A 57,671-nucleotide genomic window follows, 5' to 3' on the forward strand; every position below is an offset into this window, starting at 1 on the left:
GACAGTCTGGTGCCGGTGATCACAGGTCGGGCGCTGCAGGGCCTGGCCACCGGCGTCATACCGGTCGGGCTCAGCTTCCTGCGCGACGTGCTGCCCGCCGAACGTGTCGGCGGAGCCATCGCCCTGGTCAGTGCCGCCCTCGGTGTCGGCGGCGCCGTCGGGCTGCCGGTGTCGGCTGCCCTCGTCCAGTACGCCGACTGGCACGTGCTGTTCTGGTTCGCCGCAGCGCTGGGGGCGCTCTGTCTCGCGCTGGTGACGGTCCTGCTGTGTGAGTCCCCGAACCAGTCCCCGGGGCGCTTCGACGCCCTCGGCGCCGTCGGTCTGTCCGCCGGCCTGGTGTGCCTGCTCCTGCCCGCCACCAAGGGCGGCAGCTGGGGCTGGACCAGCGGCTCCACTCTCGGTCTGTTCGCCGGTGGCGTGGTGATACTGCTGGCGTGGAGCTGGTACGAGCTGCGCGTCGCGCAGCCACTCGTGGACCTCCGCGTCACCGCACGCCGCCCCGTCCTGTTCACCAACCTGGCCTCTCTCCTGGTCGGCTTCGCCATGTACGCGACGTCGCTGGTGCTGCCGCAGCTGCTCCAGTCGCCCTCCGCCACGGGGTACGGCCTGGGCCAGTCCACGCTGGCGGCAGGCCTGGCACTGGCGCCGAGCGGACTGATCATGATGGCCTTCGCGCCTCTCTCCGCGCGCATCACCGCCAGGTACGGCGCACGTGTGACCCTGCTGACCGGTCTGTGCGTGATCGGGTTCGGATACGGCGTGGGGCTGCTGCTCATGGCCGAGGTCTGGCAGATCGTCGTCATGTCGCTGATCGTCAGCGCCGGTGTGGGCATCGCCTACGCGGCGAGCCCTGCCCTGATCATGGGGGCGGTCCCCGGCAACGAGACAGCGTCAGCCAACGGCATCAACTCGCTGATGCGCTCCGTCGGCACGTCCTCCTCCAGCGCGGTGATGGCCGCGATTCTCGCCGGTATGAGCACGCAGCTCGGCTCGGTCTCCGTGCCGACCGAGCAGGGCTTCCGCACGACCTACGTCGTCGCGATGGCCGCCGCGCTCCTCGGCATCGCCGTCACCGTCCTCATCCCCCGGCCCCACCGTCCCGCTGCGGGGCGGCAGACCGCGGCGACTCCCGCCGTCGGCGTCGCCCGCTGACCCCGCGGACCAACCAACTGCTGATGCCACAGGCCAACCGGCGAAGCGAAGGAAGCACAGTCATGGAACGTCTCAAGGACAAGGTCGCGGTCGTCACCGGCGCGGGCAGCGGCATCGGCCGTGCCGCCGCCCAGCTGATGAGCCGCGAGGGCGCCCGGGTGGTGGTGGCCGACTACGACACCGCGGCGGCCGAGGAATCCGCCGCGCTCATCGCGCAGGACGGCGGAGACGCCCTGGCCGTGACGGTGGACGTCACGGACGAGGACTCGGTCGCGCGCATGACCGCCTCAGCCGTCAGCGAGTTCGGTGGCCTGCACGTGCTCTGCAACCACGTGGGCGGCACGAATCCGAGCGTCGACCTGGACGTCCTGCGCATGGACATGGACGAGTTCGACCGTGCCGTCGCCCGCAATCTGCGCAGCACGCTCCTGGGGACCCGGCACGCGCTTCCGCACATGATCCGGGCGGGAGGCGGATCGATCATCAACACCGCGTCCGTCGCCGCACTGGTCGGCGACGTCCTGCAGACGTCCTACGGTGCGGTCAAGGCCGCCGTGGTCAACCTCACCAAGTCCACCGCCGTCCAGTACGGGCCCCACAACGTGCGCTGCAACGCCGTCGCTCCCGGAGCGGTCGTGACCCCCGCGCTGGAGAACAACCTGCCCGAAGGCGTCGTGGAGAGCCTCAAGAAGGGCAACGCTCTGCCCCGTCTCGGCTCGCCCGAGGACATCGGCCACACCATGGTCTTCCTCGCCTCGGACGAGTCCCGCTACCTCACCGGCCAGCTCCTGGTCGTCGACGGGGGGGTGACCATGCAGTCGTCCGCCGCTCCCGGCCGCCGCGCCCAGCTCCCCGTCTGAGCCGCGGCGTCGGACCACCTCCGCCGTGCTTCGCCCCCCCGGGGTGTGCGGACGGGCCCGGCCCCGCAAGGGACGCCTCACGCATCCACGCACACCCACTGACGCAGGCTCACCCACCCAGCCACACACGTGGAAACGCACGCACACAGGAAAGGAAGTGCACCATGGATCCCCAGACCCTCCAGGGCAAATCCGTCATCGTCACGGGAGGCGCTTCGGGAATCGGCGGCGCCATCACCAGGCTCTTCGTCGCCCGAGGGGCCCGCGTCGTGGTCGTCGACCTGCAACAGGAGGCCGGGCACGCACTCGCCGCCGAACTGGGCGACGCCGTCGTCTTCCTGCAGGGCGACGTCTCGGACCGGGCCGTCGCGGACACGGCTGTGACGACCGCGGTGGAGCGTTTCGGCTCCCTCGACGTGCTGGTCAACAACGCGAGCGTGTCCCGCCAGAAGCCGTTCGAGGAGCAGACAGACGACGACTGGAACCTCGCGATGGACACCGGCTTGTACGCCACCCGCAACTTCATGCTCGCCGCTCTGCCCGAGCTGACGAAGTCCGGCAACGCTTCCGTCATCAACTTCGGTTCCGGAGCCGGACTCAACGGCCAGCCCAACCAGGCCTCCTACGCGGCGGCGAAGGAGGCCATCCGCGGCCTGAGCCGTGTGGCCGCGAACGAGTGGGCGCCGCTCAACATCCGCGTCAACGTGGTCTGCCCGATGGCCATGACAGCCGGTGTGGCCACGTGGGCCGAAGCGCGTCCCGAGCAGTACGCGCAGTCCGCCGCCGCCGTTCCCCTGGGGCGCTTCGGGGACCCCGACCGTGACGTCGCCCCCATCGTTGCCTTCCTCGCGAGCGACGACGCCCAGTACATGACCGGGCAGACCGTCATGGCCGACGGGGGCTCCGTCAAGCTGCGGTGACCGTGGTGTCCGCTCAGGTGGTGTCCGCTCTGGTGCTGTCCGCTCGGATGTCGCCCGCCGCCTGCGGGTCATGGCGGGTTCGGGAGCGGAAAGTGCGGCGGTAGGTGTCGGGAGGAACGCCGACCGTGCGGTGGAAGTGGCGGCGCAGCGTCGTGGCGGTGCCCATGCCGGTGGCAGCCGCGATGCTCTCCACGCTCTCGCCGGTGGTCTCCAGCAGTTCCTGGGCGCGCCGGATCCGCTGGGTCAGCACCCATCGCAGCGGACTGGTTCCGGTCACCGAGGTGAAGTGCCGGCCCAGGTTGCGCGAGCTCATCCGCGCCTGCCGGGCCAGGTCCTGCACGGTCAGGGGCTGGTCAAGCCGTGCGAGCACCCAGGGGAACAGGTCGTCGAGCGGGTGGTGGTGCGGGGCGGGCGCCGGGGTGGTGACGAACTGGGCCTGCCCGCCCTCCCGGTGCGGGGGCACGACCAGGCGGCGGGCGACCGTGTTGGTGATCGACGAGCCGTGGTCGCGGCGGACCATGTGCAGGCACAGGTCCATGGCGGCGGCTTTGCCGGCGGAGGTGAGCACGCTGCCGTTGTCCACGTAGAGGACATGCGGATCGACCTGCACCCGGGGGAAGCGGGCGGCCAGAGCCCGGGTGTGTGCCCAGTGCGTGGTCGCGCGCCGCCCGTCCAGCAGACCGGCGGCGGCCAGCACGAAGGCGCCGGTGCAGAGGGAGGCCACGCGTGCGCCCGCCTCGTGGGCCGCACACACCGCGTCGACCAGGGCGGCGGGCGGCTCCGCGTCGACGTCGGCCCAGCCGGGGACGATCACGGTGTCGGCGAGCGGGAGTTGGCTCAGGCCGTGATCGGGCTCCAGCAGGAAGCGGCCCGCGCGTACCGTGCCGGGCCCGCAGAGCACGACGTCGTACCAGGGCTCGGGCACGCCGGCCGGTGCCGCCCCGAAAACCTCGTGGGCCATGGACAGTTCGAGGTGCAACATGCCGTCGGTGACGGCCAACGCGACAGTCCTCACGTCCGGAAGTGTACGGGTCATGGCGTTCCGGACACTCGTACGGCATGCCCGCCCTCGGCAGGATGTCCGCGACAGCAGATCGCCACAGCAGGGGAGGAAGCATGGGGACGGGGAGCAGGGTCACGGTGTTCGGCGCGTACGGGCATACGGGACGGTTCGTGGTGGCACACCTTCGCGACCGCGGATTCGTCCCGGTCCTCTCCGGCCGCGACGCGGGCAAGCTGGCGACGATGGCGGCGTCCACTGACGGGCTGGAGGCGCGTCGGGCGTCGGTGGACGAGGCGGCCTCGCTCGACCGTGCGGTGGCCGGCGCGGCGGCTGTCGTCAACTGCGCCGGGCCCTTCGCCACGACGGCGGCACCCGTGATGGAAGCGGCGCTGCGCGCCGGGATCCCGTACCTGGACGTCGCCGCCGAGATCGAGGCGAACCTCGACGCGTTCACGCACTTCGCAGACCGCGCCCGCGCCGCGCGAGCGGTGATCGTCCCTGCGATGGCCTTCTACGGAGGCCTCGGTGACCTGCTGGTCACCGCCGCGATGGGCGACTGGGCCAGGGCCGACGAGGCCCACGTCGCCTACGGGCTGAGCAGTTGGCATCCGACAGCGGGCACACGGGCCGCGGGAGCCGTCTCGCGGCAGCGTCGCGGCGGACGAGGCCTCCGCTACACGAACGGGCGGCTGGAGTACCACCACGACGAACCGCGTACCCTTCCGTGGCCCTTTCCCGACCCGATGGGCCCCCGTACCGTCGTGGCCGGCTTCACGATGGCCGATGTCGTCACCGTCCCGAGCCATCTGCCCATACCCGCGGTGCACACCTACATGACGGCCGAGGCGGCCCGGGACGTGTCGGCACCGGACACACCGGCGCCGGCGGCGGCCGACGAGGGCGGCCGGTCCGCTCAGACCTTCCTCGTCGACGTGGTCGTACGCTTCGGCGGCGTCGAGCGGCGCGCCGTGGCCCGGGGACAGGACATTTACGCGGTCACCGCCCCGCTCGTCGTGGAAGCGCTCGACCGCGTCCTCACGGGCCGGACCACAACGGCCGGTGTGGCCTGCGCGGGGGAGATCTTCGACGCCCCCGACTTCCTCCGCGCCCTGTCCCCGCACCTTTCCTGGGAGATGCTCCCCGGGCGGGCGGCCTCCGCTGCGCGTGTCGGGGCGCCGTGACCCACCGGGGGGCGTCGCCGTGGAGATCCGGGCCAGGTGTCGCCGCGGCCGCGCCCGGCGGGTTCTTCATCGCCGAGGCCCCGGCGCGGCGGACCTGGCCCTCGGCGAGCGGTTCTTGCGGCCTCACCTCCGGCGCTGTCCGGAGATGACGACCCCCGCGTGCACCGCAGTCACCAGTGCCATGCCGAAGATCGCCCACACCACCCACCAGAACTGGTCGTCGAGGTCCAAGGAAGGCAGCCGGCCGTTCGGGTCGTAGGCCACCAACAGCCGGGTGTGGTCGTGCTTGTCGGTGGTGTCCTTTCCCTGCCGAGCCGTCAGTTCGCTCCCCAGGGAGTCGGTGCGCCCGTCAGCGCACGCCAGCCGACGGTGGGTGTAGGTCGTGTAGCCGCCGGGGCTGTACCGCTTCCAGGTGCGCTCCTCGGTCACGGTGCACGTGTGCTGTGGAGCGACCGAGTTGAACGCCACCACATAGCCGGCGAGAACGGTGGCGACCAGGACGAGGCCCATGACGAACGCGAGGGGAGCAGACCCCTGGTCCGCGAAATGACTGTGGATCCGGCAGCCGAGTGCCAGCGCGAGCCCGGCACAGACCAAGCCGAGCAGCAGGTACGACGGGTGGACGCGCAGGGCCAGCCAGGCGACGCCGACGAAGGCGGCCACGAGCAACGGTGCGGCGCACAACGCGAACAGCAACCGCAACGGAAACATCGTTCTCCTTCGACCGCGCGTCGGGCCGGGGGTCTCCCGCCGGGGTTGGACTCTTCCCCGGAATGGACGCTTCGTCCCCGTCGTTCGCTTCCGATCACAGCACCCGTCGAGTTGTTCAGCACTGCCTCTTCCCCACAGAACAACCCCTTCCAAGCGCCTCGCTCCTCCACCGCGTCCCAGTTCGGGCCGGTGGTGGCGCGGCAGCGACCCACGCGTCAAAGCAGCTGGCGACTCCGTCCGGTGCAGTCGTCGGGTGCCGCACCGGACGGACGGGGCCTCAAGTGGCTGAACGGCGAAGTCCCGCTCAGCCTTCAGGGGCGCTTCACGGCTCGAGAGCCGTCTCCACCTCGTGACTCTTGGGCGTTCCGGCGGACCGCGCACCGTTGTGTGCGGTGCGCACCGCCGTGAGCATCCCCACAGCGGACAGGAGAGCGAAGCCCAGGAGAAGCCACCGTGCGGAGGAGACCAGCGAGGGTCCGCCCACGTTGACCAGGAGACCGGCGAGCGCCGCACCGAACGCGGTGGACATCGTCAGCACGGTCGCGATCGCCGCGGCGGCCTTCTCTCCTTCCTGCCTGTCCGTCGTGCTGGTCATCGCGGCGACCGACAGGTGGGGCATGGCGAGGCCGATGCCGGCCCCGGCGATGAGGAGCACGGGCAGCCAGACGAGGACCACCAGCATCGACGCGTCGCGCTGCTGCAGCATGGCGAGGACGGCGAGCCCGGCTGCGAGCAGCCCGGGGCCGGCCACCCGCAGCAGGCGTACGGTCCGTGGCCGGTGTGCCGAGGAGCTCACGACCTGAGTGAGGGACCAGCCCAGTGACAAGGCGGCGCCGAAGAACCCGGCTGCCAGCGGGGGAAGACCGCCGAGCCGCTGTCCGAACAGCGGAAGGAAGGTCTCCACGGCGACTCCCGAGGCGAGTAGCGCGATGGTCAGGTAGACCCAGCGCAGAGTCGAGCCGGCCTGGTAGGCCGGGCGGGGCAGCACGCGCACACTGGTGCGCTTCTCGGTCCGCACGAAGGCCCAGACCAGTGCGAGGGCCAGGGCCAGCAGAGCCACCCTCACCAGCGCGTCCGAGATGACCCCGGCAACGCTCACCGCGCCCGCGGTCCCGACGACCAGCAGCAGCGAACGGAGCGCCACCGGCACCGGTGCGTCCCCGGCGCCGCCGTTGCGCGGAAGCCCCTTCGGTACCAACGAGGCCAGCACCACCGAGCCGAGAGCCAACACGACGAAGGCCGACCGCCAGGATCCGAACTGTGCGAAGAGCCCGCCCAGCGCCGGGCCGACGAAGTTGCCCAGGCCGAACATGGCGGAGATCAACGCGGTGCCGCGTACCCACAGGCGTTGTGGGAGCGCCGAGTGGATCAGAGCGAACCCCAGCCCGGTCAGCAAGCCTGCCCCCAGCCCCTGGACGCCGCGGCCGACCAGCAGTACCGGCATCACCGGACTCGCCGCGCACAGCGCCGAGCCCGCGGCGAAGACTCCGAAGCCCAGCAGGTACGCACCGATGTTGCCGCTCTTGGCCAGCGTCCAGCTCACGAGCATGGTCGCGACCACCTGGCCGATCAGGAACACGGTCATGTTCCACGCGTAGAGGCGTTCGCCGCCGATGTCCGCGACTGCTGTCGGCAGCAGGCTCGCGGCCAGATAGATGTTGATGGCGCCCACGAGAACGCCACCGGCCAGCACCACAACGGTGCCCAGGTGGCTGCCGAGTTCCCGCCACGATCCGACGCTCCGACTGCTGCTCACTCGCGTTCCTTACTCCCGGTGTTGTCTTTCCGGCGGGAATCATGGCGGCGCGCGGGACCCCGGTAATCCGGCAAATCGGACGTGACGTGCATCACAGTTTTCTTTGCCGGTCCGTTCGGGACTGTGGCCGGTCAGCACCAGGAGAGCGGGGGCAGCGGACGCGGGTTTTTCCGCGACGCACACCGCACGAACGCACGTAGAGTGCACGTGTGATCGCCGCGCCGAGCCTCTGATCTGGAGGGTTCATGACCATCAACCGGGCCTTCGCCAACATCCTCTCCGACGATCTGGCCGGGACACGGGACTTCTTCGTCGATCTCCTCGGATTCACCGTGGCGTTCGACAGTGACTGGTTCGTCAACCTGCAAGCGCCGGACAACCCGCTGAACGAACTGGGTGTCTGGCGCCGTGAGCACGAACTGGTCCCGGAGGCGTACCGGGGCAGGGCCCAGGGCACCGTGCTGACCTTCGTGGTGGACGACGTGGAGGCGGTGTACGCAAGGGCGGTGGCGGCCGGTACGAGAATCGTCGAACCACCGCGCGACACCTTCTACGGGCAGCGCAGCATGTTGGTCGAAGACCCCAACGGGCAGGTGATCGACGTGTCGACACCCGGAACGCCGTCACCCGAGTTCCTGGCGGAGATGCGCGAGAAGTACGGAAGCTGAGCCTGCGCCCCGGGGAAACGGGCCGCGCGCAGTGCACACTTCGCGTGCACCGGACGTGCCGCGTGCACCGGACACACCGCGCGCACCGAGCACGGGGTGGCCCGTCACCCGGCCCCAGCGCACGTCACCCGCGCGTCGCCGGCGCGTTCTTCGTGTCCCACAGCTGGGAGCGGTTGAGTGACTGCGGGCAGTGCAGGTAGATCTCGTCGATCTCGACCAGCAGCGCGAGCCGGGGGCGCCGGCCCTTGACGGCCATCGCGTCGAAGAACGGCGCGTCCCTCACAACGCGGGCGCGGCCGTTGACCCGCAGGACCTCGGAGGAGCCGGGGATGAGGAAGACCAGGCCGACGTGCGGGTTCTCAAGAATGTTGTGGAAGCTGTCACCCCGGCGGTTGCCGGGAAGGTCGGGCAGCGCCAGCGTGCCGCGGTCCACAGCCCGGGCGAACCCGGCTCGACCGCCTCGGGGTGAGGCGTCGCAGTTGCCGGCCGCGTCGGAGGTGGCGAGGATGCCGAACGGCGCACGCGCCAGCATGTCCAGATCGGCGTCGGTCAGCCGCTGATGCACCTTGTCCACCACCACCGCGTGGGGCTGACCGAGGATTTCGCGCAGCTCCGCGGCGGAGCCGACCGGCACGAGGCCGGTGCGGTCCGCGCTCTCCGGCGGCCGCTCGCCGTCGACCGCGCTACCGGCGCCGTCCGCGTCGGCGTTGTGCGCGTCAGCGTTGTGCGTGTCGGTTCGGTTCGCATCGGTGGCGTCGCTGGTGTCGGTGGCACCGGTGTCGTCGGTGGCCGGTATGGGGGTGGGCACGTACGGACTCCAGACGTGGTCCTGCGCGAGGCGGCGCTGCGCCGCCCGGACAGGTAGTGGACGCAAGGGAGGGGTTCGACTGCCTTCGGCAGCCGGCCGCTCCGCACTCCGGGCCGGGGCGCGAAGTGCGGAGCGCGGCAGTTCTCTGCCACTTCCTGAGGCTCCTGTCGCCGCCTACCGCCGACTGCGGACGAGGAGATGGAGGAAGTAGGGCGTCCCGACGACGGCCGTCATGAGGCCGGCGCCGAGCTGCGCCGGGGCGATGACCGTACGGCCCAGCAGGTCCGCCACGGCGACGAGAACGGCGCCCAGGAGCATGGCCACCGGCACACTCCGCACGTGCCGGCGCCCCACCAGGGCGCGGGCCGCGTGCGGTGCCACGAGCCCCACGAAGCCGATGGTGCCGGCCGCCGCGACGGCGGTGGCGCTCAGCAACACGGCGACCGCGAGGAAGCCGAACCTGCCTCGCGCGAGAGAGAGGCCCAGGAGCCTGGGGGTGTCCTCGTCGAGCGAGACCAGGTCGAGCTCCTTGCGTCGCGCGACCGCCACGGCCGCGCCGGCGGCCAGGACGACCGCGAGGGGCAGCACGTCGGTCGCGGTGCGCCCGTAGGTCGAGCCCGACAGCCAGGTCAGCGCCTTCGTCGCGTTGAAGGGATCGGTCAGGACGATGAACAGGCTGGTGAGCGCGGTCGTTCCGGACGCCACCCCGATGCCCACCAGGACGAGACGGTTTTGCTGGAACCCGCCGCGGGCGGCGAGGCCGAAGACGAGCACCGCGGTGGCCGAAGCGCCGGCGAACGCGGCGCCTGCGATGCCCCACGAGCCGGCGCCGTGCACCGTCGTGACGACGAGGACGGCGCCGAGCGCCGCCCCGCCGGAGACACCGAGGACGCCGGGTTCGGCGAGGGGGTTGCGGGTCACGGCCTGCACGAGGGTGCCGGCCAGGGCGAGCGCGGCCCCCGCGAGGAGCGCGGCGAGCACCCGCGGCACCCGGGTGTCGAGGACGAATCCGGTGGCCCGGCCCGCCTGCCCCTGCACCCAGTTCGCGACGTCTCCGAGCAGCAGCTTGGCGTCGCCGAGCAGCACGGCGGCGATCGTCACGCCGACGAGCACGGCCACGAGGACGACCACGGTCACCACGAACGCGGCCCGGCTCGGTGTGCGCAGTCTGTCGGCCTCGGACGCGCCGCCCGCCTCCCGCATGCGCAGGGCCATCGCGACGAGGAAGACGGCACCGACCACGCTGGTGACCGCCCCCGTGGGTACCGCGACCGCGGACGCGGAGCCGGCCACCGCCCGCAACAGCACGTCGGAGCCGAGCACGAGTGCGGCGCCGGTCAGACCCGCCACGGGGATGGTCAGGCGCGCCCGGGTGAAGGGCCGGTGCAGGCGCCCGAGCGGACGCACGAGCGCCGGGGCGCACAGCCCGACGAACCCGATCGGCCCGGCGAGTGTCACGGCCGCCGCGGACAGCAGCGCGGCGAGTGCGACCACCGTGAGGCGGGTGGTCCGCACCCGGACGCCGAGGCCGCGAGCGGCGTCGTCCCCCAGGGCGAGCACATCGACGCGGCGGGCGACGAGCAGCAGCCCGACGAGTCCGAGCAGGGCGACGGGTGCCATCTGTGCCACACCGTCCGCCCCGTTCTGCGCGAGGGAGCCGTGGCTCCACTGGTAGAGGCCGTCCGTCCGCTCGGGGAAGAGGAGCAGCAGGCCTTCGGTCACGGAGCTGACGCCGAGCGCGAGGGCGCTGCCGGCCAGCACGAGCCGGACGGTTCCCGTGCCGGGGCCTGACAGGCCCAGCACGACGGCTGCCGCCACGAGACCGCCGGCGAAGGCCACCGTGGAGGAGGCCAGGAACGGTAGCGAGACCCCGGTGGCGGCGAGCAGCCCGAGGGCCAGATACGAGCCGGCGTTCACAGCGAGGGTGTCGGGGGAGGCGAGCACGTTGCGGCTCACGGCCTGCAACGCGGCGCCCGCGGCGCCGAGACCGACGCCGACCAGGAGCCCCGCGGCCATCCGCGGCAGGCGCGAGGCGATGACGACGGCGGCGTCCGACTGCCCGGCGTGACCGGTGAGTGCCTTGGCCACCTCGCCGGGACCGACGGCGGCCGTGCCCTGGGTGAGGTCGGTGACGGCGAGGACGGCGACCAGGAGCACGAGCGCGGCCGTCACCGCGGCCGCGCCGGTCGTGGCCGCCTTGGACCCGGCCGTGGTGGGGCTGGAGGCTGTTGCGGTGACGGCCACGGCGCTACTTCTTCAGCGCGTCGACGAGGGCGTCGGCATAGGCCCCCATCGACGCGTGGCCGCCGAACATCCAGATGCCGGTCGGCAGCCGGTGCACGTCGCCGGCCTTCACGAAGGGCAGTGACTTCCAGGTCCTGTTGCCTGCCAGGTCCTTGGCGAACGGGTCGCGGCTGTCCTGCTCGTCGGCGATGTAGGCGAACTGGACGTCCCCGAGGTCCGTGAGCCCTTCCACGTCCGTGCTGGCGAGCCCGTAGCTCTTGTCGCCCTTGGCCTTCCAGGCGTTCTCCAGGCCCAGTTCCTCGTTGACGGCTCCGATGAGGGAGCGCCGGGTGTAGGGACGGATCGTGACCTGGTTGGAGGCGACATAGCCGTCGGCGAAGGCGACCTTCGTCCCGTCGAGCCCGGCCTTCTCGACGGCCTTGCGGCTCGAAGCGAGCTTCGCCGTGAACCGCTTCTTGACGGTGTCGGCCCGCTTTTCCTTACCGGTGGCCTTGGCGATGAGGTCGAGGTTCTCGTTCATCTGCCCGAGCTGGTCGGACGCGTCGGCGGAGCGCACCTCCACAACCGGGGCGATCTTCCGCAGTTGCTTGACGGCGGAGGACGGCAGGTCGGTGGTGGCGACGACGAGGTCGGGGGTGAGGGAGGCGATCGTGTCCATGCTCGGCTCGCCGCGCGTGCCGATGTCCTTGGGGCTGTTGGTCAGCTTCGCCGCGGAGTTCCACGTCTTGTAGCCCTTGACGTCGGCGACGCCGACGGGCTCGACTCCGAGCGAGACGAGGTTCTCGACGACGTTCCACTCGGTGCCGACGACCTTCTTGGCGGGACCGTCGAGAGTCACCTTCGCGCCGGTCGCGTCGGTGAGGGTGATGCGGCCGGATTTCGCGTCCGCGCCGGTGGAGGCCGACTCGGTCGTCCCGCAGCCGGCCAGGATGACGGCCGCGGCGGTGGCGGCGAGCGCGGTGATCACAGGGCGTCTCATGGGATGGTGCTGAGCCTTTCGCTTCGCATGTGATGCCGGCCGACCGCGCGGGTCCGCAGCCGGCCGGTCAGGGGGTCGGTGTCGACGTCGATCCGGATGCCGTAGGCCTCGGTCAGGCGCTGCGGCGTCAGGACGTCACAGGGGGCACCTTCGGCGGTGATCCGTCCCGCGTGGAGCAGGGCGATCCTGTCGGCGACGGCCGCCGCCTGGTCGAGGTCGTGCAGGACGACACCCACCGAGATCGCGTGGTCGTCGGCCAGGTCGCGGATCAGGTCGAGGAGTTCGACCTGGTATCTCAGGTCGAGATAGGTCGTCGGCTCGTCCAGGAGGAGCACACCCGTCTGCTGGGCGAGGCAGCTCGCGAGCCATACGCGCTGCAACTGGCCGCCCGACAGGTGCTCGGCTCCGCGCCGGGCCAGGTCCTCGACGCCCGTCATGCGCAGCGCGCGCTCCACAGCGGCGCTCCCGTCGGGGTCCTGTCCGCCCCAGCGGCCCCGGTAGGGGTAGCGGCCGAACTCGACGAGGTCGCGGACGGTGAGGCCACTGGGCGTGGGGCGGCCCTGCGTGAGCAGGGCGACGCGGCGCGCGAACTCGCGCGAGGTGAGGGCCAGGCCGTCGGTTTCCCCGTCGAGGGTGAGTGTGCCGCTGCGTGCGCGTTGCAGGCGTGCGAGGGTGCGCAGCAGCGTCGACTTCCCGCTCCCGTTCGGGCCGACGAGCGCGGTGATGCGGCCGGGGTGGAGTGTGAGGGCGGCCCCGTGCACGACATCGACATCGTCGTAGGCCACGGTCACACCTTCGGCTGCCAGGCCGTGCCCGCGCGGACGCGAGGCAGCGGCGGCGTGTTCACCAACGCTCATGCACGTAGGTTAGCCTAACCTAAGTGACTCGCCGAGAGGCGGGCTGCCGCACGCGTCCGAAGACCGGAGGGCCGAGGGCCCGGGGGCTGGGTGCCCGGGGCCGGGTGCTCGGGTGCTCGGGGGAGAAGCCGGGTCAGATCACGCGGAAGAGGTCGGCGGCGGCGTGGACGTCCGTGAGGTCCTCGACGGAACGCAGGTTGTCGCACAGGGCGTCGAGGACCGAGCCGGCTCCGGCGGCGTCCGGCGCGCCGATCGCCACGCCGAAGGCGCGGAAACCCAGCAGCCGCATGGCGTCTCTCCAGCCGCGCATCCACTCCTCGGTGACCTCGCACTCGTCGTCCGTGAGCATGACGATGTCGCCGCGCTTGCGGGCGGAGTCGTTGTACTCCTCCTCCAGCAGCTCACTGGCCGCGCTCAGCGGCCTTTCATAGCTGGTGCCGCCGCCGAGGAAGGCCTCCGCGAAGTCGAGCACCTGCGCGATACCGGCGGGCCGGCCGGCCGGGAAGCGGTGGATGCGGAGCTTGTCGGCGGCGGAGAACAGGATGCCGACGAAGTCGCGCCCGGCCTGGCGGGCCTGGTCCAGCAGCGCCAGCGCGCAGGCCTTGGCCCACGCCTCCCGGGTGACTCCGCCGGGCCCCGCCTCGTACATCGAGTGCGAGGTGTCCACACACGCGATGATGGCGCCCCGGCCCGTGGTCTCCTCATCCTGGCTGTCGTAGAGCATCAGTTCCCCGGCGGCGTAGCGTGCGGCGAACACCGCGCGCAGTTCGGGCACGCCCAGGTTGGCCAACTCGGAGGGGATGACCCGGGAGAGGTCGTCCCCGAGCGTGACGCCGACCAGCTGACCGGTGGCGGTCTCCACCTTGCGGGCGCGTTCACCGCCGGCCATCTGCCGGAAACGGCCGATCAGCTCGGCCCACCGCGCGAGACGGCTGGTGCGCAGCCGGTCGGCGAGGCGGGCTCGCTCGTCGAAGGGCATCCGCTCCAGCTCGCCGGCACCGACGCCCCACGCCCGCATCAGCGCGGCTTCCTCCCGCACGGTCGCGGCCGCCTCCGCCACCGCGCCCGGCGCCGCGGAACGGACACCGGGGGCCGCCGCCGTGAGGCTCAGGGCGGCCTGCTGGGCGGCCCGCTGCGCGGCGGCCTCCGCGTCCTCCGCGGTCTCGATCGCCTCGTGCACGGTGTCGGCTGCCGGGCGGTGCACCGTGCCGCCCTCGTCCGCCCCCTCGGCGGCCCGGCGGAGCGCCTCGGCCACGGCCCTCGCCGCGTCGGCGGCCTCCCGCTGAGCCCTCCTCGCATGCTCCGACCGTGCCCGCGCCTCCCCGGACCGCTCCAGCATCCGGCGCAGGGCCGGGGCGTGGGCGAGTACGGCCATGGCGGCGACGTACGGATCGCCGCACGTCTCCCGCCGCAGCTCGGCCCACTCCGGCGACTCCGCCAGCGCGCCCACGATCTGGTGGTTGACCAGGTGGGAAGGGTGCATCGCGGCGCGCTCGCGCAACCGCGGACCGAGCTGGTAGGCGGCCAGGAACACGTCGGCCAGCAGATCCTCGGCGGCGTCGTGGCGGCCGGCCAGCTCCTCGGCCAGTTCGCGCAGTGCGGCCGCCTGAGCGAAGGTGTCGCGCCAGGCGATCAGGTCGAACCGGTCCGCGAACAGGGCCGAGGTGTGCCGCTCGGGAGCGGCGGCAGCGGACAGACCCAGCCACTTCGCGGACCTGCCGGTCAGCTCGCCGAGTCCGTGCGGTGTCGCGTCCATCGCCGCTGTCTCCTCGGTGTTCACAGCTGGGACTGCACCATGCTCGCGTCCATACCGAGGGCCTCGGTCAGGACCCGGACGCGGACCGCGCGCTGGCGTCCGGAGGCCCGGTCGATGGCAGCGGTCGAGCGCCCGGCACCCGCCGCCTCCTCGCGGAGCTTCTCCAGCCTCGTCCCGGCCGTGGCGAGCTTGTTGTGGGCCTTCTTGATGACCCACTCGCTCAGCGCCTCGCGAGACTGTCCGGCCATGGCGTCGAGCTGGGCCTCCAGCTCGTCCATGGTGTCGGCCAGGTCCAGCGCCTCCTTGGCATCCGGATTGACCAGCTGGAGCACCTCGCGCTCGACCGTCGGGCGTTGGGCGGGGGAGTCCCACAGCACATGGGTGAGCACCGACAGGTCGGTCTCGGCGACCGCCGGGCGTCCTTCGAGATACGCGGACGCCTGGAGCAGGCCGACCGACTGGCGCCAGCGGCGGTCGGAGGCGACCAGCTCCTTGCGGCGCAGCGCGGCCCGCAGCGTACACACCGCGTCCACGATCACGTCGGGTACCTCGACCGCCGGCACGCCTTCCGCCACGGCCTGTCGCAGCGCGGCCAACTCGACCGTCGTACGCTTCGGTGCCGCAGGGCGGCTGACGGCGGAGCGGACCAGCGCGGCGAAGTTCGAGGGGTCGGACAGGTACCCGACCTCGATCCGCACCAGCAGCCGGTCGTAGATCGCGGCCAGGTCCTCCCCGCTGGGCAGCTCGTTGCTTGCCGTGATCGCCCCGATCAAGGGACACCGGATCGGCGCGCCGCCGTTCTCGGGATGGTAGATCCGCTCGTTCAGATAGCCCAACGTCTCGTTCAGCGCCGCCGCTGAGCACTTGAATATCTCGTCGATGAACGCGACATGCGCGGTCGTGGCCCGGCCGTCGTACACCTGGCGGTACTCGCCGCGGGTCAGCGCGGCGACGTCGACGGGCCCGAACATCCGCGTCGGAGCGGTGAACTTGGACAGCAGGATCTCCCAGTACGACGCTCCCTCGATCCTGCGTGTGAGCTCCCGGGCCATCTCGGACTTCGCCGTTCCCGGCGGACCGAGCACCAACGAGTGCTGCCCGGCCAGCAGTGTCACCACCAGCGTCCGCACCACGTCGTCCCGCTCGTAGAAACGGTCCGACAACTCGTCGCTGATCGCCCGCAGCGTGCCGGCTGTGTCGTGCGGGTCCCGCGGGGTCTGCGGGTCCTGTGGTTTGTGCGGGTCCCGCGCGTCCGGCGCGCCCATGTGCAGCTCCTTGCCTGTGACGCCGCCCTGCCGGACGGGCCGACGAGATGGCCCGGCCCCCACAGCCACGACGAAGCGACGCGTTGCTGCGGGCGACAGCGGTGACGCCGGGCTGGTCATCAAAAACGATTCTTCGCCCGAGTAACATAACGCGGACACCGGGAGAGCCGCCTGGCACCGGCCAGCACGACTCGGCGCCACACAGCTCGGCCGGGTCCGCTGCCGGTGTGGTGCCGGCCGCACCCGATTGCCGCATGCGAGGGCGGCATGCGCAGTACACCCACCGCGACGAGAGCCCTCGCGGGGTATGCGGTCTGTATGAGTTCCGAACCTCCGCCCCTGCTCGCCCTGGATCTGACCGGCACGTTCGCTTTCGGGCTCAACGGAGCGCTGACAGCGGTGCGCGCGGCACGCCTGGACATGGTCGGAGTGATCGTTCTCGGCATGATGACGGCGCTGGGTGGCGGCGTCCTCCGCGATGTCCTTCTCGACTCACTGCCGCCCGCGACCCTCCGCGACTGGCGCTACTACACGCTCGCCGCCGCCGGCGGCCTGATCGCCTTCGCCCTCAGCAAGCACCTGCACCGGCTGGAGACACCGATCACGATTCTCGACGCGGTCGGACTGAGCGCGTTCGCCGTCATCGGCGCCGGCAAAGCCCTCGATGCCGGGCTGGCCCCCGCACCGGCGATCCTGCTGGGCGTGCTCACCGCGGTAGGCGGCGGCACCCTCCGTGACACGCTCGTCCGCCGGATCCCCTCGGTGCTCAGCAGCGGCCTGTACGCCGTCCCCGCCCTCGTCGGCGCCGCGCTGACCGTCCTCGCCGTCCGCGCGGGCGTCTACGGTCTGCCCGCCGCACTGGGTGCCGCCGTGACCTGTTTCCTCATCCGCATGCTCGGCCTCCGCTTCCGCCTCAACGCCCCCGCACCACCCGAGACATCCGGCCGCCGGGAACCGCCCCACGAGGGTACGTAGACCGGCCGGCACGTCCTGAGCCTGCTCCTGTGACTGTGCCTGTGCCTCCTCCTCGTCCTTGGCCGGAGCCGGGCCGGGCGTGTCAGCTCAGCTCGGAGGCCGGACGGCCTGGGTCTGGGTGGTCTGGGCGACCAGGCGGTGCTCGTCGTCGTGCAGACCGGTCTGCACGACGACGAGCGTGCGGCCCACGTGCAGTGGGCGGGAGGTGGCGTGGACGGTGCCGCCCCGTACCGCGCGGAAGAAGTTCGTCTTCGACTCGATCGTCGACGTGCTCCCACCCGGCGGCAGGTTGAGGTAGGCGCAGGCGGCGCCCGCCGCGTCGGCCAGGGACATCAGCGCGCCGCCGTGCAGCGCCCCGCCGACCGTGCACAGGTCCGCCTCCCAGGCGAGGCTCCCGGTGACGCGCTGCGGGGAAACCTCGTCGAGGGTGAGGCCGAGCCGGGAGGCGTAGGGCATGGCGGCGGTGAGCTCGGCAGCTCGAGGCCGCGTCATGTTCCCACCCGCACGTCGAAGGCGTCGAGGACCGCCAGGCTGTCCTCGTAGACGTGGTGACGGGTGATCAGGCCATGCGCCGCGGTCAGGTGCAGGGCGAACCGGGCGCGGTAGGAGCGGCCGGTGCCGCGGGCGGTCTGGCGGATCTCGCCCAGCACGACAGCGTCGTCTCCGTCGACCAGGATGCGTTCGATCCGGGTGTCGGCCTGCTCGGGTATGTGCTCCTCGGCCAGGGAGCGGAAGTGGTCGGCGACATCGGCCCGGGTGGCGCGTGGACGGATCCACGGGAGGATCTCCCTGCCGTGCTGGGGCTCCGGCCAGCTGAGCTTCCAGTCGACGTGCTCGGCGTACAGCGCGGCGATGGGCTCGGGGTCGCCCTCGCCGATGCGTCGCAAAAGCTCGTGCACGAGGGTGCGGGTGTCTTCGGTCATGGGATTCCGTTCACTGAGGAGGGGCCGGGTCACGGAGCGCCGTTGCCGTCGCGGCGTCCGCCGGGAAGAACGATTCGATGGCCAGCTCGGCAGTCGTCACCTCCAGCGGGGTGCCGAACGTGGCGACGGTGCTGAAGAAGGCCAGTTCGCCACTGCCGTGGCGGAGCCGCAGCGGCACGAAGATATCCGCGGGGCCGGGGAACTCCACGTCGGGCTCCGGCTCGGAGCAGGGGTAGGCCACCAGCTCGTCGTGCAACGCACGCAGGGCCCCGTCGAGGCCGGCGGCGATCTGGCGGCGCAGCCGGCCCAGCAGGTGGGCCCGCCACTGACCGAGGTTGGCGATGTGCGGAGCCAACCCTTCGGGGTGCAGCGAGACGCGGAGCGCGTTGGCCGGTTGCTCCAGCAGCGCGGGTGCCACCTTGTCGGTGAACAGGGCGAGGCTCGCGTTGCTGTCCACGATGTTCCAGGCCCGGTCGACGACGGTCGCCGGGTACGGCTCGTGGCCTTCCAGCACCTGCCGCACGGCCCTGCGTACGGCTGTCATACGTGGCGCGTCGAGCGGGCTCTCCGTGTACGCCGGTGCGTAACCGGCGGCCATCAGGAGTTGGTTGCGCATGCGCAGCGGCACATCCAGCTCCTCGGCCAGACGCAGCACCATGGCGCTGCTGGGCCGGGAGCGACCGGTCTCGACGAAGCTGAGGTGCCGTGCCGAGGTCTGTGCGCGCAGGGACAGCTCGAGCTGACTCAGTCGCCGTCGCCGACGCCACTCACGTAGCAGTGGGCCGACCTGTGGGGGTGCTGCGGTTGCCATGGGGGAGACGTTAAGCGGGTCCCCGAGCCCACGCCATTACCTCTGACGTAAGAGGCGCGACGACTGACGGAGCAGATACGGCGACTTACGGAAGGGGCGCGGCGACGAGAGGGACACATCACCGCAGCGATGCCGCCTGCGGGCAGGAAGCCTCGCGGACGCGGCAGCGAGGCGGCTCGCCTCAGCGGCGCGGCGGCAGCTGGTGCAACTCCACGGCGGCCAGGTGCCCGTCCTTCACCTCGGCGGTCATGTACGTGCAGTACGGCTGGCGCCGCCGGTCCGTCGGCGACCCAGGGTTGAGCAGACGCAGCCGTCCGTCCTCCGTCGTGGTGTCCCACGGGATGTGGCTGTGTCCGAACACCAGGACGTCCAGGTCGGGGAAGCGGTCGGCGCAGCGGCGCTCCCGCCCCCGCGCCCCACCGGTCTCGTGGACGACGCCGAAGCGCAGGCCCTCCAGACGCGTGTACGCCACCTCCGGCAGCCGGGCCCGCAGGCCGGGGCCGTCGTTGTTGCCGTACACACCGACCAGCTGCCGCGCTCGCGACTCCAGCAGGTCGAGGGTGGCCGTGTCCACCCAGTCGCCCGCGTGCAGGACGACGTCGGCGCGCGGGATCTCGGCCAGCAGCTGCTCGGGCAGCCGCTTGGCCCGTTTGGGCAGGTGGGTGTCGGACATGAGCAGGAGTCGCACCCTGCGACCGTAACGGACGTCGGGGCTGCTGGTCGCGCCCGCGACACGGCCCTGGCGTGAGGCGGTGGCCGCTCGCCCCGGAGCGGATCACTGTCCTGGTCGATATCCGGCGCGGCGAACGGAACGACGGCTACTCGCCCGCCGCATCACCTGGGCCGTCACCACCCCCTCACGACCCGCCGCATTACCGCCGGCCGGAGACCTTCACACCCGGGAGACCCGCCCGGGCTGAGCCCGATGCGGCGCCCGGCGCCGCACGGACACGATGCTGACAAGCACCGCACACAGGGCCAACACATAGACCGCGAACGCCCAGGCTTCCGGCTGCCACGAAGTGATGGTCAGGAGCGTCACCGCAGCGCCGGTCCCGACCAGGACATAGAACAGCAGGTTCTCCGAATACGGATCGCGCCAGGCTTTCAAGGCTGTCGGCAACGCCGCCGCCGCGTCAGCAGCCACCGCGCACACCACGGCCAGCGGCGCCTGCCCCAGCCCCAGCCACACACCCAGGGCGACAACCGCGATGACCGCGCACACCACGTCGAACGTCCCGAGCCGGGCGAGATTATGCCTGGTCAGCACAGCGCACACCACCACCGCGAGAGGCCCAACGCCCGCCGCCAGCGTCTGCACGGCCGGCATGCCGACACCGGCATCGAGCTGTGCGAAGAACCCGATCAGTGGCGCAGCAGCCCACAACGACCACGTCACCAGGTTCGGACGCGCCGTCCCCCTCATTGTCGAGAAGGCATACCGGACGCTCCCCGCCAGGCCGAGCACCGCGCTGACGAACACCCAGTGCGGATCGAGCATATGCACCTTCCTCGTCGTCGCTCCCGTCAGCCTGCCTCACACAGCCGCCTGACACCGCCTGGCGCCTGATGAGGCCGGGCAAAGGGGCAGGTTCTAGCCGGGAGGTACCGCGCTCTCGAGGTGGGCGGCGAGGATCTCTTCGAACGCGGCGCGGCGGTCGGCTCCGAGGGGGCGGATGTCGCGGGCGAAGTGTGCCAGGGTCGGGAAGCGTGCGGGGTCGGCGCCCAGTACCGCGACGCGGAAGTGCTCCATACCCTGTTCGTGTTCCCCGGGGGTGAGGGCGCCGGCCTCGGCCTCGGAGGCGATCAATGCGGCGATCAGGACCGCGATCCGGTGGTAGCGCGAAGGGATCTCCTCGTCCGGCAGCCCTGACGCCCGCAGGGCCCCCAGTACCTCTTCCATGACGAGCCGCGAGCCGATGCCGCCCGACGCGTAGCGCCCCCAGACCGCGGCGAGTCGCGGCTGGCGGCCGAAGGCCTCTCTCACGCGGAGGGCCAGCGCCGTGATGCGCTGCTTCCAGTCGCCCTCGGGGCGGTAGCCGTCCATGGCGGTCGCGAGGATGCGGTCGGCGACCGCTCGCAGCAGTTCGGTCTTGCTGCGGAAGTGCCGGTAGAGGCTTGAGGAGTCGGTCCCGAGCGTCGCGGCGAGCTTGCGCACGCTGAACGACTCGGCGTCGCTCGTGCGCAGCAACTCCGTGGCCGCGTCCAGAATCTCCTCGGTCGACCAGCGCCTTCTGCCTGCCATCCCGCTCCCTTCGCAGAGTCTCATCGCCGCGTCTTGCCCGCCGCGTCTCGTCGACGGGTTCAGCCTAACCTGTGCACTTGGTGTTGCACGCACCGCGTGCATAATGAGGACATGAGTGGGCCCGGGGGGTCGGCAACAGGCGGCCCCGCGTGCCGTGCGCGCCCTGTGACCCGGAGCCGCGCCCCGTGCCCCGGGCCCAGGTGACCCGCGAAGCCCACCTCGGGGACGACGAAAGGACGCACACTGTGAGGAACGCACCGGATCCCGCCGAGCCCGACAAGACCCTCCGCGCCACTGCCGACGAAGCCGTCGATGCCGCCCTCCACGGAGCCCTCGACAAAGCCCTCGACGAACCCCTCGGCACCGCCCTCGGCACCGCCCTCGACAAAGCTCTCCACAACGTCCACCGCGCCGGTATGCCGGGCCTGTTCGCCGAGGTGCGCGACGGTGACCGGGTGTGGCGCGGCGCCGCCGGGGTGGCCGATGTCGCCACAGGCCGCCCTGTCACCGCCGGCATGCGGCACCGCGTCGGCAGCATCACCAAGACCTTCACAGCCGCCGCGGTCCTCCAGCAGGTCGAGAGCGGTCGGATCGGTCTCGACACGCCGATCGGCCGGTACCTTCCGCGGTTGGTCCCCGGAGAGCGGGGTGAGGCGATCACCGTCCGGATGGTGCTCAACCACACCAGCGGCCTCGCCGAGTACCTTCCCCACGCGTACCCTTCCCTCAAGGCGTTCCCCGCTCTCGCACACACTGGCCCCCGCAGTCTGGACGACCACCGGTTCACGCGTTTCCGCGCCACCGACCTGATCGAGAGGGGCGTCACCGCGCCTGCCGTCGGCGCCCCCGGCAGCACGCCGGGCGTGTATTCCAACACCAACTACCTGCTTCTCGGCGCGCTCCTGGAGCAGGCGACCGGCACCACCGCGGAGCGGTGCATCACGCGGAACGTGATCGAGCGCGCTGGGCTCCGGGATACCGGATTCCCCGCCGATCCTCACGTGCGAGGACCGCACTCGCGGCTCTACGAGGCGTGGTTCGGCATGATCGACCCGCCGCGTGACTACAGCGTCTTCGACATGTCGTGGGTGGGGCCGGCCGCTTCGCTGATATCGACCGTCACGGACCTCAACCGCTTCTTCGGCCTGCTGATGTCCGGCGAGATCGTCACCCCGTCGTCGCTGAAGGAGATGTGCCGCACGGTCCCGGTCGTCTCCCAGGAGGGGAAGACGATCGACTACGGCCTCGGCCTGCATCCGGCTGAGACATCGGGGAAGGGCGCCTTCTGGGGGCACGGCGGCACCGTCTGGGGTGGTGGGGCGCTGGCCATGACCCGTGCCGACGGCAAGCGGCAGCTGGCCCTCGCGGTGAACTCGCAGAGGTGGAACAGGCTCGACTCCTCAGGCAGGCCGCGGCCCCACCCCCTCGACGACGCGCTCGCCGCTCTCCACCATGTGGCGATGCACGGCTGACATGGCTGACACGGCTGTCCGGGGGAGTCGCCCCTCCGGTTGCCGGAACCGGGCTCGGCGGCTGGTCATGCCCGTGGTGCGACCAGAGCACGTTCGAGGTGGTCGGTGAGCCGCGGCAACCAGTCGGACCGCGCGTTGCCGAGCAGGTGATCGCCGTGTGGGACGGTCACACAGGTGCCGTGCGGCGCGAGTTGGGCCAGCGGTTCGCCGTTCGTCACGCCGGGGATGACGTCCTGGCCTCCGTCCACCACCAGCAGCGGGCTCGTGATGCGCGGGGCCAGGGTGGTGAGGTCCACCTGGCGGGCGAACTCGCGGGCCGCGCCGAACCCGCCGGCGCGCCGGGACATGAGGTCTCTGACCGGCGGGGGCAGATCCTCCCAGTCGAGGCGGAAGGGGCCGCTGACGGTGGCGACCGCCGCCACGCGCGGCTCCAGCGCGGCCGCCCGCGCTGCGAAGTAGCCGCCCAGGCTGAGACCGACGAGCCCGACGCGTGCGCTGCCGAGTGCGTCGACGACTCGGCCCACGATCCGCTCGTAGTCCGCCCGCAGCACTGTCCCGGCGGCGAGGGCGCCCTGCCCGGGGCCGTCCATCGCGAACACCGCCAGCCCTCTCGCCAGCAGCGCGGACGCCAGGCCGAGGAACTCCTCCTTGGCCGAGTCGAGACCGGGAACGACGACCACGGTGCCGGGCGCGTCGGAGGGGCCGCGCAGCCAGCCGGTGAACCCCTCGCCGGTCACGCGCCGTGCTTCGGGTTCGAGAACGGTGAGTGCCCGGCTCAGGGCCAGGTCGGCCTCGGCGGCCGCACGGTCGGCTTCCGCGTACGGCGCGAGCGTGGCGAGGTGGAACCATCTGGCCGCCATCAGCAGATGCGTGCCCGCGGAGAGAGACGAGCCCGCCTCCTGCGCGCGCCGGAGGTGGGCGTGCCCGGTGCGCAGGAACGTCGGCCCCCAGTCGGTGACGGAGGTGAGGCCTTCGGTGACGCGACGGTATTCGTGGGGGTCGACGCCCGCGCCGGTGGCGCGCGTCCACTGGGCGGCGGCGAACTCGGAGGCCTGCACGGCGTTCATCGTTCTTCTCCTGTCAGCAGCACGGCCTTTCCGCGTATCCGGCGCTCGCGCAGGTCGACCAGGGTGTCGGCCGTCTGCGCCCAGTCGGCTGTCCGGCCGATCTCCGGGTGCAGCCGGTCTTTTTCCACCAGGTGTACGAGTGTCGCGAGGTCGGGAGCGTAGGGGCCGCCCGCGTAGTGGAAGTGCTGGATCGTGACGCGCTCGGGGCCGCTGAGGAGCGCGAAGAAGTCGAGGGTGACGGGGGCGCGGCCGGCCTGTCCGAACCAGACGAGCAGGCCGCCCGGCCGTACCTTGGCCAGGGCGGTCGGCAGGTGCGGGCCGCCTGTCGACTCCAGTACGACGTCGAAGGGCCCCTGGGCCGCGGCGACGTCGTGCACGAGGTGCGCGCCCAGTTCCGCGAGCCGTTCGCCGCGCTCCGGTGTGGCCGTCACCGCGGTCAGCCGGGCTCCGGCCCCCACGGCCAACTCCGTGACGTAGTGGCCGACGCCGCCCGAGGCGCCGGTCAGCAGCACCCGCGCACCGGCCAGGGAACCGGCCGCGCGCAGCAGCCGAAGCGCGGTGATCCCGGCCAGCGGCAGCGCTGCCGCCCGTGCGCTGTCGATGCCGTGGGGGAGTACCGCGAGCGAGTGCGTGGGCACGGTGGCGTACGCGGCCCACCCGCCCTGGGCCGGATGTCCGACCACGCGGGTGCCGGCTGCGGGCCCCGAGCCGTCGGCTGCGGCCCGCACGACGAGCCCCGCCACGTCCTTGCCTGGCAGCAGCCCGGGACGCGGGTGTTCGAGGAGGAAGGTCTCGCCTCTGTTCGGGGCGAACGCCTCGACCTTGATCATGGCTTCGCCGGGCTCCGGCACGGGCGGGGGAACCTCGGTGAACGCGACCGGGCGCGCGGGGTCTCCGGTGGGAATCAGTCTTCGCATGACGCCCATGCAACTGCCGCATCCGCTCCGCGATCCAACAGCGGACAAGCGCACCTGACAACCTTTGGTTGTCACCTATGGTGTCAGCCGTGGATCTCGACATGGCGCAGCTGCGTGCCTTCGTGTACGCCGCCGAGGAACTGCACTTCGGGCGGGCGGCCCGGACGCTCTCCCTCTCCCAGCAGGCGCTGTCCAAGAGGATCGCGCGGCTGGAGTCCCTGCTCGGCACCGAGCTGTTCCAGCGTGCCGGCAACGGCGTACGCCTCACCGGGACCGGACAGCGCTTTCTCCCACCGGCCCGGCAGGCACTGGCCGCGGCCGACGCCGCCGTCGAAGCGGCACTCGGCAAGGCCCGCCCGCTGCGCGTGGACGTATGGGGCCACCTCTACGCGCCGATGCGGACGCTGGCCCGGGTCGCGGGGCGGGCCGGAGAGCTGGTGCTGGGGCACGGGCGCGACCTGCCGTCGGTGACGGCGGCGCTGCTGCACGGTGACATCGACGCGGCCCTCGGCCGGGTCCACCCACCGCTGCGTGCCGGGCTGTCGCACCGCCTGGTCCGACTCGAACCGGTGGACGCGGTGGTGAGCACGGCTCACCCCCACGCGGGGGCACCGGAGCTGCGGCCCGAGCAGTTGCGCGGCAGCGTGCTGTGGGCGCCCGGCGCTCTGGACCGGCTCGACTTCCTCCGTCAGTTCGCCGACCGGTTCGACATCGCGGACAGGGCCGCCGGCGTCAACCTGGGCCTCACCCACTTCCTCGCCGAGGTGGCCGGCGACCCGCGGCGCTTCTCGCTGCTGCCCGCCGACGTGCCCCTCCCCGAGGTCCCCGGGCTGCGCTCCGTCCCGCTGGTCGACCCCACGCCGCTGTACGCCTGGTCGCTGCTGTGGCGCACCGGCAACCCGCATCCGGGCCTGCACGGCCTCACCACCGTCTGCGCCGCGGAAGCGCGACGCAGCCGATGGCTGGAGTACGACCCGGCTCGTGACTGGCTCCCCGAGCCGCCCCCGGCGCCGGAGTGAGAGCGTTCCGGCTCCGGGCTCCCCTCAAGCCCTTGACAGCTGCGGCCCCGCGGCGGTCGCCTGTGCCTCTGCGGCGCCCAGGCTCGGGCACGGCGCCGCAGGACGGACACGGGGAGAAGGTGGGCCATGCTGCGGGTGTACTTCACGTCCGAGGATCTGGCGCGGGTGCGGGTCGCCTCGGGGCCCGACTATCTGTGGGAGATCAGCAACAGCGTGCAGACGCTCCAACGTGCGGACGGCAGGCGGGAGTTCGGCGAATGGCGCCGCTGGGCGCGGCCCCGGCTGCCGGACAGCTGCCGCCTGCTGACGCCGCTCCTGCCGCCACAGGGCTGCTCTCCGGACTTCCTCACCCCCACCTACGGCGACCGAGAGTCACTCCAGGCGGCCGTGGACACCCTCGTCCGCACACCACGTCCGCGCCTGCGCGCCGACCTGACGAGAGTGGCGGCCACCCGGCGGCTCCCCGGGTGGACGGCCGCGCTGGCCGACGGCGACGGCGTCGCCCTCAAGCGGTTGGGGCAGGTGCTGGGTGCGTACCACCGGCAGGTGATGGCCCCCTTCTGGCAGCGCGTGCGCGCGCACATCGACGCCGACCGCGTCCTGCGGGTGCACGGTCTCCTCGACGGCGCCGTCGACGGGCTGCTGACAGGGCTCGGGCCCCGGTTCCGCTGGCGCCCGCCGGTCCTGGAGGCCGACTATCCCGTCGAGCACGACCTGTGGCTGAACGGCCGGGGTCTCCTCCTCCAGCCCTCCTTCTTCTGCTGGCCCACCCCCGTCACGCTCACGGACGGCGCGCTGCCGCCGGTCCTGGTGTACCCGATCGACCACGAGCGGGACTGGTCGCGTGCGCAGCCGGCCGGTCGCCCGGACACGGGCGCGGCCCTCGGCCAGCTCATCGGGCACACCCGAGCCGCCGTTCTGAGCGCGGCTCGCACCGGCGCTTCCACGGTGGAGTTGGCCCGACTGCTGGGGGTCACGCATCCGGCCGTGAGCCAGCACGTGAAGGTGTTGCGTGCGGCGGGCCTGGTCACGACGGCCCGCAGGGCGGGGCGGTCCCTCCACGTTGCGACCGCGGAAGGCCGCGCCCTGCTGCGCAGCGGTGAGTGCGGCGGGGGAGCGGCGTAAGCCTGGGCTTTCAGCCGTTGCGGCCGTCATATCCTCGCCACGACTCTGTTCGGGCTGCCGCACACCGAACCCCCCACCACGTCGTGTCCCGGCAGCACGCCCCGTACCCGGTTGTCCGCACACGAGACCTGTGCCGAGAACCGGGGAAGGGGCGGGGACGCGACGACCACCTCTCAAGGAGCTGGCGTTGAGCACCCATCTCACCCGCCCCGCCGTCCTGGCCGCCTCTCTCGTCGCCGCGGGCGCGCTGCTCGCCGTGCCGGGTACGGCCCAGGCGTCGTCCGCCCCCCACACCTCGACCCCGGGATCCGCCACGCAGACGTCCGCCCAAGGAAGCGGCGTGGGCCTGAAGAAGTTCCAGGAGCGGCACGGGCTGACCCCTACCGGCTCGGTTGACAGAGCCACCGCCAAGGCGCTCGGTCAGGCCTCCGACGCCGAGCTGCACCAGACCTTCGAAACCGCCGCCGACCTCGGCCCCGAGGAGCTGGCCAACGCGCGTACCGTCATCGGCGTCGGCAAGGGAGCGGGTATCCCGGAGCAGGGCCAGGTCATCGCCTTGATGACGGCCATGCAGGAGTCGAAGTTCGTCAACTACCTCACGCCCGTCGACCACGACTCCCTCGGCATCTTCCAGCAGCGCCCCAGCACCGGCTGGGGCACCCCGGAGCAGATCACCGACGTACCCACCTCGTCGAAGTCGTTCTACGGAGTGGCCGACTTCGGCACCAACCCCGGGCTGATCCAGATCGAGGGCTGGGAGACCATGCCGCCCGGCGACGTCTGCCAGGCGGTCCAGGTCTCGGCGTACCCCGACCGCTACGCGCAGTGGGAGCAGTTCGCGCGTGACCTGCTCGCGCAGGAGGGCCCCACGGTGCCGCCGATCCCCTGACGCGGACGTTCCCGAGCCCCCTGCGCCCACTCCCTCCTCCCGCGGGGAGTGGGCGCAGGGGGCTGCCGCGGCGGCTGAGCGGACCGGCCTCGTGCCCGCGCCGGGGAGTCGGCGCGCGGTCAGCCCGGAGGAGGGGACCAGCGCCCCCCAGACGACGGTCGGTCCGAAGGCCCGGCGGGCAAGAGCATGGGCGCCGTCCGGCCGTGGTGGTCCTCGGCCGGCTCCGTGGACGGGCGGCCGGTTCGGCGTCACCCCGCGCAGAGCCGGTCCAGCGCGGCCTGGGTCTCCTCGTCCGCGGCACGGCAGAGCATGAGCCGCTGGTCGCGGTCCTCGAGCGGTGTGAGCACTTCGAAGTGCACCGCGAGCGGACCGACGTCAGGGTGGAGCATCGCCTTGCTCCCGCGGCCGTTGACCTTCACATCCCGTTCGGCCCACAGCCGTGCGAACTCCTCGTCGTGGGCCAGGAACTCGGCGATGAGGTCGGTCAGCACCGTGTCGTCCGCGTGCGCGGCCCACGCGGCACGCAGATGGGCGACCCCCTCGCGCAGGACGCGTTCCCGGTCGAGATAGAACTCGCGTACCTGCGGATGCAGCAGACACAGCCACATCGCGTTGCGCCGCGGCGGCTCCAGACGGGAGAAATCGATCAGCAGCTTCGCCATCGCGCCGTTCCAGGCCAGGATGTCGAAGCGGTGGTTCGTCAGCATGGCAGGCAGCGGCGACAGGTCGTCGACCAGCCGTGCCAGCTGCGGTGCCGCCGTGGTGGCGGGCACACCGTCCTCGCGAGGCCGGTGCCGGGCGAGGTCGAAGAGGTAGGCGCGTTCGTCGGGGGCCAGGCGCAGCGCCCGGGCCAGCGCCTCCACCACGTCCGCCGAGGGCCGCAGCCCGCGGGCCTGTTCCAGCCGCACGACGTAGTCGATGCTGACCCCGGCCAGTTCGGCGACCTCTTCGCGGCGCAGCCCCGGGGTCCGCCGGGACTGCCGACGCGACGGGAGTCCGAAGTCGCGCGGGTCCGCACGTTCGCGTCGGGTACGCAGGAACGCGGCCAGCTCCCGCGTCGCCTCCTGGGTCAGGGTCGTCGTCATGCACGTACCAACAGTCAGGGTAGGAGCGGTGTTCCCAGGAACTTCCCTCCCTTACCCCCTGCTCTCCCCGGTCACAGGCTCGTGTGCGACACGGATCACGAGCACAGGAGGAGACGATGTCTCACACCCTCGACACCTACCGGCTGCTGGGCCGCTCGGGCCTGCGGGTCTCACCGCTCGCGCTGGGCGCGGCGACCTTCGGCACCGAGTGGGGGTGGGGCGCCGAGCAGGACGAGGCCCGCAAGCTGTTCGACCTCTACGTCGAGCGCGGCGGCAACTTCATCGACACCGCAGGCACCTACACCAACGGCACCTCCGAGCGCCTGCTGGGCCGATTCGCCCGCGACAGGCGAGAGAGCCTGGTGCTGGCGACGAAGTACACGACGCTGCGTCGCCCCGGCGACCCGAACTCCGGGGGGCCTCACCGCAAGAGCCTGTTCGCTTCGGTGGAAGCCAGCCTGCGACAGCTGAACACCGATTACCTCGATCTGCTCTACCTGCACGTGTGGGACTTCACGACACCGGTCGAGGAGATTCTGCGCGGCATGGACGATCTGGTGCGGCAGGGCAAGGTCCTGTACGTGGCGATCTCGAACGCCCCCGCCTGGCAGGTGTCGCGCATGCAGGCGATCGCCGATCTGCGCGGCTGGTCCCCGCTGGTCGCACTGGAGATCGAGTACAACCTGGTCGAACGTGCCGGGGAACGCGACCTGATCCCCATGGCGCGCGAGATGGGCCTGGGAGTGGTCCCGTATTCGCCCCTGGCAGGCGGGGTGCTCACCGGCAAGTACAGCCGTGCCGACCTGACCGCGACGCCCGCCGGCACCGGCGACGGCACCCGCAAGAGGTTCAACCTCGGCGTGGGCGCGGTCACCGCACGCACCCTCGAGATCGCCGAGGTGGTGAAGGAGGTCGCCACGGAGCTGGGCCGCACACCCGCCCAGGTCGGGCTGGCCTGGACCCTGCACAACCCGGGTGTGACGGCACCGGTCATCGGCGCCCGCACCCCCGCGCAGCTGGAGGACAACCTGGGCGCCCTTGAGGTCGACTTCACCGCCCGCCAACTCGCCCGCCTCGACGAGGCCGGCGCGATCCGGCTCGGCTACCCGCACGACCTGCTCGCCAGTGACAGGATGCGCGCGGAGACCCGGGGTGACCTGACGATCGAAGCCCGCCACTGACACCCGGCCGAACCCGGGGCGCACCGGGCCACACCCGAGGGCGCGCCCGGCCGCGATCGAGCGTGCACCCGGCCGGACCCGAGGGCGGCACCGCCGCCGCCCTCGGGGCAGCCCTCGACTTCCCTGTCGCGCTCACCGCGCCGAGAGCACCCCGTTGGCTGCCGACCGCCTCGCTGCCCGGGCCGTACCAGGTACGACAGCCGGTCACCGTACGGCGCCGCCCTTCCGAGACGTGCGCCCCGCGCGCCCCGAGCGGTCCTTCCCCCGGGCCACGGCCACCAGCTCGGCCGCAGGCCCCACCAGCCGCCGTCCCATCGGCCAGACCGCACGCAGCGCACGCGTGAGGTCCACCCCCGCCACGTCTATGCCGACCAGGCGCCCCTCGGCGACGTCTCCCCGCACGGCGAGCTCGCTCAGCACCGCGGGCCCCGTGCCGGCGATCACCGCGCCCCGGACGGCGGCCGTGGAGCCCAGCTCCAGCAGCGCGCGGGCGCGGCCGCACCCGGCCAGGTGCAGCGCGCGATCCAGCGTCTGGCGGGTACCTGACCCGCGTTCACGCAGCACCAGCGGCGTGGTGGACAGCTCCTGCGCGTCCGGCGGCTGCCGGCGGCGGGACCACGGATGGCCGGGGTCGACCACGACGACCAGCCGGTCCTCGGCGACCTGCCGCGTCGACATCACCTGCGACAGGTGCGGGCCCTCGACGAAGCCGACATCGGCCTCGCCCGACTCGACCAGACCGGGGACGTGCTCGCTGTTGGTGACCTGGAGCCCTATGTACAGCTCGGGTCTGCGGCTCCGCAGCTCGCTGATCCAGGCGGGCAGCAGGTACTCGGCGATCGTCAGGCTCGCCGCCACCCGCAGCTCGGCCTCCCGCCGGTTGCGCAGCGCGTCGGAACCGGTGAGCAGAGCCTCCACTTCGTCCAGGACGCGCCGGGCGTGACCCGCGACGATCTGGCCCGAGGCCGTGAGCCGCGAGCCCCGGCGGGTGCGGTCGACCAGCACCAGGCCGAGCGCCCGTTCCAGGGTGGACAGGCGGCGGCTGGCCGACGGCTGCGCGATCCGGAGCCGCTCGGCGGCCCGACCGAGACTGCCCAGGTCGGCGACGAGGACGAGCAGCCGCAGCGACTCCAGATCGGGGGTGCGGGAGGGCACCGGCGCGGTACCGGGCGTCGGGGCGGCGGGGGGCTCCGCCGGGTCGGCTGTCACAGCACCAGCGTATGACCGACTCATAGCGTTGCGCTATGAGCTGCTGTGCGATTGGGGGCTACAGCCGGTCCCTACCGGCCCGGAGAGTGTGGATCATGACTGACGACAGCGACGTCTCACCTCCCGCCCACGGCTCCCCGAGGCCGACCCCGTCCGGCTCGGCGACCGCTGCCGAGGACGCGGGCGCGCCCGCCCAGGCACAGGAGACGGCACCCACCTCCGCCAGGGGCATGGGCGCCGGGCTTCTCTCCCGCCTCCCAGGCCTCGCCCTCGCCGTCGCCATCGCGGCCGTGGCCACCGTGCTGGGCAGGCTGATGCCGGTGGTCGGCGGCCCGGTGAGCGGGATCGTGCTGGGGGTGCTGGTGGCGGTCGCGGTCCGGCCGAAGGCCGTGCTGCGACCGGGCATCGCGTTCGCCGGACGCGGCGTGCTGCAGACCGCGGTCGTGGTGCTGGGCGCACAGCTGTCGCTGGGCCAGATCCTGAAGGTGGGGCTGGGGTCACTTCCGGTGATGCTGGTGACCCTCGCGGCCTGCCTGGCAGCGGCGTACTGGCTCGGGCGGCGCCTGGGCATCGTCCGTGACCTGCGCACCCTGATCGGGGTCGGCACCGGGATCTGCGGCGCCTCGGCCATCGCGGCGGTGACCCCTGTCATCGGCGCGTTGGAGGCGGAGGTGGCCTACGCGGTCTCCACCATCTTCGTCTTCAACGTCGCCGCGGTCCTGACCTTCCCGTTCCTCGGTCACCTGCTGGACATGAGCCAGCACGCCTTCGGGCTCTTCGCCGGTACCGCGGTCAACGACATGTCCTCCGTGGTCGCCGCCGCCACCACTTACGGCGGTCCCGCCGCCGACTACGCCGTCGTCGTGAAGCTGGCCCGCACCCTGCTCATCATCCCCATCTGCCTGGGACTGGCCGCACTGGTGCGCCGCCGCGCGGCTGCCACAGCGAACTCCGCCGACGCGGACGGGACCGGGTCCCGGCGGATCCGCGTCGGCCGTCTCATCCCCTGGTTCCTGGTCGGCTTCATCGCCCTCGCCGCTGTCAACACGGCAGGGCTCGTGCCCCAGGCGGCGCACGAGCCGCTCAGCACACTCGCCGTCTTCCTGATCACCGTCGCGCTCTCCGCCATCGGGCTGTCCACCGAACCGGCCAAACTGCGGCGCGCCGGCCCCGCCCCGCTGCTGCTGGGCGGATTGTTGTGGCTGGTGGTGTCCGCGACCAGCCTGCTCCTGCAGTACCTGCTCGGTCACTTCTGAACGGCGGTCGGTCCGAGGCGGTGCACCGTGGTCGAACGGCACGCGGCAGGTGCACCTACCAGCCGGTCATGCTGGTGCGCTCCGCAACGGGAGCCACGCGTCTCCTCTTCGGAAGCTCCGCGGGCGCGCGCGTACCCGAGCGCCCGCGGAGGAAGGCTGTCGTCATGACAGAAGACAGTCGGAAAAGACGGTCAGGGTCGGGCGATGACGGAGGCTCCTCCGGAGGAGACGACTCCGACGGTGGCGGAGGAGAGTAGCTGAGAGGTGTCGCCGTCCCCGCGCGCCGTCGGTGCGCGGGAACGACGACGCGAGACCACGCGGTGACAGCGTCCGCCATCGACAGGGCCGCGGGGCGGCTTGGCGGACCACCGTGCACCGCCTCATCGCTCCGCCGCGGGCTGGAGCAGCTCGCCTCGTCCGAGGCCGCGGCCGAGGGGTGTGAGGGTGTGGATGACGCGGTTGTCGTGGCGCACGCTGACCACGAGCCCCGCCGCGCGGAGCACGGAGACGTGCTCACTCACCGATGACGGGGCGATACCGAGGCGGCGGGAGAGGTCGCTGCACGTCGAGGCCGTCTCGACGGCGGCCAGGACCCGGGCCCGCGTACGGCCTACCAGTGCCCCGAGAGCGCGGGGGTCCTCCGTGGCGAACAGGGGGGAGTGGTCCACGGGGTAGACCACGACCTGCGGCAGTGACGGATTTTCCAGCGCGACGGGCTTGCCCCAGCAGAACCGGGAGGGGATCAGGCACAGTCCTCGACCGTTCAGATGGACATCGCGGGACTCCGGATAGTCCATCTCCAGTACCGGTGGCTGCCAGCGCAGGTGCGGCCGCAGTGAAGACAGCAGCCCGTGGACGCCGCCGTCCCGAAGAGCCCGCGAGCGCACCGCGCGGTCGGCCTCCACCAGTTTGTCGGTACCTGCCCAGTCGGGGGCGACAAGTGTGCGGTGCACCGTGTGCACCGCCTGTGCCACCTGCCGGATACGGCCGCTGCGGCCTTCGGCGAGTTCCCGCACCCACATCGGTGCCCTGCGCCCGTCGAAGGCCTTGACCAGCTCTCGCCGCAGCCGCGCCCGCGGCGTGGCGCACAGCGCCTCGAGCCCGGCCTCCAGGCCGCGTTGCCCCTCTTGTGGTGTCAGGAAGTCGGGGAAGTAGCCCGTCCGGGGCGGTGCGAGCGCGTGCAGCAGCTGTACGGCGGAGGACAGGGCGTCCGCACGGCTCGCCAGCCGGCCCGCACGCTGCCGCCAGGCGGTGAACGTCATCGGGCCGCGAGCTGTCAGTTGGTGCCCGGCCAAGACGGTCTCCCACAGGGGATCGGACCCCACGGTCACTCGGGTCAGGGTTGTCTCGTCCACGTGTATGCGCAGCACATCTCCCCCTCGTATCCGCCACAGCCCCCCGGCTTGTGACGCGTGTGTCCGCCGGCGTGCGGCGGATCCCGGCGCTCCGCGTGCGCCGTAGCAGGCAACGCGCGACACCGGCCTCGCACGAGGGCCCAGGCCGGGTCGGAGCGGCCCCCGGGTGCGGTGCGGCGGTGAGCAACCCGGTGCTTCAGTGCGGAAGTTGCCACGAGGCGCCTCGTGGAGTGGTCGGCGCGGCCAGGTGATTCCCCCCTGCGAGAATCGCGATTCTCACCTAGGTTAGAGGGGACCGACCTTCTTCCGGGAGGAGAAAACAAGCCATGCGAGAAGACGGCTTCTCACACGTGGTCGACGTTGCCGATGAGTTGTTCTTCGAACATGGAGTCCGTGCGGTGACGATGGAGCGTGTCCGGGAAGTCTCCGGCGTGCCACTGCGGCAGCTCTACCGCATGTTCCGCTCCAAGGACGAGCTGTTGACGGCCTGCCTGAGGCAGCGGGACCGGACCGCCCGTGAGGCTCTCCACGCCTACGCGAGCCGGTACGCCGATCCGGGCGACAACGTACTCGCGGTCTTCGACTTCCTCGACGACTGGTTCCGTCTGCCGGGCTTCCACGGGTGCGTCTTCGCGGGCGCCTTCGGCGAGGTGGGGGGCGCGGCGCCCGAGGTGGTGGAGGTCGTCCAGCATCACAAGCGCAAGCTGCTGGAGCTGTTCACCGACCTGGCGAAACAGACGGACGTCGTCGACGCCGACGAGGTCGGGAAGCAACTGGCTGTGCTCTTCGACGGGGCCATGGCCATCGCGACCTTCACAGGGAACACGGAGGCCGCACGGCACGCCCGTCGGGCAGCGCAAGCCGTGCTCGAAGCAGCGCGCTGACAGCCCCCCGGGTTTCCACGGGCGGGGCGCAGCGGTGAGCCGGAGCGCAGCGGACAGACGCGGCCGCGCACTCCGTGTCCCCTTACGTCGAGCTACGTTGATTCACATCGATTTATATCGATGTCCGTGCGATGCCCCGGGAGTAGTGCTCCTTGAACACCTCCAGGTGCGCCCACGTGGTCAGGCCGCGGACCTCGTCGAGCGCCTTGATCCGCTCCGTGACGTGGTGCAGGCGCGTGGTCGAGTCGGAGCCGAGGGTGAGCACCAGGTCGTAGCGGCCGACGGTGCGGGCGACGAACTCCACGCCGGGCAGCGCTGCGAGGAACGCGGTGACGCGCTCGTCGTCCCCGCCGAGGTTCAGCCCCGCGCCCAGAGCCGGCCTGCCGCTGCCCGTGCCGCGCCGCACCACGGCGGCGACGTGCAGGGCTCGGTTGTCGACGAGCCGGCTGACCCGGGCGCGGACGGCGCTCGGTGACATGCCGACGCGCCGGGCCAGTTCGACGAACGACATGCGGCCGTCGCGCTCCAGCAGTTCGATGAGGCGCAGATCGGTGTCGTCGACGTGCACGTCGCCGCGGAGCGGTCCCTGCGGCATGAAGACCGACGTGACGACGTCGGTGTACAGGAGCGTGTTGACGGCCCGTACTCGGGGCTGCCCGCGAAGGTGGGCGAGGGCGTCGTACAGTTCGCGGTCGCTGGAGACGCGCAGCTCCGCGACGAGGTCGTAGGCGCCGCTGACCGCGGAGACGAAGACCGACGCGTCCGTCGCGCACAGCGCGTCGACCACGTCGTCGGCGGGCCCCGAGACGGCGACGGAGACGTGGGCGAGCGAGGTGAGCCCGAGGAGCTGGGGATGCGCCACGGCCGCGATCCCCACGGCACCCGAGTCGAGCAGCGCCTGTACCCGCGCCGAGACCGCCGTCCTCGGCGCACCCACCCGGGCGGCCAGCTCGCTGTAGCTCGCTCTGCCGTCCTGCTGGAGCGCGGCGATGAGGCGTGTGTCGAGATCCTCACTCATGAGTGCCGAGACCCAATCTTTACGAAGTGATTCCGTGCTCGTGCGGGAACAAGACTACGGTTGACGCGGGTGCGGGGAGCTGATCAGCCGCAGATCGGTATTCGAGAGTGACAGAAGCGCGGCGCCGCGTGCGCGGAGCAGCGCACATGGCATTGCTGAGGAAGGTGGACGGTCCTACGGTGCCGACCATCGCACAGGCCCCCGACACCCCGCACGAGGAATCACATGCGCGCACTGCGCCACCAGGAGACGTCAGTCCTGGACGCGACCACCACCCTGTTCACCGGCGCCATCCTGCGCACCGTCGACCCGGACACCGAAGAGGCCGAGGCGTTCCTCGTGCACGGCAACCGGTTCGGCGCCGTCGGCACTCTCCAGGAGTGCCGGGCCGCGGCGGCGCGGCTCGGCCGCACGGCCGAGGAGGTGGACCTCGGCGGCGCCGTGGTGGTGCCGGGCTTCGTCGACCCGCACGCCCACCCCCTGATGTACGGCCAGATGATGAGCTGGGTCGACTGCGGGCCCGACAAGGCGGCCGACATCCCCGCCATCGTCGCCCTGCTGCGGGCGGCGGCCGACACGCTGCCGCCCGGACGGCCGGTGCGCGGCTACGGCTACGAGCACCGCAATCTCGCCGAGCGCCGGCACCCCACCAAGGCGGAGCTCGACCAGGTCAGCACGGACCGCGACGTGTACCTGATGAACGCCAGCGGCCACGGCGGCGTCGTCAACAGCGCCACTCTGGCGCGGCACGGTGTCTCCCGGGACACCCCTGACCCGGAGGGCGGCACGTTCTTCCGTGACGCCGAGGGGGAGCTGACCGGCGAGGTCTCCGACGCCGCCTGCAACATCCTCACCGGCGTCGGCGGAGTCAAGATCGGCCGCCACGGCCCGAACTTCCACCTCGGGGACGAGCCCGCGGAGCACCTTCGGCAACTGCGCGCCGCGCAAGAGCGGTTCCTCGCCGGCGGCGTGACGACCATCGGCGACTGCCAGGTCACCCGCCGCGAGTTCGACACCTACCTGCGGCTGGCCGACGCCGGCGAGTTGCGCACCCGCGTCGGCATGTATCTGCTCAGCCACCTGCTGGACCACGTGATCGACACCGGGATGCACGGCGCGTTCGGCAACGCCCGGCTCTCCTTCGCGGGCATCAAGTTCTACGCCGACGGCACCCTCGGCGGCTGGACGGCCTACTTCCCCGACGGCTACGTCGGTGACCCCTGCCGCACCGGGCAGCTCTACCACGAGCCTGAGGCGTACCGCGAGCTCATCGCCAAGGCGCACGCGATGGGGCTCCAGACGGCCACCCACGCCCAGTCGCCGGACGCGATAGAGATGGTGCTCGACGCCGTCGAGCAGGCGCAGGAGCGACACCCCCGCCCTGACACCCGGCACCGGATCGAGCACTGCGGGCTGCCGACGCCCGCACAGATCGCGCGCATGCACCGGCTGGGCGTCCACCCGGTCAACCAGACCCAGCACTACTACAACTGGGGCGAAGGCGTCACCGAGGCGATCGGCACCCCCGGGGAGCGGTTCAACCCGCTCGGGGAGTTCCTGGAGGCCGGGGTGCCCGTCACCCTCAGCTCCGACGCGCCGGTCGCCGAGCCGAAGCCGCTGGAGGCGGTGCAGGCGGCCGTCACCCGCGTCACCCGGCGCGGGCACCGCCTTGGCGAGGCCTCCCTGCGGATCCCCGCTGCCGACGCGCTCGCCGCGCACACCCTCGGCGGGGCCCGCACCCTGGGCCGCGAGCACGAGATCGGCAGCATCACCCCGGGCAAGCTGGCCGACTTCACCGTCCTGGGCGCCGACCCGCTCACCGTCGACCCCGGATCCATCGCCGCGATCGACGTCCTCCAGACGTGGGTCGACGGCGCGCTCCAGCACTCCACCACAGCCACGTCGACCGAGGGGCAGCCGTGACGCACCACGCTCAATCCCGCAAGGCGCGCAAGGCGGGCATCGCCGCGTTCGTCGGCACCACCATCGAGTGGTACGACTTCTACGTCTACGCCACCGCCGCCTCCCTCGTCTTCGGCAGCGTCTTCTTCCCCGAGGGGACCGACAGGCTCACCGGCATCGCAGCCGCCTTCGCCACGTACGCGGTGGGCTTCTTCGCGCGGCCGCTCGGCGGCGTCGTCTTCGGCCACATCGGCGACCGGTTCGGCCGGCGCAGCGCGCTCGTGATCACCCTGACCATGATGGGTGCCGCGACGTTCCTGGTCGGCCTGCTGCCCACGTACTCCGGCGTCGGCGTGCTCGCCCCGATCCTGCTCGTCCTGCTCCGCTTCGTGCAGGGCATCGCGGTCGGCGGCGAATGGGGCGGCGCCGTGCTGATGGCCGTCGAGCACGCGCCGGAGGAGAAGAAGACCTTCTACGGTGGCTTCGCCCAACTCGGCAACCCCGCCGGGGCGCTGATGTCCACCGGTCTTTTCAGCCTGCTGTCCACGTTCGGGAACGACGCGCTCAGGGAGTGGGCGTGGCGCGTGCCGTTCCTGCTGTCCGCGGTGCTCATCGTCATCGGCGTCCTCATCCGGCTCAAGGTCGAGGAGTCGCCGGTCTTCGAGGCCGAGCCCGAACCGGACGAGGGCCTGCCCCTGACGTACGCGCTGAAGACGAACTGGAAACCCATCCTGCTGGGCATCGGCACGCTCCCGATCGCGGTGGGCGGCTACTACCTGGTGACCACGTTCATCACCGCGTACGCCACCGACCCCAGCGTGGGGCTCTCGGAGACGGTGGTGCTCAACGCGCTCAGCGTCGCGGCCGTCGTCGAACTCGTCGCCACGCTGGGCGTCGCGTGGCTGGGCGACAAGCTCGGGCGCGTCCGCGTCGTCATCTGGGGCCTGGCCGCGGTGGCCGTGCTGGCCACGCCGCAGTTCCTGGTGGTCTCCTCCGGCTCGACGGTGCTGATCTTCCTGGTCTTCGCGGCGATGCGGCTGTTCATGGCGGCGACGTACGGTCCCGTGGCCGCCGTACTGGCCCAGATGTTCCGCCCTCAGGCGCGTTACACCAGCATCTCGGTGACCTACCAGGTGGCGGGCGCGCTGTTCGGCGGCCTGTCACCCGTGGTCTCGACGCTGATGTTCCAGGCGACCGACAGCATCGTCCCGGTCATCGTGCTGCTCGTGGCCATGTGCGCACTGAGCATCGCGTGCCTGCTGAAGGCACCGCAGTACACGGACGACGCCACCCCCGTGGACAGCGGAACGCCGACGACACCCGCCTCCACGGCCTCCTGAGAGGGACGGGCCTCTCTCCAGTCGAGGGCCCTCCAGCCGTGGGGCCTCCAGCCGTGGGCCCTCAGCCGCGGGCGATGCGGCGGTAGCGGCCCACGGCGATCGGCATGAACACCGCGATCACCCCCAGCGCGCACACCAGGGCGTACCCCGTGGCGTGTTCGACCGGCCAGCTCTGCGGCGGGGCGACCGCCGCGGGTGCGTCGTTGCCGAAGAGGGACCGCGCGGCCGTCGCCGTCGCCGAGACCGGGTTCCACTCGGCCACCACGCGCAGCGGTCCCGGCATCGAGGTGACCGAGACGAACGCCGACGAGACGAAGGTGATCGGGAACAGCCAGACCAGGCCCGCGCTCTGGGCGACCTCCACGCTGCGGGCCACCAGGCCGACCGTCGCACCGACCCACGACATGGCGAAGGCGAAGACGAGCACCAGGAGATAGCCCCGTGCCGCGTCGAGCGCGGTGCCCTCGACGCGCCACCCCACCAGCAGCCCGCACAGCGAGGTCACCGTGAGGGTCACGGCGCTCATGGCCAGGTCGGAGAGTGTGCGGCCGAGGATGACCGAGCCGCGCGGCATGGGCAGGGCACGGAAGCGGTCGACCATGCCCTTGTCCATGTCACTGGCGAGTCCGATGGCTGTGAACGAGGCGTTGAAGGTGACGGCCTGGGCGAAGATGCCGCCCATCAGGAAGGAGCGGTAGCCGTCGCCGCCCAGGCTGCCGCCGAAGACGTAGGCGAGCAGCAGCACGAACATCAGCGGCTGGATCAGCGCGGCGATGACGGAACCAGGGGTGCGCCGCAGGTTGAGCAGGTTGCGCCAGGCGATGATCATGCCGTCGCGGACGGTTCTGGCCACACCCGACGCGGGCGCCGCCGCGGGGCTTAGGGCCGCCATGCGTGTGCGCCTCCCTTCCGTGCTCGTCCGCTCCCGCGCCGGCGTGCGAACGCCCTGCGCCTGCCGCCTTCCGACGGCCCGGAGCCGGATGGTCCGGCCGCGGACGGCCGGGGTGCGGACGGCTCGGCTCCGGGCGTCGGGGCGGCGCGTTCCGCGGCGTGCGGGGTGCTCCCCGCCTCGGGCGGAGCGCCCGAGGCGCCGCCGGTGAGGGTGAGGAAGACGTCGTCCAGGGTGGGCGGAGCCAGAGCGACATCGCGGACGTCGATCCGCTCGGCCGCCAGGCTCTCCAGCGCCGTGCGTAGCGCGTCGGTCCCGTGTTCGGTCGCCACGGTCACGCTCCCGGTGCGCGAGTCGAGTTCGGGGCGGTGCGGTCCGAGCGCGGCCAGGGCCTCGCAGGCGCGCCCGCGGGCGGCCGGATCGGTCACCGTGAGGGTGATCCGCTCGCCGCCCACGGCCGCCTTCAGTTCGGGCGCGGTGCCACGGGCGATGACCCGGCCGTGGTCGATGACGGAGATGCTGTCTGCCAGGGCGTCGGCCTCCTCCAGGTACTGGGTCGTCAGCAGCACGGTCGTGCCCTGGGTGACCAGTTCCTGCACGGCCTCCCAGGTGTCGTTGCGTCCGCGTGGGTCCAGGCCTGTGGTGGGTTCGTCGAGGAAGACCACCGCTGGGCGTGCGGCGAGCGCGCCTGCCAGGTCCAGGCGGCGGCGCATGCCGCCGGAGAAGCCGCCGCTGGGCCGGTCTGCGGCCTCGCCGAGGGCGAAGCGATCCAGCAGGCCGGCCGTGTGCGCGCGGGCCGTCCGGCGGCCCATGCCGTACAGCCGTGCGACGAGGTAGAGGTTCTCCCGCGCGGTGAGCCGCTCATCGACGGCCGCGTACTGTCCTGACAGGCCGATGCGCGCCCGCACCGCGGACGGCTCGCCGACCACGTCGTGCCCGGCGACGCGCGCGTGGCCGCCGTCAGGGCGCAGCAGCGTGGTCAGGATCCGCACCGTGGTGGTCTTGCCCGCGCCGTTGGGGCCGAGCAGCCCCAGCACGCTTCCCGCGGGTACCCGCAGGTCGACACCGGCCAGCGCGACCTTGTCGCCGAACCTGCGGGTCAGCCCCTCGGCGCTGATCGCCTCGCCGCCGCCCGGCGCGGCCGCCCCGGGCGGGACCACCTGCTGTGGTCCGGCGCGGGACGGCCGCGCCGCGGGCTCGGGCAGCGGCGCTCTGGCGGGGCCGAGGTGCGGCGCCGGGCGCGTGCGCGGCTGTGCGGGGCTCACCGTGAGGCCAGCGCGCTCAGCGGCGTCAGGTCGGTCCAGTGGGTGTCGACGTACTGGACGCAGTCCTCCTGGCTGGCCGGGCCGTGGACGGCGCGCCAGCCGGCGGGGATCTCCGCGAACGAGGGCCACAGTGAGTGCTGTCCCTCGTCGTTGACCAGGACGCGGTGCTGGATGTCGGGGTTGTCGAAGGGGTTGGTCACGTCGGTGTTCTCCTTGGGGAACGGGTGATGGGTGGCACGGCGGTGTGCGCGTGCCGGGACAGGGGTGAGGGGTCAGGGCTCTCGGCGCAGTTCCTCGGCGAGGACGTCGCCGATCAGCGCCCTGGAGTCGGGCCGCATCATCTGGGCGTGCGCGCACGGCACGTCGGACAGGCGCACCGGCCCGGCGACGTACGGTGCCCACATCCCGGGGGTGAGGCCGCCCGCCGGGTCCTCCTCGGTGGCGCGGAAGAAGAGGACCTCGCCGTGGAAGACGCGCGGCGTGTAGTGCCGCATCAGCCGGGCCTGCGCCGCGAAATTGCCGACCATGGTCTGGATCGTCTCCGGCTCCAGACCGCCCAGCGGGCTGCCGGCGTCGCGCAGCGAGTCCCGCACGTCGCGGGCGTCGAGTGCTTCGGTCTCGTCCCAGGCACTCAGGTCGAGGCCGAGGTTGGTCAGCAGGGCGCGGAAGACGGTGTCGTGGTCGGCCTCCTCCAGACCGTCGGCCGGCGGCGAGGGGTAGGCGTCGAGCACCGCGAGCAGCGCCACCTGTTCGCCCGCCTCCTGGAGCTGTACCGCGACCTCCTGTACGACGTTGCCGCCGAACGACCAGCCCAGCAGGTGGTAGGGCCCGTGCGGCTGGACCGCACGCACCTCGCGCACGTAGCACGCCGCCATGTCCTCGATGCTGCTCGGGAACGGCTGGTCGCCGGCCAGGTTCGGGGTTTGCAGCCCGTACAGCGGGCGGCCGTCGTCCAGGTGCTGGAGCAGTCCCGCGTAGGACCAGGCGAGTCCGCCGGCCGGATGGACGCAGAACAGCGGCGGCAGGGCGCCGCGTGCCCGCAGGGGGAGCAGCGTGGCCAGTTCCCCGCCCGCGTGCGACGGCGTGCCGTCGGCGTCGTCACAGGTGTCCAGGGCCGCGGCGAGAGCGGCCGGGGTGGGCGCCTCGAAGAGGGTGCGGATCCCGAGGTCCGCACCGGTCGCCTGTTTGACGCGGGCGATGAGCCGGGCGGCGAGCAGCGAGTGCCCGCCCAGCGCGAAGAAGTCGTCGTCGGCCCAGGGACGTTCGACGCCCAGCACTTCGCCGAAGAGCGCGCACAGCACGTCCTCGCGCGGGTTGCGGGCCGCCCGCCCGGTGCGCCGGACGAGGTGCTCGGCGCCGGGCGCCGGCAGCGCGGCGTGATCCAGCTTGCCGCTGGTGGTCAGCGGCAGCCTGGGCAGCGCGACGAAGGCGGAAGGGACCATGTAGTCGGGCAGCGCCAGCGCCACCGCGGCGCGCAGCTCCGCGCGGTCCGGTCCGTCGGCTGCCGTGACCGTCTCTGCCGGGCCGGTCGCGGACACCTGCTCCGCTGCGGGGACGAGGTAGGCGACAAGGTGCTCCTCGCCGCCCAGCACACCGTCGTCCGCAGCGCGCAGGGTGACGGCGGCCCGGGCGACGTCCGGGTGCTCCTCCAGCACCGCGGCGATCTCCCCGAGCTCGACGCGGAACCCGCGCACCTTCACCTGCCCGTCGGTACGGCCGTGGAAGTGCAGCCGGCCGTCGGCGGTCCGGCGCACGAGGTCGCCCGTGCGGTACATGCGGCTGCCGGGCGGCCCGAACGGGTCGGGCAGGAAGCGCACCGCGGTGGCACCGGGGCGCCCGAGGTAGCCGCGCGCGACGCCGTCGCCCGCGAGGTACAACTCGCCCACCGCGCCGAGCGGGGACGGGCGCAGGAAGCGGTCCATGACGTGGGCGCGGGTGCCGGTGACCGGCGCGCCGAGCACCGGGTGCGGGGACGCGTCGAGCGAGGCGACCAGCGTGTCGACGGTGGCCTCGGTCGGCCCGTACAGGTTCCAGGCGCGCAGGCCCGGTATCTCCCGGATCCGCCGCCACAGCGAGGTGGGCACAGGCTCGCCGCCGAGCGCGAGCAGCAGCGGCGGACGGCCTTGCCCGGCAGGCTTCGCCGGTGCGCACAGTCCGGCGTCCAGCAGCGCCGCGGCGTGCGTGGGCGTGGTCTCCAGCAGGTCGATGTGGTGCTCACGCACCAGGCGGACCAGCGCCTCGGGGTCGCGTCGGGTGTCGTGGTCGACGACGACCAGTTCGTTCCCGCCGAGCATCCACAAGACCGGGTCCCAGGAGGCGTCGAAGGAGAGCGAGGCGGTCAGCGCGACCCGCATCCGGCGCCCCCCGGCGGCCTCCCGCGCGGGGGCGAACAGGTGGCTGGTGTGGTGCTCCAGCAGCCGAACCAGCGAGCGGTGTTCGACGACGACGCCCTTGGGCCGGCCCGTCGAGCCCGAGGTGTGGATGACGTACGCGGCATCAAGCGCCTGAGGACGGGCGCCCGGGGGCGGGCCGCAGGGGAGCGCGGCGAGTGCGGCGGCGGTCTTTGGATCGTCGAGTCGCAGCGTCCGCAGGTCACCTGCCGGCAGCCGGTCCTCGGTCTCCTCGGTGACCAGCACGACGGCGGGCCGCGCGTCCTCGACGACCGCGGCGATCCGCTCGCGCGGCAGCGTCTCGTCGACCGGCGCGTACACGCCGCCGGCGGTGAGCACGCCGAGCAACGCGACGAGGGAACCGGCAGAACGCGGCAGCAGCACCGCGACCGTCGCGCCGGAGGAGACGCCGTGAGCGTGCAGCAGGCGCGCCAGCCGGTCCGCGCTGTCGCGCAACTCGGCGAACGAGAGCGACTCCTTCGCCGACCGCACGGCGAGGTCGCTGCTGCGGGCGGAGTCGGCCGCCGCGCGGAAGGCGTCCACGACGCTCTCGTGTCGATCCACGCCGCTGCCGCCGTCGCCCAGGGCCAGCAGCTTCTCGCGCTCGGCCGCGTCCATCGGGTCGTGTGCCGAAAGCGGCGTGTCGGGACGGTCCACCGCCTGCCGCAGCAGTGTGCCGAACCAGTCGGCGATCCGCTGGGCCGTGCCGGCCTCGAACACGTCGCGGTTGTACTCGAGCAGGCCGCTGAGGCCGCCCGCCGCGTCCTGCTCGGAGAAGCTGAAGGACAGGTCGAACTTGGCACCGCCGACCTCCACGCCCTCCACGGCCGCGTGCAGTCCGGGCAGGTCGAGTTCGGGGCGGCCCGCGTTGTTGAGGGAGAGCATCACCTGGAAGAGCGGGTGCCGGGAGAGCGAACGCGGCGGCGCGAGGCTCTCCACCAGCGACTCGAACGGCAGGTCCTGGTGCGCGTAGGCCGACAGGTCGGCTTGCCTGGTGCGGGCGATGAGCGCGCGCAGACTCGGATCCCCGCCGGTGCCCACCCGCAGCACCAGGGTGTTGACGAAGAAGCCCACCAGCGCGTTGAGCGCCTCGTCGGTGCGCCCCGCCACCGGGGTGCCGACCACGATGTCCTCGCCGGCGCCCAGCCGGTCCAGCGCAGCGGCCAGCACGGCGTGCAGCGCCATGAAGGTGCTGGCTCCCTCCGCCCTGGCCAGCTCCGCCAGCCGGGCCAGGTCCCCTTCGGCCAGCGGAACCGGCACGGTGCCGCCGCGCCCGGAGGAGACCTCGGGGCGCGGCCGGTCGGTCGGCAGTGACAGTTCGGCGGGGGCACCGGCGAGGGCGCTTCGCCAGTGGGCGAGCTGGCGGGCGTGCACGCTGTCCGGGTCGTGCGGGTCGCCGAGCAGGCTCTCCTGCCACACCGCGTAGTCGCCGTACTGTACGGGCAGCGGCGCCCAGTCGGGCGCGCGTCCCGCGCAGCGGGCCGCGTAGGCGGCCGCCAGGTCCTGCGCGAGCGGGCCCATGGACCAGCCGTCGGCGGCGATGTGGTGAAGGGTGAGGAGCAGGACCTGCTCCTGGGGTGCGAGCTCCAGCAGGTGCGCGCGGAGCGGCAGCTCACGTCCCAGGTCGAAGCCGCGTTCCGCGGCGGCCCGCAGCAGGTCGGGTGCCTGCTCGGGAAGGCAGCGGAGCGCGGTCAGCCGCGGTCGGGCGTCGCCGGGCGCGAGCACCTGCTGACGAGGGTGGCCGGCCTCCTGCGGTGACTCGGCGAAGACCGTGCGCAGCGTCTCGTGGCGGGAGACGACGTCGCACAGCGCCGCCTGCAGAGCACCGGTGTCGAGGCGGCCTCGGAGGCGTACGGCCAGGGGGATGTTGTACGAGGCGTCCTCGGGCCGCATCCGGTTGAGGAACCACAGCCGCCGCTGGGCGAAGGAGAGAGGCACACGGGCCAGGCGTCCGGAGACGGCGCGCAGCGCGGGGCGTCCCGTTCCGCCGCTCTCCAGGCGCGGGGCCAGCTCCTGCGGAGTGGGCGCCTCGAACAGCGCGCGGACCGGCAGCTCGCGACCGAAGGCCGTGCGGATGCGGTTGACCAGGTGAGTGGCCAGCAGCGAGTGGCCGCCCAGCGCGAAGAAGTCGTCGTCGCGGCCCACCGTCTGGGCGCCCAGGGATTCGGCGAAGAGCGCGCACAGGATCTCCTCCTGCGGGGTGCGGGGCGCCGCGCCGCCCGCTGCCGCGCCGGGCCGCGGGTCGGGCAGTGAGGCGAAGTCCGCCTTCCCGTGCGCGGTCAGCGGGAGGTGCGGGACGAGCGCGACGGCCGCCGGGACCATGTAGGCGGGCAGCCGCGCGGCGACGAAGTCGCGCAGTCCGGTCTCGGACGGGGGCCGGCCGTGGTGCGCCACGACCCAGGCCAGCAGCCGGCCACCGGCGTCGGTGCCGGTCTCGCGCACGGTCACGGCCGCGTGGTCGACGTCCGGATGGGCGGCGAGAGCGGCCTCGACCTCGCCGGTCTCGACGCGGAAGCCGCGGACCTTGACCTGTCCGTCGGAGCGGCCGACGAACCGCAACGTGCCGTCGGCCTGCCGGCGCACCAGGTCTCCGGTGCGGTACATGCGGGTGCCCGCGGGACCGTAGGGGTCGGCGAGGAAGCGGCGCGCGGTGGAGCCCGTGGCGGCGTCGTAGCCGCGCGCCAGCCCGGCGCCGGCGAGATACAGCTCACCGGTCACACCGGGCGCCGCGGGCCGCAGCGCCGCGTCCAGCACCCGGGCGCTCATCCCGGTGATCGCGGTGCCGATGTGCGGCCCTGGCCCCGCGGTGATCGGCGTCATGACGCTGTCCACGGTGGTCTCGGTCGGCCCGTACAGGTTCCAGACGCGCACCCCGTCGAGGGCGGCCAGCTCGTTCCACAGCGTCTCGTTGACGGCCTCGCCGCCCAGCGCCACGACGCGGGGCCAGGGACGGCCGGGGGCGAACAGCCCGCCTGCGCGCAGCTGTTCGAGGAAGCTGGGGGTGGTCTCGATGACGTCGACGCGGTGGCGGTGCAAGAAGGCCACGAGCGCTTCGGGGTCCCGCCGCGTGGCATCGTCGACCAGGTGCAGCTCGTGTCCCGCCACCATCCACAGCAGCGGGTCCCAGGAGGCGTCGAACGTCGCGGCAGCGGTGAGCGCCACCCGCAGCGGCCGGTCGTTGTTGGCCCGCTCGGCGGGCGATATCAGGTGGTTGGCGTGGTGCCGCAGCAGGTTGACGAGCGCCCGGTGTTCGACGACGACGCCCTTGGGCCGCCCCGTCGAACCGGAGGTGTACAGGACGTACGCCGGGTCCGTCCCGCGCGGACCTTCGAGGGGAGGCAGCGGCGCCCCGCCCTCGATCTCGGGCGTCTCGTCGAGGAAGAGGGCGGGCACGGGGGAAGCGGGCAGCTGAGCAGCGCACGACCGCTCGGTGAGCAGTACGGCGGGGCGGGCCGTGCCGAGGATCCGCGCGTTGCGCTCGGCCGGGTGGAGCGGGTCGAGCGGCACGTAGACGCCGCCCGCCCGCAGCACGCCGAAGAGCGCGGCCACCTGCCGGGCCGTGCGCGGCAACGCCACGGCGACCCGGTCGCCGCGGCCCACCCCCGCGGCGGCCAGCCGGGCGGCCACCGCGTCGGCGCGGAGCACCACATCGCCGAAGGTCACCGATCCCTCGGCGTCGACGACGGCGCTGCGCGCCGGGGTGACGATGGCCTGCGTCGTCAGGATGTCGCAGACGCTCTGCGGCGGCGCGTGTTCCCCGGACATCAGCCCGGTGGGCGCCGGCCGGTCGAGTGCGGCGTCGCGTTCCTCGTCGCTGAGCATCTCCAGCGCGCTGAGCGGCAGGTCGGGATCGCGCAGCGCCGCCGCCAGGAGACGGGTGAAGTGCCGGGCGAAACGCTCGACGGTGGCCTGGTCGAACAGGTCGCGGCTGAACTCGATCTCGCCGGTCAGCCCGGCGGGGGCACCGTGCGGGCCGTGTTCCTCCGTCAGGTCCCAGGTGAGGTCGAACTTGGCGCTCCGCCTCCGCTCCCCGTCCTCGCGGACGGCGCGCAGGCCCGGAAGGTCCAGGCGGGGCTGCTCGGTGTTGTTGAGCGCCAGCATCACCTGGAACAGCGGGTGCCGGGAGAGCGAGCGCGGCGGCTTCAACTCCTCCACGAGCTGCTCGAACGGCACGTCCTGGTGCGCGTAGGCCGCCAGGTCCCTGGCGCGCACCCGGCGCAGCAGCTCCCGGAAGGCGGGGTCGCCCCCGGTGTCGGTGCGCAGGACGAGCGTGTTGACGAAGAAGCCGACCACCTCGGCGAGGTCCTCGTCGGCGCGGCCGGCGACCGGCGTGCCCAGGACGACGTCCTCTCCCGCGCCGAGCCGGGTCAGCAGCCCGGCCACGGCGGCGTGCAGGACCATGAACGTGCTGGTGCCGGTCTGCTGCGCCAGGGCCGCGACCTGCCGGTGAGTGTCCTGGTCGAGGCGCAGGGGGACGCTTGCTGCCGGGCCCTTGCTCCGAGCCGGGCGCGGCCGGTCGAGCGGGAGGGTCACCTCCTGGGGCAGTGACGCCAGCGTGTCCCGCCAGTAGCCGAGCTGGCGCGCGGCGAGGGAGTCCGGGTCGTCCTTGAGGCCGAGTTCGGCATGCCGGCGCAGCGCGTAGTCGGCGTACTGGACGGGCAGCGGCTCCCACGCGGGCGCCTGCCCTCGGCAGCGGGCCGCGTAGGCCTGTGACAGGTCGCGCAGCAGGGGGCCCATGGACCAGCCGTCGGCCACGATGTGGTGCAGCGTCAGCAGCAGGAGATGGGTCGGGGCCTCGCCGTCCGCGGTGCCGGTGCGCGACGCGACGTCCGATCCCACGCCGCCGTCCGGATGCTCGGTGACCAACTCGGCGTGCACCGGAGGCTGTTCGTCCAGCCGGAAATCCACGGGCGCGCTCGCGGCGTGCCGGGCGGGGTCCGTCACCCGCAAGGTGCCGCACTCCTCGACCGGCAGGATCAGCTGGTACGGGCCCGGCTCGCAGGCGGGCGCGCCGGGGACCTCATCGGACTCGGGTGCCTCGGTCGTCTCCGGTGCCTCGGGGTAGAGCGTGCGCAGGCTCTCGTGGCGGGCGAGCAGGTCCGTGAAGGCGGATTGCAGAGCCGGTACGTCGAGGGGGCCGGTCAGCCGTACCGCCAGGGGGATGTGGTAGCGCGCCCCGCCTTCGCCCATGCGTTCCAGCAGCCAGAGGCGGTGCTGCGCGGGGGAGAGCGGCAGTCGCTCGGGCCGGACCCGGACGGTCGCCGTGTGGCCGGGAGGTGAGGTGTCGCGTGCGTCCGCCAGCACCGCGGCGAGCCCGGCCGGAGTCGGCGCCTCGAACAGCGCCCGCACCGGCAGCCGCACCCCCGTGGCGTCGTGGATGTGGGACAGCAGCCGGGGCGCGAGCAGCGAGTGGCCGCCCAGCGTGAAGAAGTCGTCGTCCCGCCCCGTCTCGCCCACACCGAGCAGCCGCGCCATGAGCGAGCAGACCAGGCGCTCGTCGTCGGTACGCGGCACCGCCCGGGAACGGGAGACGAGGTGGCGCGGGGCCGGGAGCGCGGAGGGGTCGAGCTTTCCGTTGGGCGTCAGCGGCAGCCGCTCGACGGTCGCGTACGCGGCCGGGACCATGTGGGCGGGAAGCGTCTTGGCCAGCGACTCGCGCAGCGCGAGCGGGTCACCGTCGCCGGGTATGCCCTCGCCCTCCCGCTCCGGCACGAGATAGGCGGCCAGCACCTCCCCGTCGCCCTCGGTACGCCGCAGCACGACGGCCGCGGCGGCGACGCCGGGCAGCGCGACGAGGGCCGACTCGATCTCGCCGGTCTCCACCCGCATGCCGCGGATCTTGATCTGCGCGTCGCTGCGCCCGAAGAACTCCAGCGACCCGTCCTCGCGCCACCGGACCAGATCCCCCGTCCGGTACATGCGTGCCCCGTGCCCCACGAACGGATCGGCCAGGAAACGGGCGGCGGTCAGTCCCGTCCGCCCGGCGTAACCGAGGGCGACGCCCTCGCCTGCCAGGTACAGCTCTCCCACCGCGCCGCGCGGCAGCAGATGCATGGCGCTGTCCAGCACGTAGGCGCGGATACCGGCCGCGGGCCGTCCGATCACCGCCAGGTCGCCGTGCACCCGGGTGGTGACCGCGTCCACGGTGGTCTCCGTCGGGCCGTAGAAGTTGTAGACCAGGACACCGGGCGCGGCCGAGAGCCGCTGCCACAGCTCCTCGTTGACGGGTTCACCGCCGAGCGCGACGACGACCGGACGGTAGACCTCCGCCCCGTCCCGCTCTCCGCTCCCGCCGGCTGCGTCGTCCGGCAGGAGCCCGGCGGCCAGGAGCTGCCACAGGAAGCTGGGGGTGGTCTCGATGACGTCGACGCGGCGCTCGCGCAGGAAGCCCACCAGCTCTTCGGGGTCGCGGCGCGTCATGTCGTCGACGACGTGCAGCTCGTGGCCCGCGAGCATCCACAGCACCGGGTCCCACGAGGCGTCGAACGAGGTGGCCGCGGTCAGCGCGACCCGCAGCCGCCGCCCCACCGCGCGAGCGGCGTGGGCGTGTGACTCGCGGCGGTGGTGGTCCAGCAGGTTGCTCAGCGAACGGTGCTCGACCAGCACACCCTTGGGCCGCCCCGTCGAGCCGGAGGTGTAGATGAGGTAGGCCGGGTCGCTCGGGGCGGGCAGGGCGCTGTCCGCGTCCGGGGTGTCAGGGCGTGCGGGAGCCGCGGCGACTGCCGCGTCCCGCGGGCTCAGCACCCCGGTTCCGGCCGGAGCGAGGCCGGCGACGGGGCCGTCCGGTTCGCAGACCAGCACCGCGGGTGCCGCGTCGGTGAGCAGATGGCCGACGCGCTCGGCGGGAGCGGAGAGGTCGATCGGCACGTACACCGCACCGGAGCGCAGCACCGCCAGCATCGTGACCACCAGGTCCACCGAACGGGGCAGGGCCACCGCGACCCGCTCGCCCCGTGCGGCCCCCGCCGCGCACATCCGGGCCGCCAGCGCCTCGACGGCGGCGTCGAGTTCGGCGAAGACGAGCTGCCGCGAGCCGTCGGTGACCGCCAGATCACCGGGCCGCTCGCCGGCCCGCAGGGCCAACTCCTCCGGGACGGTGCGCGGTCCGGCGCCAGGTGCCGAGGCGGCGGCCTCTTCGGCCGACCCGGCGGCGGGGGAGGGGTCGGCGCCGCGTACATCCGGCGTGACGCGGGCGTCCTCGTGACCGCGGCTGCCGGTGCCTCGCGCGTCGGGGCCCCTGCCGAGTGCCAGCGCCTGTCGCCGCTCCTGAGCTCCGATCGTCGTCAGTGAGCCGACGGGCCGGGCCAGGTCCGCGGCCAGTTCCTCCAGCAGGGCGAGCAGCCGCCCGAGGTGCGCGGCGGTCTCTTCGTCCCCGTACACGGCCGCGTTCGCCAGCACGTCGACCCGCGCCTCGTCGCCTGAGGAGGGCGCGTGCACGGCGACCGTCAGATCCTCCACCGGGCCGATGGACAGGTTGTGCACACTGGCCGACGCCGAGCCGAACGTGAGACCGCCGTCGAAGGCCAGCACGTTCACCGCTGGCCCGGTCAGCGGCTCGCCCGGGCGCAGTCCGCGGTGACTGCGCAGGGCCTCGGCCGGGTAGCGCTGGTGCCGGAGCGCGTGCCGCATCCCCTCCGCGACCCGGCGCACGACCTCGCCGGTCTCCTCGGCGGGGCCCACCCGCACCCGCAGGGGCAGAACCTGGGACATCATGCCGGGCGTCCGCCGGGCCGTGCGGCCCCGGCGGCCGCTCACCGGCAGCCCCAGCAACAGATCCGGCGCTCCGCTCAGCCGGTGCACGTAGATGGCCGTCGCCGCGGCGAACAGCGCGGGCCAGGCGAGGCCCGCCTCCCGTGCCAGGCCACGGAGCCGGTCCCACCGGTCGGCGGGCAGCACGGCGCTGTGGCACCGCACCTCGGCGGCGGGTGCGGCTGTGGCCGGGCTGCCCGACAGCCGGACGGGGGCGGGCGCGTCGGCGAGCAGGTCCCGCCAGTAGGCCTCGTCGGCGGCGTAACCGTCGGACGCGCGGTAGGTGGCGCCGTCCTCCAGGAGAGCGGCCAGCGGGAGAGGGTGTACGTCGGGCCCGCCGGCGTCCGCGTCGTCGAGCGCGCCGTAGACCTCCGCGATGCGGTCCAGCAGGAGCGCGGCGCCGAATCCGTCCAGTGCGAGGTGGTGCACGCGGAGGTAGAGCAGGTGCCGCCGCGGCGCGAGCCGGTAGAGCGCCATGCCGATGAGCGGGCCGCGCGCCGGGTCCACCGGAGCGGCCAGGTCCTCGCGCATCCGGGCCAGGGCGGTGCGGTAGCCGGGCCCGTCGTCGGACGCGGCCGGCGGGGCCTTCCGGCCGGTGGGCGCGGCGGGGTCCGTGGAGGGGGCGAGGTCCGTCAGATCCGTGAGGGGAACGGCGATACGGAGGTCCTCGTGCACGACCTGGCAGCGCGTCGCCTCGGTCTCCGCTCCGGTGACGGGGAACGTGACCCGCATGGCGTCGACCTCGCGGGTCACGTGCGCGACGGCCTGCCTGAGCCGCTCGGGGTCGAGTGCTCCCCGGATGTCCACGTACTCGGCGATGTTGTAGACGCGGCTGTGCGGGTCGAGTTGGTGTGCGAACCACAGAGCCTCCTGTGCGGAGGTCAGCGGCAACCGCACCGCCGCGGCGTCCGACTCGGCGTCAGCCCCCTTCGCACGTGGCGTTCCTGGCAGGTCTGACATCGGCGCCGCTCCTCGTCTCGCACAAAGGTGCGTCACGGCTTCGACCTGACGCACACCCTTCCGTCACTTGCTATTCGGGACGGTGGAGGCCGCGGATTGGCCTGTGACTCATGACATACGGAGTTACTCGTGCGTTAGGCGGACAGCCGACGGCATACCAGTTACTCGAAAGTAATCCACCCTTTCCGTGGGATAGCGGACAGCGGCCAATCCGCTCCCGCACGGGCTCCGAACCACACGGCGTACCTGGAATCCGTCGACATTCCGCAGAAGGAGCACCATGCCCAGCGCCCGCATCTTCTGGACCCGCCGCATAGCCGTCACGGTGGCCGCGACGGCCGGCGCACTGACCGCCGCGCCCGCCGCCACCGCCGCCTCGCACCCCTCCGGGCCGGCCCACAGCTCACAGGCGCACGCCACCCAGGAGGCCCACGTCACCCAGCAGACGGACGAGCGGTCGACCGGCTCCGTGGCACCGGACGCGCTGCGCACCCAGTCGCGCGGCCAGGGCTACCGGGGCGTCCAGGGATTCAACCTCTGCCTGCTGTCACAGTGTTCTCTCGGCGCGGGTGCTCCCGCCGAAGGCGGTATCAGCCAGGTGCAGGGCGGCAATCTGTGCCTGCTCGCGGCCTGCGATATCGGCGGCTGAGCCCCGGCCCCCGCCGCGCCGCCGGATGGCTGTGCTCCCGCTCGTTCCCGCCCGGCCCCCGCTCGGTCCGCGTCGGTCGCGGGAACACAGCCACCCGCTTGCTCACACAGTGCGCTCCAGGCGGTCGGCGAGCACCTTCACGAAGCCCGAGGGGTCCTCCAGCTCACCGCCCTCGGCCAGCAGCGCCATGCCGTGCAGCAGGTCGGCGGTCTCGCCCAGCTCCGTGTGGTCCGCCCGCTCGCCGTAGGCCCGGTTGATCCCCTTGACCAGCGCGTGCTGAGGGTTGAGCTCCAGAATCCGCTTGCTGTGCGGAACCTCCTGCCCCATCGCCCGGTACATCCGCTCCAGCGCGGGCGTCACATCGTGCGTGTCCGAGACGACACAGGCCGGCGAGTCGGTCAGCCGCGCGGAGAGCCGGACCTCCTTGACGTCCTCGCTCAGCCGTTCGGTCATCCACGACAGCAGGTCGGCGAACTCCCGCTGCCGCTCCTCGCGTTCGCTCTCCCGCTCCTGCTTCTCCTCCTCGGTGCCGAGATCGACCTCGCCCTTGGAGACGGAACGAAGCTGCTTGCCCTCGAAGTCGGGGACGGCCTCGACCCACACCTCGTCGACCGGGTCGGTCAGCAGCAGCACCTCGATCCCCTGGGCCCTGAACGCTTCCATGTGCGGCGAGTTCTCGACGGCCGAGCGCGAGTCCCCCGTGATGTAGTAGATGTGCTCCTGGCCCTCCTTCATCCGCTCCACGTACTGCGCCAGCGTGGTCGGCTCGTCCTTGTCGTGAGTGGAGGCGAAGGAGGCGACCTCCAGAAGGGTCTCGCGGTTCTCGAAGTCGCTCAGCAGGCCTTCCTTGAGGACGCTGCCGAACTCCCGCCAGAACGTGGTGTACCGGTCCGGTGCCTTGGTCCGCATCTCCTTGACCGTGGAGAGCACCTTCTTCGCCAGCCGCCTGTGCATGAGCTGGATCTGGCGATCCTGCTGGAGGATCTCGCGCGACACGTTGAGCGAGAGGTCCTGCGCGTCGACGACGCCCTTGACGAACCGCAGGTAGGGCGGCAGCAGCGCCTCGCAGTCGTCCATGATGAACACGCGCTTCACGTACAGATGCACGCCCCGCTTGGCACCCTGCTGGAACAGGTCGTGCGGCGCCTGCGAGGGGATGAACAGCAGCGCCTGGTACTCGAAGGTGCCCTCGGCCGCCAGGCGGATCGTCTCCAGCGGGTCGTTCCAGTCGTGGCTGAGGTGCTTGTACAGCTCGTGGTACTCCTCCTCGGAGACCTCGCTGCGCGGGCGGGCCCACAGGGCCTTCTGGGAGTTCAGCGTCTCCGGCTCGGGTGCGGCGGCCTCACCGGCCTTGTCCTCACCGCTGGGTCCGGTCTCGCCGTTCTCGTCGTCCGCCCCCTCCGCGGCCGGAACGTCCACCTGCTCGGCGGCCATCCTGATGGGCCAGGTGATGAAGTCCGAGTACCGCTTGACGATCTCCCTGATCTTCCAGGGCGAGGTGTAGTCGTAGAGCCTGTCCTCGGTGTCCACCGGCTTGAGGTGCAGCGTGACGGCGGTGCCCTGCGGGACGTCCTCGACGGTCTCGATCGTGTAGCTGCCCTCGCCCGCCGACTTCCAGCGGGTGCCCTGCTTCTCGCCCGCACGACGGGTCAGCAGTGTCACCTCGTCGGCGACCATGAAGCCGGAGTAGAAGCCGATGCCGAACTGCCCGATCAGCTCCTCCGCCGCGGGCGATTCACCGCTCTCGCCGGCATCCTTGGCCTGCTGTGCTTCGGAGAGTTTCTCCAGGAACTGGGCCGTGCCCGAGTTCGCGATGGTCCCGATGAGCTCGACGACCTCGTCGCGGGACATGCCGATGCCGTTGTCCCGCACGGTGAGCGTACGGGTCTCCTTGTCGGCTTCGATGTCGATGTGGAGGTCGGAGATGTCCGCGTCGAGGGAGTCGTCGCGGAGCGCCTCCAGGCGGAGTTTGTCCAGTGCGTCGGAGGCGTTGGAGACGAGTTCCCGCAGGAACACGTCCTTGTTCGAGTAGATGGAGTGCACCATCATCTGCAGAAGCCGACGGGCCTCCACCTGGAACTCGAACGTCTCGGTGGTCTCGGTGGTCTCGCTCGACATGATCCGTTGATTCCTTCTCAGGCCATCCGGTGACGGAATTGACTTCACGGAACTGTATGCGAGCGGGCGGGTCGGGCGCCGCCTCGGGCCTTTCGGGGTGCTGCGGTAGCCCGAACGGAAGCGCCCGGAACCGGGCCTCGGCCAGGTGCTCGTGGCCGTCCTCGTGGCAGGGGGCTACCGCGCGAAGCCGTTCGCGAAGTCGCCGTCCTGCGCTTCGTGCCGTGGGATGGCGCCGTAGTCCTCCGGCACGACGAAGTAGCCGCCGCGGCCGGTCGGTTCCCCGCCGGTGCCCGGCAGCACCCACGCCGCCCCTGAGCCGCCCTGCCCGGGGGCGCCGGCTGCCAGGTCGCTGTTGCCGTCGCCGTCCGCGTCGAGCAGGCGTACGGCGTCCCCGAACCGGTCGCCGTCCTCGGGAGCCGGGGCGTCCTCGGCGCCCTGCGCGCCCGCGGCCTCGCGGTCCCCGGCATCCTGCGTGCCGGCCGTGGGCCGGGCGACCAGCTGCGCCCCGCGGCCGGTCAGGCCCTTCGGCCCGCCCTTGAGCAGGGTCACGGCACCCGCCGACGGCCCGTCCTTCTTCTCGGGACGGGACTGGTCGGGGGTACCGACGGCGACATCGGCGTAGCCGTCGCCGTTCCAGTCGCCGGCGTCGAGTGCGTCTCCGAACTGCCCCTCGTCGGCCTTCCTGCCCGGCACCCCTTCGGTGTCCTGGTCGACCTCGGTGTGCCGCGCGTCATCCGGCTCGGGCCCCTCGGCGGACCCGTAGAACACCTCCACGGGACCGTCGACGCTACTGTCGGCTGCGGCCCCCTCGGGGTGCCTGCGCGCCATCAGGTCGGCGTGACCGTCCTTGTCGACGTCACCGACAACGGCGCCGGGGGCCAGGCCGGGGAGGGCTGATGTGTCGGGCTTCTCGAAGCCGTCCCTGCTGCCCGCGAGGTAGGCGGACTTCTTTCCGCCGCCCGCGGCGTTGTCCTCGTACTCGTGGGTGCTCACGAGGTCGTCGGTGCCGTCGCCGTTCAGGTCTCCGGCCACCGTGTCGGACAGCGACGCTCCCTCAGGCAGCGGCTGCCGGGGCACCTCGGCGGTTGAGGCCGCTCGCCCGTCGCGGGTGAACGGCCCCTTCAGCAGCCCCTTGCCGTCGCCGACCTGCACGACGAGGTCGGCGTGGCCGTCGCCGTCGAAGTCGCCGCCGACGAGGGTGTGCTTGCCGGGCTGGTCCACGCTGAAGTTGTCGGGCACATCGTCGAGATACGTGCCACTGTCGGCCTCGAGCCCGTCGTCGGAGCCCCAGAGGACGAGGGCACCGCTGTGCGCACCGTCCTTCTTGGGAGCGCCGTAGGTATCGACGTCCGCGACCAGATCGGTGTAGCCGTCGCCGTCCAGGTCGCGTGTCACGGCGTGCTCGCCGAAGCCGACACCGTCGCCCCTCTTGGACGGGGTGCCGGTGGCCTCCTGGCCGATCAACTGGCGCCGCCCGGTCCTGCCCGCGTCGTCGGAGCCGTAGTTCACGGCCAGGTGGTCCGCGAAGCCGCTGAGTGCCACCAGGTCGGCGTTTCCGTCGTTGTCGAAGTCGGCTTGCGGCGCGGTCTTCGCGGGGCCGGCGTGACGGTGCCCTGCGGCCGGATCGCTCGCCGAACCGGTGACGCCGTCCCAGGCCAGCGGCACGGCGGCGGCGACGACCACGGTCGCTGCGGCAGCAACGGCGATACGGCCGTTCCGCCGACGGGAGGAATGCTGACGGAGGCCGATCCGCTCGGTCACAAGTTCTCCAGAAGCGCGTTGGCGGTTGTCGCGGGGCAGCTCAGGGTCCGATGCCCCGCACGTTCCATTCCTTCTCCCCTCTCTGACTTCTGTCGGCCCCCTCGCGGTTGCACGCGCGCCACTTCGCCTTCGCGGATGCGGACGGCACCCGGCGCGGGCGGCGTGGCGGCGAGGAGAAGACCGCCGGGGCCTTGTCCCCTCCCGGAGCAAGCCGAGCGGTCCGGAACCAGGCCGGTGTCAGCTCGCCGCCCGCTCCAGGGCCTCGAGGGAGCGGCCCGCGGTCTCCCGGATGAAGACGGCCGTGAACGCGAAAGCCAGGACGCAGATACCGCCGAAGAGGGCGAAGGCGGCACCCGCGCCTGCCACCAGGAGAGTGGGGAAGACCAGCGAGACGGCGAAGTTCGCGGCCCAGTTGGTGCCGGAGCCGACGCTGACACCCGTGCTGCGGACCCGGAGCGGAAAGAGCTCGGGCAGCATCACCCACAGCAGCGGTGCCCAGCTCAGTGAGTAGGCGACCTTGAACACCGCGAGACTGGCGACGGCGGCCACCTTGCCGGCGGTCTGGTCGAGCAGGCCGAGGGAGAAGACGGCGCACAGGGTGCCCATGCTGATCACCATCAAAACGAGCCCGGTGAGGAGCAGGGGCTTGCGGCCGACGCGGTCGACAAGACGTCCGGTGACGAAGGTGGTGCAGATCGACAGGGCGCCGAGCCCGACGCTGTTGAGCAGCGCGACCGAGTCCCCGAACCCGGCCGCCTTGAGGATCGTCGGCGCGTAGAACACGATGGTGTTGGAGCCGATGACCTGTTGGATGACGGCCATGGCGACCGCGATGCCGAGGCCGCGGCGCACCTGGCGGGTCGCGAACAGCTCCCGTACGCGGCCGCGCGAGTGGCGTTCCGTGTGTGCGGCGGCGTGGATGTCACGGAGCGCGGCCTCGGCCTCGGCGGGCTCGTGCAGCCTCAGCAGCACGGACCGGGCCTCCTCCGCCCTGCCCTTCGCCACGAGCCAGCGCGGCGTCTCCGGCTGGGGCCACATCCCGGCGAAGAGCACCACA

The 57,671-nt window shown here is 72.4% G+C and carries 44 protein-coding genes (2 of these 44 only partly in view); 16 read left to right on the forward strand and 28 right to left on the reverse strand.

The window, feature by feature from the left end:
- From MMF93_RS32630 to MMF93_RS32640, 3 genes are all read left to right on the forward strand, one after another.
- A protein-coding gene (locus MMF93_RS32630) for an MFS transporter (RefSeq protein ID WP_423835649.1) crosses the window boundary here: on the forward strand, positions 1-1,152 show its 3' portion. It extends 213 nt beyond the left edge of the window; 1,152 of the gene's 1,365 nt are visible here — the last part of the coding sequence; the start codon falls outside the window, past its left edge; it ends in the stop codon at positions 1,150-1,152.
- Between the two features lie 62 nt (positions 1,153-1,214).
- Complete coding sequence (locus MMF93_RS32635) at positions 1,215-2,012, forward strand: SDR family NAD(P)-dependent oxidoreductase (protein ID WP_242756928.1); 798 nt, start codon at positions 1,215-1,217, stop codon at positions 2,010-2,012.
- Between the two features lie 164 nt (positions 2,013-2,176).
- Complete coding sequence (locus MMF93_RS32640; RefSeq protein WP_242756930.1) at positions 2,177-2,932, forward strand: SDR family NAD(P)-dependent oxidoreductase; 756 nt, start codon at positions 2,177-2,179, stop codon at positions 2,930-2,932.
- Between the two features lie 13 nt (positions 2,933-2,945).
- Here MMF93_RS32640 and MMF93_RS32645 read toward each other — a convergent pair whose 3' ends face one another.
- Positions 2,946-3,947, reverse strand: coding sequence for a GlxA family transcriptional regulator (locus MMF93_RS32645; RefSeq protein ID WP_242756932.1), 1,002 nt, complete (start codon positions 3,945-3,947; stop codon positions 2,946-2,948).
- Positions 3,948-4,048: 101 nt separating this feature from the next.
- Between MMF93_RS32645 and MMF93_RS32650 the strand changes: the two genes are divergently transcribed.
- Entirely contained in the window at positions 4,049-5,116 is a 1,068-nt protein-coding gene (locus MMF93_RS32650) for a saccharopine dehydrogenase NADP-binding domain-containing protein (protein ID WP_242756934.1), read from the forward strand.
- Positions 5,117-5,239: 123 nt separating this feature from the next.
- Here the strand turns inward: MMF93_RS32650 and MMF93_RS32655 are convergent, their stop codons facing one another.
- Both MMF93_RS32655 and MMF93_RS32660 read right to left on the reverse strand, forming a co-directional pair.
- Positions 5,240-5,827 carry a hypothetical protein gene (locus MMF93_RS32655; RefSeq protein ID WP_242756936.1) on the reverse strand — a complete coding sequence of 196 codons (588 nt, stop codon included), beginning with the start codon at positions 5,825-5,827 and terminating at the stop codon, positions 5,240-5,242.
- A gap of 322 nt (positions 5,828-6,149) precedes the next feature.
- A complete protein-coding gene (locus MMF93_RS32660) occupies positions 6,150-7,583 on the reverse strand; it encodes an MFS transporter (RefSeq protein WP_242756938.1) in 1,434 nt (477 codons plus the stop codon).
- 245 nt (positions 7,584-7,828) lie between these two features.
- Here MMF93_RS32660 and MMF93_RS32665 point away from each other — a divergent pair, with 245 nt between their 5' ends.
- A complete protein-coding gene (locus MMF93_RS32665) occupies positions 7,829-8,251 on the forward strand; it encodes a VOC family protein (RefSeq protein ID WP_242756940.1) in 423 nt (140 codons plus the stop codon).
- A gap of 124 nt (positions 8,252-8,375) precedes the next feature.
- Here MMF93_RS32665 and MMF93_RS32670 read toward each other — a convergent pair whose 3' ends face one another.
- From MMF93_RS32670 to MMF93_RS32695, 6 genes are all read right to left on the reverse strand, one after another.
- Complete coding sequence (locus MMF93_RS32670) at positions 8,376-8,885, reverse strand: MSMEG_1061 family FMN-dependent PPOX-type flavoprotein (protein WP_242757881.1); 510 nt, start codon at positions 8,883-8,885, stop codon at positions 8,376-8,378.
- 348 nt (positions 8,886-9,233) lie between these two features.
- On the reverse strand, positions 9,234-11,303 hold the full coding sequence (locus tag MMF93_RS32675; protein WP_242756942.1) for an iron ABC transporter permease: 2,070 nt from the start codon (positions 11,301-11,303) through the stop codon (positions 9,234-9,236).
- Between the two features lie 4 nt (positions 11,304-11,307).
- Complete coding sequence (locus MMF93_RS32680) at positions 11,308-12,282, reverse strand: ABC transporter substrate-binding protein (protein WP_242756944.1); 975 nt, start codon at positions 12,280-12,282, stop codon at positions 11,308-11,310.
- A complete protein-coding gene (locus MMF93_RS32685; protein ID WP_242756946.1) occupies positions 12,279-13,139 on the reverse strand; it encodes an ABC transporter ATP-binding protein in 861 nt (286 codons plus the stop codon). Before MMF93_RS32685 ends, MMF93_RS32680 begins: the two co-directional genes overlap by 4 nt.
- Positions 13,140-13,272: 133 nt before the next feature.
- Positions 13,273-14,895 (reverse strand): VWA domain-containing protein, encoded by a 1,623-nt coding sequence (locus tag MMF93_RS32690; protein ID WP_242757882.1) that lies wholly within the window; start codon positions 14,893-14,895, stop codon positions 13,273-13,275.
- Positions 14,896-14,915: 20 nt separating this feature from the next.
- Positions 14,916-16,160: an AAA family ATPase gene (locus tag MMF93_RS32695; protein ID WP_242756948.1), complete on the reverse strand. Its 1,245-nt coding sequence runs from the start codon at positions 16,158-16,160 to the stop codon at positions 14,916-14,918.
- A gap of 318 nt (positions 16,161-16,478) precedes the next feature.
- Between MMF93_RS32695 and MMF93_RS32700 the strand changes: the two genes are divergently transcribed.
- On the forward strand, positions 16,479-17,135 hold the full coding sequence (locus MMF93_RS32700) for a trimeric intracellular cation channel family protein (protein WP_242756950.1): 657 nt from the start codon (positions 16,479-16,481) through the stop codon (positions 17,133-17,135).
- A gap of 87 nt (positions 17,136-17,222) precedes the next feature.
- On the opposite strand, the gene MMF93_RS32705 is transcribed toward MMF93_RS32700, so the two are convergent.
- The 6 genes from MMF93_RS32705 to MMF93_RS32730 all read right to left on the reverse strand — a co-directional run bounded on the left by MMF93_RS32705 (position 17,223) and on the right by MMF93_RS32730 (position 21,114).
- On the reverse strand, positions 17,223-17,627 hold the full coding sequence (locus tag MMF93_RS32705) for a PaaI family thioesterase (protein WP_242756951.1): 405 nt from the start codon (positions 17,625-17,627) through the stop codon (positions 17,223-17,225).
- Positions 17,624-18,058 (reverse strand): nuclear transport factor 2 family protein, encoded by a 435-nt coding sequence (locus MMF93_RS32710; protein ID WP_242756953.1) that lies wholly within the window; start codon positions 18,056-18,058, stop codon positions 17,624-17,626. Before MMF93_RS32710 ends, MMF93_RS32705 begins: the two co-directional genes overlap by 4 nt.
- 10 nt (positions 18,059-18,068) lie before the next feature.
- On the reverse strand, positions 18,069-18,869 hold the full coding sequence (locus MMF93_RS32715) for a helix-turn-helix domain-containing protein (protein ID WP_242756956.1): 801 nt from the start codon (positions 18,867-18,869) through the stop codon (positions 18,069-18,071).
- Between the two features lie 181 nt (positions 18,870-19,050).
- Positions 19,051-19,557 carry a metallophosphoesterase family protein gene (locus tag MMF93_RS32720; protein WP_242756957.1) on the reverse strand — a complete coding sequence of 169 codons (507 nt, stop codon included), beginning with the start codon at positions 19,555-19,557 and terminating at the stop codon, positions 19,051-19,053.
- A gap of 204 nt (positions 19,558-19,761) precedes the next feature.
- On the reverse strand, positions 19,762-20,370 hold the full coding sequence (locus MMF93_RS32725) for a hypothetical protein (RefSeq protein ID WP_242756959.1): 609 nt from the start codon (positions 20,368-20,370) through the stop codon (positions 19,762-19,764).
- Between the two features lie 93 nt (positions 20,371-20,463).
- Positions 20,464-21,114 (reverse strand): TetR/AcrR family transcriptional regulator, encoded by a 651-nt coding sequence (locus MMF93_RS32730; RefSeq protein ID WP_242756961.1) that lies wholly within the window; start codon positions 21,112-21,114, stop codon positions 20,464-20,466.
- 416 nt (positions 21,115-21,530) lie between these two features.
- Here MMF93_RS32730 and MMF93_RS32735 point away from each other — a divergent pair, with 416 nt between their 5' ends.
- Positions 21,531-22,586, forward strand: coding sequence for a serine hydrolase domain-containing protein (locus MMF93_RS32735; RefSeq protein ID WP_242757883.1), 1,056 nt, complete (start codon positions 21,531-21,533; stop codon positions 22,584-22,586).
- A 65-nt stretch (positions 22,587-22,651) separates the two neighbouring features.
- Here MMF93_RS32735 and MMF93_RS32740 read toward each other — a convergent pair whose 3' ends face one another.
- Together MMF93_RS32740 and MMF93_RS32745 are read right to left on the reverse strand one after the other, a co-directional pair.
- Complete coding sequence (locus MMF93_RS32740) at positions 22,652-23,644, reverse strand: alpha/beta hydrolase family protein (RefSeq protein ID WP_242757884.1); 993 nt, start codon at positions 23,642-23,644, stop codon at positions 22,652-22,654.
- A gap of 5 nt (positions 23,645-23,649) precedes the next feature.
- Positions 23,650-24,570, reverse strand: a complete 921-nt coding sequence (locus MMF93_RS32745; protein ID WP_242756963.1) for a zinc-binding dehydrogenase — start codon at positions 24,568-24,570, stop codon at positions 23,650-23,652.
- A gap of 89 nt (positions 24,571-24,659) precedes the next feature.
- Between MMF93_RS32745 and MMF93_RS32750 the strand changes: the two genes are divergently transcribed.
- The 3 genes from MMF93_RS32750 (at position 24,660) to MMF93_RS32760 (ending at position 27,603) form a co-directional block, all read left to right on the forward strand.
- Positions 24,660-25,589, forward strand: coding sequence for a LysR family transcriptional regulator (locus MMF93_RS32750; RefSeq protein WP_242756965.1), 930 nt, complete (start codon positions 24,660-24,662; stop codon positions 25,587-25,589).
- Between the two features lie 126 nt (positions 25,590-25,715).
- A complete protein-coding gene (locus MMF93_RS32755) occupies positions 25,716-26,714 on the forward strand; it encodes an ArsR/SmtB family transcription factor (protein WP_242756967.1) in 999 nt (332 codons plus the stop codon).
- 181 nt (positions 26,715-26,895) lie between these two features.
- A complete protein-coding gene (locus MMF93_RS32760) occupies positions 26,896-27,603 on the forward strand; it encodes a peptidoglycan-binding protein (RefSeq protein WP_423835650.1) in 708 nt (235 codons plus the stop codon).
- 248 nt (positions 27,604-27,851) lie between these two features.
- Here the strand turns inward: MMF93_RS32760 and MMF93_RS32765 are convergent, their stop codons facing one another.
- Positions 27,852-28,688 carry a helix-turn-helix transcriptional regulator gene (locus tag MMF93_RS32765; RefSeq protein WP_242756971.1) on the reverse strand — a complete coding sequence of 279 codons (837 nt, stop codon included), beginning with the start codon at positions 28,686-28,688 and terminating at the stop codon, positions 27,852-27,854.
- A 116-nt stretch (positions 28,689-28,804) separates the two neighbouring features.
- Between MMF93_RS32765 and MMF93_RS32770 the strand changes: the two genes are divergently transcribed.
- Positions 28,805-29,869, forward strand: a complete 1,065-nt coding sequence (locus MMF93_RS32770) for an aldo/keto reductase (RefSeq protein WP_242756973.1) — start codon at positions 28,805-28,807, stop codon at positions 29,867-29,869.
- Between the two features lie 204 nt (positions 29,870-30,073).
- Here MMF93_RS32770 and MMF93_RS32775 read toward each other — a convergent pair whose 3' ends face one another.
- Entirely contained in the window at positions 30,074-31,102 is a 1,029-nt protein-coding gene (locus MMF93_RS32775; protein WP_423835565.1) for a LysR substrate-binding domain-containing protein, read from the reverse strand.
- Between the two features lie 71 nt (positions 31,103-31,173).
- Between MMF93_RS32775 and MMF93_RS32780 the strand changes: the two genes are divergently transcribed.
- The gene (locus MMF93_RS32780) at positions 31,174-32,334 is read left to right on the forward strand and encodes a YeiH family protein (RefSeq protein ID WP_242756977.1); all 1,161 of its coding nucleotides are present in this window, start codon (positions 31,174-31,176) and stop codon (positions 32,332-32,334) included.
- Between the two features lie 380 nt (positions 32,335-32,714).
- Here MMF93_RS32780 and MMF93_RS32785 read toward each other — a convergent pair whose 3' ends face one another.
- On the reverse strand, positions 32,715-33,665 hold the full coding sequence (locus MMF93_RS32785) for an ArsR/SmtB family transcription factor (RefSeq protein ID WP_242756979.1): 951 nt from the start codon (positions 33,663-33,665) through the stop codon (positions 32,715-32,717).
- A 350-nt stretch (positions 33,666-34,015) separates the two neighbouring features.
- On the opposite strand from MMF93_RS32785, the gene MMF93_RS32790 reads away from it, so the two are divergent.
- Entirely contained in the window at positions 34,016-34,573 is a 558-nt protein-coding gene (locus MMF93_RS32790) for a TetR/AcrR family transcriptional regulator (RefSeq protein ID WP_274709525.1), read from the forward strand.
- 112 nt (positions 34,574-34,685) lie between these two features.
- On the opposite strand, the gene MMF93_RS32795 is transcribed toward MMF93_RS32790, so the two are convergent.
- Complete coding sequence (locus MMF93_RS32795) at positions 34,686-35,591, reverse strand: Lrp/AsnC family transcriptional regulator (protein WP_242756981.1); 906 nt, start codon at positions 35,589-35,591, stop codon at positions 34,686-34,688.
- A 225-nt stretch (positions 35,592-35,816) separates the two neighbouring features.
- On the opposite strand from MMF93_RS32795, the gene MMF93_RS32800 reads away from it, so the two are divergent.
- Positions 35,817-37,514 carry an amidohydrolase gene (locus MMF93_RS32800; RefSeq protein ID WP_242756983.1) on the forward strand — a complete coding sequence of 566 codons (1,698 nt, stop codon included), beginning with the start codon at positions 35,817-35,819 and terminating at the stop codon, positions 37,512-37,514.
- The gene (locus MMF93_RS32805; RefSeq protein ID WP_242756985.1) at positions 37,511-38,833 is read left to right on the forward strand and encodes an MFS transporter; all 1,323 of its coding nucleotides are present in this window, start codon (positions 37,511-37,513) and stop codon (positions 38,831-38,833) included. Before MMF93_RS32800 ends, MMF93_RS32805 begins: the two co-directional genes overlap by 4 nt.
- A 61-nt stretch (positions 38,834-38,894) precedes the next feature.
- Here the strand turns inward: MMF93_RS32805 and MMF93_RS32810 are convergent, their stop codons facing one another.
- From MMF93_RS32810 to MMF93_RS32825, 4 genes are all read right to left on the reverse strand, one after another.
- The gene (locus tag MMF93_RS32810; RefSeq protein WP_423835566.1) at positions 38,895-39,725 is read right to left on the reverse strand and encodes an ABC transporter permease; all 831 of its coding nucleotides are present in this window, start codon (positions 39,723-39,725) and stop codon (positions 38,895-38,897) included.
- A complete protein-coding gene (locus tag MMF93_RS32815) occupies positions 39,713-40,882 on the reverse strand; it encodes an ATP-binding cassette domain-containing protein (protein WP_242757887.1) in 1,170 nt (389 codons plus the stop codon). The genes MMF93_RS32810 and MMF93_RS32815 overlap by 13 nt, the downstream gene beginning before the upstream one ends.
- A 101-nt stretch (positions 40,883-40,983) precedes the next feature.
- Positions 40,984-41,187, reverse strand: coding sequence for an MbtH family protein (locus MMF93_RS32820; protein WP_242756987.1), 204 nt, complete (start codon positions 41,185-41,187; stop codon positions 40,984-40,986).
- 72 nt (positions 41,188-41,259) lie between these two features.
- On the reverse strand, positions 41,260-52,086 hold the full coding sequence (locus MMF93_RS32825; protein ID WP_242756989.1) for a non-ribosomal peptide synthetase: 10,827 nt from the start codon (positions 52,084-52,086) through the stop codon (positions 41,260-41,262).
- A 280-nt stretch (positions 52,087-52,366) separates the two neighbouring features.
- Here MMF93_RS32825 and MMF93_RS32830 point away from each other — a divergent pair, with 280 nt between their 5' ends.
- Positions 52,367-52,735 carry a hypothetical protein gene (locus MMF93_RS32830; RefSeq protein WP_242756991.1) on the forward strand — a complete coding sequence of 123 codons (369 nt, stop codon included), beginning with the start codon at positions 52,367-52,369 and terminating at the stop codon, positions 52,733-52,735.
- A 102-nt stretch (positions 52,736-52,837) separates the two neighbouring features.
- On the opposite strand, the gene htpG is transcribed toward MMF93_RS32830, so the two are convergent.
- The 3 genes from htpG to MMF93_RS32845 all read right to left on the reverse strand — a co-directional run.
- Complete coding sequence (gene htpG / locus MMF93_RS32835) at positions 52,838-54,853, reverse strand: molecular chaperone HtpG (RefSeq protein ID WP_242756993.1); 2,016 nt, start codon at positions 54,851-54,853, stop codon at positions 52,838-52,840.
- Between the two features lie 174 nt (positions 54,854-55,027).
- A complete protein-coding gene (locus MMF93_RS32840) occupies positions 55,028-56,614 on the reverse strand; it encodes an FG-GAP and VCBS repeat-containing protein (RefSeq protein WP_242756995.1) in 1,587 nt (528 codons plus the stop codon).
- A 237-nt stretch (positions 56,615-56,851) separates the two neighbouring features.
- On the reverse strand, positions 56,852-57,671 hold the 3' portion of the coding sequence (locus MMF93_RS32845; protein WP_242756997.1) for a sugar porter family MFS transporter. It continues 563 nt past the right edge of the window; 820 of the gene's 1,383 nt are visible here — the last part of the coding sequence; its start codon lies off the right edge, out of view; its stop codon occupies positions 56,852-56,854.

Source organism: Streptomyces tubbatahanensis, from assembly GCF_022699385.1.
Taxonomy (GTDB): Bacteria; Actinomycetota; Actinomycetes; order Streptomycetales; family Streptomycetaceae; genus Streptomyces; species Streptomyces diacarni.

What these genes read in the sequence shown, in the direction of transcription:
- MMF93_RS32730 (WP_242756961.1), bottom strand. Translation starts at nt 21,114, where the DNA reads ATGGCAGGCAGAAGGCGCTGGTCGACCGAGGAGATTCTGGACGCGGCC.
- MMF93_RS32800 (WP_242756983.1), top strand. Translation starts at nt 35,817, where the DNA reads ATGCGCGCACTGCGCCACCAGGAGACGTCAGTCCTGGACGCGACCACC.
- MMF93_RS32665 (WP_242756940.1), top strand. Translation starts at nt 7,829, where the DNA reads ATGACCATCAACCGGGCCTTCGCCAACATCCTCTCCGACGATCTGGCC.
- MMF93_RS32715 (WP_242756956.1), bottom strand. Translation starts at nt 18,869, where the DNA reads ATGGCAACCGCAGCACCCCCACAGGTCGGCCCACTGCTACGTGAGTGG.
- MMF93_RS32700 (WP_242756950.1), top strand. Translation starts at nt 16,479, where the DNA reads ATGAGTTCCGAACCTCCGCCCCTGCTCGCCCTGGATCTGACCGGCACG.
- MMF93_RS32710 (WP_242756953.1), bottom strand. Translation starts at nt 18,058, where the DNA reads ATGACCGAAGACACCCGCACCCTCGTGCACGAGCTTTTGCGACGCATC.
- MMF93_RS32755 (WP_242756967.1), top strand. Translation starts at nt 25,716, where the DNA reads ATGCTGCGGGTGTACTTCACGTCCGAGGATCTGGCGCGGGTGCGGGTC.
- MMF93_RS32725 (WP_242756959.1), bottom strand. Translation starts at nt 20,370, where the DNA reads ATGCTCGATCCGCACTGGGTGTTCGTCAGCGCGGTGCTCGGCCTGGCG.
- MMF93_RS32685 (WP_242756946.1), bottom strand. Translation starts at nt 13,139, where the DNA reads ATGAGCGTTGGTGAACACGCCGCCGCTGCCTCGCGTCCGCGCGGGCAC.
- MMF93_RS32790 (WP_274709525.1), top strand. Translation starts at nt 34,016, where the DNA reads ATGCGAGAAGACGGCTTCTCACACGTGGTCGACGTTGCCGATGAGTTG.
- MMF93_RS32635 (WP_242756928.1), top strand. Translation starts at nt 1,215, where the DNA reads ATGGAACGTCTCAAGGACAAGGTCGCGGTCGTCACCGGCGCGGGCAGC.
- MMF93_RS32770 (WP_242756973.1), top strand. Translation starts at nt 28,805, where the DNA reads ATGTCTCACACCCTCGACACCTACCGGCTGCTGGGCCGCTCGGGCCTG.
- MMF93_RS32795 (WP_242756981.1), bottom strand. Translation starts at nt 35,591, where the DNA reads ATGAGTGAGGATCTCGACACACGCCTCATCGCCGCGCTCCAGCAGGAC.
- MMF93_RS32650 (WP_242756934.1), top strand. Translation starts at nt 4,049, where the DNA reads ATGGGGACGGGGAGCAGGGTCACGGTGTTCGGCGCGTACGGGCATACG.
- MMF93_RS32830 (WP_242756991.1), top strand. Translation starts at nt 52,367, where the DNA reads ATGCCCAGCGCCCGCATCTTCTGGACCCGCCGCATAGCCGTCACGGTG.
- MMF93_RS32690 (WP_242757882.1), bottom strand. Translation starts at nt 14,895, where the DNA reads ATGGACGCGACACCGCACGGACTCGGCGAGCTGACCGGCAGGTCCGCG.
- MMF93_RS32640 (WP_242756930.1), top strand. Translation starts at nt 2,177, where the DNA reads ATGGATCCCCAGACCCTCCAGGGCAAATCCGTCATCGTCACGGGAGGC.
- MMF93_RS32780 (WP_242756977.1), top strand. Translation starts at nt 31,174, where the DNA reads ATGACTGACGACAGCGACGTCTCACCTCCCGCCCACGGCTCCCCGAGG.
- MMF93_RS32745 (WP_242756963.1), bottom strand. Translation starts at nt 24,570, where the DNA reads ATGCGAAGACTGATTCCCACCGGAGACCCCGCGCGCCCGGTCGCGTTC.
- MMF93_RS32735 (WP_242757883.1), top strand. Translation starts at nt 21,531, where the DNA reads ATGCCGGGCCTGTTCGCCGAGGTGCGCGACGGTGACCGGGTGTGGCGC.
- MMF93_RS32655 (WP_242756936.1), bottom strand. Translation starts at nt 5,827, where the DNA reads ATGTTTCCGTTGCGGTTGCTGTTCGCGTTGTGCGCCGCACCGTTGCTC.
- MMF93_RS32695 (WP_242756948.1), bottom strand. Translation starts at nt 16,160, where the DNA reads ATGGGCGCGCCGGACGCGCGGGACCCGCACAAACCACAGGACCCGCAG.
- MMF93_RS32705 (WP_242756951.1), bottom strand. Translation starts at nt 17,627, where the DNA reads ATGACGCGGCCTCGAGCTGCCGAGCTCACCGCCGCCATGCCCTACGCC.
- MMF93_RS32680 (WP_242756944.1), bottom strand. Translation starts at nt 12,282, where the DNA reads ATGAGACGCCCTGTGATCACCGCGCTCGCCGCCACCGCCGCGGCCGTC.
- MMF93_RS32810 (WP_423835566.1), bottom strand. Translation starts at nt 39,725, where the DNA reads ATGGCGGCCCTAAGCCCCGCGGCGGCGCCCGCGTCGGGTGTGGCCAGA.
- htpG (WP_242756993.1), bottom strand. Translation starts at nt 54,853, where the DNA reads ATGTCGAGCGAGACCACCGAGACCACCGAGACGTTCGAGTTCCAGGTG.
- MMF93_RS32765 (WP_242756971.1), bottom strand. Translation starts at nt 28,688, where the DNA reads ATGACGACGACCCTGACCCAGGAGGCGACGCGGGAGCTGGCCGCGTTC.
- MMF93_RS32825 (WP_242756989.1), bottom strand. Translation starts at nt 52,086, where the DNA reads ATGTCAGACCTGCCAGGAACGCCACGTGCGAAGGGGGCTGACGCCGAG.
- MMF93_RS32775 (WP_423835565.1), bottom strand. Translation starts at nt 31,102, where the DNA reads ATGAGTCGGTCATACGCTGGTGCTGTGACAGCCGACCCGGCGGAGCCC.